Annotated in this window: 44 protein-coding genes and 1 other RNA gene (2 of these 45 cut by a window edge); 32 read left to right on the top strand and 13 right to left on the bottom strand. The window is 32.1% G+C overall.

Annotation, left to right across the window (positions count from 1 at the left end):
- The 3 genes from Q0873_RS17120 to murA all read left to right on the top strand — a co-directional run.
- Positions 1-1,935: the 3' portion of a UvrD-helicase domain-containing protein gene (locus Q0873_RS17120; protein ID WP_299109691.1), read on the top strand. It extends 396 nt beyond the left edge of the window; only the last 1,935 of its 2,331 coding nucleotides appear in the window; its start codon lies beyond the left edge, outside the window; its stop codon occupies positions 1,933-1,935.
- A gap of 70 nt (positions 1,936-2,005) precedes the next feature.
- The gene (locus Q0873_RS17115) at positions 2,006-2,632 is read left to right on the top strand and encodes a DUF4290 domain-containing protein (RefSeq protein ID WP_299109689.1); all 627 of its coding nucleotides are present in this window, start codon (positions 2,006-2,008) and stop codon (positions 2,630-2,632) included.
- Positions 2,633-3,946, top strand: coding sequence for a UDP-N-acetylglucosamine 1-carboxyvinyltransferase (gene murA, locus Q0873_RS17110; protein WP_299109686.1), 1,314 nt, complete (start codon positions 2,633-2,635; stop codon positions 3,944-3,946).
- A gap of 53 nt (positions 3,947-3,999) precedes the next feature.
- Here murA and Q0873_RS17105 read toward each other — a convergent pair whose 3' ends face one another.
- A complete protein-coding gene (locus Q0873_RS17105) occupies positions 4,000-4,194 on the bottom strand; it encodes a hypothetical protein (protein WP_299109683.1) in 195 nt (64 codons plus the stop codon).
- A 163-nt stretch (positions 4,195-4,357) separates the two neighbouring features.
- Between Q0873_RS17105 and Q0873_RS17100 the strand changes: the two genes are divergently transcribed.
- From Q0873_RS17100 to Q0873_RS17055, 10 genes are all read left to right on the top strand, one after another.
- The gene (locus tag Q0873_RS17100) at positions 4,358-4,930 is read left to right on the top strand and encodes a nucleotide exchange factor GrpE (protein ID WP_299109680.1); all 573 of its coding nucleotides are present in this window, start codon (positions 4,358-4,360) and stop codon (positions 4,928-4,930) included.
- Between the two features lie 70 nt (positions 4,931-5,000).
- Positions 5,001-6,131 carry a molecular chaperone DnaJ gene (gene dnaJ / locus Q0873_RS17095; RefSeq protein ID WP_299109677.1) on the top strand — a complete coding sequence of 377 codons (1,131 nt, stop codon included), beginning with the start codon at positions 5,001-5,003 and terminating at the stop codon, positions 6,129-6,131.
- 445 nt (positions 6,132-6,576) lie between these two features.
- An RNA gene (gene rnpB / locus Q0873_RS17090) (RNase P RNA component class A) lies at positions 6,577-6,887 on the top strand.
- Positions 6,888-7,250: 363 nt separating this feature from the next.
- Positions 7,251-10,028, top strand: a complete 2,778-nt coding sequence (locus Q0873_RS17085) for a bifunctional aconitate hydratase 2/2-methylisocitrate dehydratase (RefSeq protein ID WP_299109674.1) — start codon at positions 7,251-7,253, stop codon at positions 10,026-10,028.
- Positions 10,029-10,203: 175 nt separating this feature from the next.
- Complete coding sequence (locus Q0873_RS17080; protein WP_299109670.1) at positions 10,204-12,471, top strand: aconitate hydratase; 2,268 nt, start codon at positions 10,204-10,206, stop codon at positions 12,469-12,471.
- 93 nt (positions 12,472-12,564) lie between these two features.
- The gene (locus tag Q0873_RS17075) at positions 12,565-13,938 is read left to right on the top strand and encodes a TIGR00366 family protein (RefSeq protein WP_299109668.1); all 1,374 of its coding nucleotides are present in this window, start codon (positions 12,565-12,567) and stop codon (positions 13,936-13,938) included.
- Position 13,939: 1 nt separating this feature from the next.
- Positions 13,940-15,088, top strand: coding sequence for an acetylornithine deacetylase (argE, locus tag Q0873_RS17070; protein ID WP_299109665.1), 1,149 nt, complete (start codon positions 13,940-13,942; stop codon positions 15,086-15,088).
- 75 nt (positions 15,089-15,163) lie between these two features.
- The gene (locus tag Q0873_RS17065; RefSeq protein ID WP_299109662.1) at positions 15,164-15,835 is read left to right on the top strand and encodes a Crp/Fnr family transcriptional regulator; all 672 of its coding nucleotides are present in this window, start codon (positions 15,164-15,166) and stop codon (positions 15,833-15,835) included.
- Positions 15,836-15,909: 74 nt separating this feature from the next.
- Positions 15,910-16,836: a hypothetical protein gene (locus Q0873_RS17060; protein WP_299109660.1), complete on the top strand. Its 927-nt coding sequence runs from the start codon at positions 15,910-15,912 to the stop codon at positions 16,834-16,836.
- Positions 16,837-16,907: 71 nt separating this feature from the next.
- The gene (locus tag Q0873_RS17055; protein WP_299109657.1) at positions 16,908-17,378 is read left to right on the top strand and encodes a DUF6495 family protein; all 471 of its coding nucleotides are present in this window, start codon (positions 16,908-16,910) and stop codon (positions 17,376-17,378) included.
- Here Q0873_RS17055 and Q0873_RS17050 read toward each other — a convergent pair.
- Positions 17,356-18,039, bottom strand: a complete 684-nt coding sequence (locus Q0873_RS17050; RefSeq protein WP_299109655.1) for an NAD-dependent deacylase — start codon at positions 18,037-18,039, stop codon at positions 17,356-17,358. The genes Q0873_RS17055 and Q0873_RS17050 overlap by 23 nt on opposite strands.
- Before the next feature lie 148 nt (positions 18,040-18,187).
- Between Q0873_RS17050 and Q0873_RS17045 the strand changes: the two genes are divergently transcribed.
- Entirely contained in the window at positions 18,188-18,865 is a 678-nt protein-coding gene (locus tag Q0873_RS17045) for an RNA methyltransferase (protein ID WP_299109653.1), read from the top strand.
- 16 nt (positions 18,866-18,881) lie between these two features.
- Here the strand turns inward: Q0873_RS17045 and Q0873_RS17040 are convergent, their stop codons facing one another.
- Positions 18,882-19,055, bottom strand: coding sequence for a hypothetical protein (locus Q0873_RS17040; RefSeq protein ID WP_299109651.1), 174 nt, complete (start codon positions 19,053-19,055; stop codon positions 18,882-18,884).
- A 4-nt stretch (positions 19,056-19,059) separates the two neighbouring features.
- On the bottom strand, positions 19,060-25,593 hold the full coding sequence (locus tag Q0873_RS17035; RefSeq protein ID WP_299109649.1) for a LamG-like jellyroll fold domain-containing protein: 6,534 nt from the start codon (positions 25,591-25,593) through the stop codon (positions 19,060-19,062).
- Positions 25,594-25,807: 214 nt separating this feature from the next.
- Here Q0873_RS17035 and Q0873_RS17030 point away from each other — a divergent pair, with 214 nt between their 5' ends.
- The 3 genes from Q0873_RS17030 (at position 25,808) to Q0873_RS17020 (ending at position 30,493) form a co-directional block, all read left to right on the top strand.
- The gene (locus tag Q0873_RS17030) at positions 25,808-27,469 is read left to right on the top strand and encodes a tetratricopeptide repeat protein (RefSeq protein WP_299109647.1); all 1,662 of its coding nucleotides are present in this window, start codon (positions 25,808-25,810) and stop codon (positions 27,467-27,469) included.
- A gap of 166 nt (positions 27,470-27,635) precedes the next feature.
- Positions 27,636-28,793, top strand: a complete 1,158-nt coding sequence (locus tag Q0873_RS17025; protein ID WP_299109645.1) for an ABC transporter ATP-binding protein — start codon at positions 27,636-27,638, stop codon at positions 28,791-28,793.
- Between the two features lie 17 nt (positions 28,794-28,810).
- On the top strand, positions 28,811-30,493 hold the full coding sequence (locus tag Q0873_RS17020) for a hypothetical protein (protein ID WP_299109643.1): 1,683 nt from the start codon (positions 28,811-28,813) through the stop codon (positions 30,491-30,493).
- 1 nt (position 30,494) lies between these two features.
- Here Q0873_RS17020 and Q0873_RS17015 read toward each other — a convergent pair whose 3' ends face one another.
- The 3 genes from Q0873_RS17015 to Q0873_RS17005 all read right to left on the bottom strand — a co-directional run bounded on the left by Q0873_RS17015 (position 30,495) and on the right by Q0873_RS17005 (position 35,257).
- Positions 30,495-32,813: a type IA DNA topoisomerase gene (locus Q0873_RS17015; RefSeq protein ID WP_299109641.1), complete on the bottom strand. Its 2,319-nt coding sequence runs from the start codon at positions 32,811-32,813 to the stop codon at positions 30,495-30,497.
- An 80-nt stretch (positions 32,814-32,893) separates the two neighbouring features.
- Positions 32,894-33,937 carry an FISUMP domain-containing protein gene (locus Q0873_RS17010; protein WP_299109639.1) on the bottom strand — a complete coding sequence of 348 codons (1,044 nt, stop codon included), beginning with the start codon at positions 33,935-33,937 and terminating at the stop codon, positions 32,894-32,896.
- Between the two features lie 27 nt (positions 33,938-33,964).
- Positions 33,965-35,257 carry an alpha/beta hydrolase gene (locus Q0873_RS17005; protein WP_299109637.1) on the bottom strand — a complete coding sequence of 431 codons (1,293 nt, stop codon included), beginning with the start codon at positions 35,255-35,257 and terminating at the stop codon, positions 33,965-33,967.
- A gap of 180 nt (positions 35,258-35,437) precedes the next feature.
- Here Q0873_RS17005 and Q0873_RS17000 point away from each other — a divergent pair, with 180 nt between their 5' ends.
- A complete protein-coding gene (locus Q0873_RS17000) occupies positions 35,438-35,881 on the top strand; it encodes a hypothetical protein (RefSeq protein ID WP_299109635.1) in 444 nt (147 codons plus the stop codon).
- 61 nt (positions 35,882-35,942) lie between these two features.
- Here Q0873_RS17000 and Q0873_RS16995 read toward each other — a convergent pair whose 3' ends face one another.
- The 5 genes from Q0873_RS16995 to Q0873_RS16975 all read right to left on the bottom strand — a co-directional run bounded on the left by Q0873_RS16995 (position 35,943) and on the right by Q0873_RS16975 (position 43,434).
- Complete coding sequence (locus tag Q0873_RS16995; RefSeq protein WP_299109633.1) at positions 35,943-37,058, bottom strand: hypothetical protein; 1,116 nt, start codon at positions 37,056-37,058, stop codon at positions 35,943-35,945.
- Between the two features lie 40 nt (positions 37,059-37,098).
- Entirely contained in the window at positions 37,099-37,893 is a 795-nt protein-coding gene (locus Q0873_RS16990; RefSeq protein WP_299109631.1) for an RNA methyltransferase, read from the bottom strand.
- Positions 37,894-38,039: 146 nt separating this feature from the next.
- On the bottom strand, positions 38,040-39,338 hold the full coding sequence (locus tag Q0873_RS16985; RefSeq protein ID WP_299109629.1) for an amidohydrolase family protein: 1,299 nt from the start codon (positions 39,336-39,338) through the stop codon (positions 38,040-38,042).
- Positions 39,339-39,357: 19 nt separating this feature from the next.
- The gene (locus Q0873_RS16980) at positions 39,358-42,300 is read right to left on the bottom strand and encodes an amidohydrolase family protein (RefSeq protein WP_299109627.1); all 2,943 of its coding nucleotides are present in this window, start codon (positions 42,298-42,300) and stop codon (positions 39,358-39,360) included.
- 81 nt (positions 42,301-42,381) lie between these two features.
- Positions 42,382-43,434, bottom strand: coding sequence for an oxidoreductase (locus Q0873_RS16975; protein ID WP_299109625.1), 1,053 nt, complete (start codon positions 43,432-43,434; stop codon positions 42,382-42,384).
- A 51-nt stretch (positions 43,435-43,485) separates the two neighbouring features.
- Here Q0873_RS16975 and Q0873_RS16970 point away from each other — a divergent pair, with 51 nt between their 5' ends.
- Positions 43,486-44,451: a patatin-like phospholipase family protein gene (locus tag Q0873_RS16970; protein WP_299109623.1), complete on the top strand. Its 966-nt coding sequence runs from the start codon at positions 43,486-43,488 to the stop codon at positions 44,449-44,451.
- Positions 44,452-45,345: a DUF72 domain-containing protein gene (locus tag Q0873_RS16965; RefSeq protein WP_299109621.1), complete on the top strand. Its 894-nt coding sequence runs from the start codon at positions 44,452-44,454 to the stop codon at positions 45,343-45,345.
- A gap of 1 nt (position 45,346) precedes the next feature.
- Here Q0873_RS16965 and Q0873_RS16960 read toward each other — a convergent pair whose 3' ends face one another.
- Positions 45,347-46,798, bottom strand: coding sequence for a S41 family peptidase (locus tag Q0873_RS16960; protein WP_299109619.1), 1,452 nt, complete (start codon positions 46,796-46,798; stop codon positions 45,347-45,349).
- A 170-nt stretch (positions 46,799-46,968) separates the two neighbouring features.
- On the opposite strand from Q0873_RS16960, the gene Q0873_RS16955 reads away from it, so the two are divergent.
- From Q0873_RS16955 to hisF, 12 genes are all read left to right on the top strand, one after another.
- The gene (locus tag Q0873_RS16955) at positions 46,969-47,478 is read left to right on the top strand and encodes a sigma-70 family RNA polymerase sigma factor (protein WP_299109617.1); all 510 of its coding nucleotides are present in this window, start codon (positions 46,969-46,971) and stop codon (positions 47,476-47,478) included.
- Positions 47,465-47,938 carry a hypothetical protein gene (locus tag Q0873_RS16950; RefSeq protein ID WP_299109614.1) on the top strand — a complete coding sequence of 158 codons (474 nt, stop codon included), beginning with the start codon at positions 47,465-47,467 and terminating at the stop codon, positions 47,936-47,938. The genes Q0873_RS16955 and Q0873_RS16950 overlap by 14 nt, the downstream gene beginning before the upstream one ends.
- A 36-nt stretch (positions 47,939-47,974) precedes the next feature.
- Positions 47,975-48,472, top strand: coding sequence for a DUF4252 domain-containing protein (locus tag Q0873_RS16945; RefSeq protein ID WP_299109611.1), 498 nt, complete (start codon positions 47,975-47,977; stop codon positions 48,470-48,472).
- Between the two features lie 69 nt (positions 48,473-48,541).
- A complete protein-coding gene (locus tag Q0873_RS16940) occupies positions 48,542-49,102 on the top strand; it encodes a DUF4252 domain-containing protein (protein WP_299109608.1) in 561 nt (186 codons plus the stop codon).
- Between the two features lie 679 nt (positions 49,103-49,781).
- Positions 49,782-51,305, top strand: coding sequence for a hypothetical protein (locus Q0873_RS16935; RefSeq protein WP_299109606.1), 1,524 nt, complete (start codon positions 49,782-49,784; stop codon positions 51,303-51,305).
- Positions 51,306-51,599: 294 nt separating this feature from the next.
- Positions 51,600-52,457, top strand: coding sequence for an ATP phosphoribosyltransferase (gene hisG / locus Q0873_RS16930; RefSeq protein ID WP_299109604.1), 858 nt, complete (start codon positions 51,600-51,602; stop codon positions 52,455-52,457).
- Between the two features lie 5 nt (positions 52,458-52,462).
- The gene (hisD, locus tag Q0873_RS16925) at positions 52,463-53,752 is read left to right on the top strand and encodes a histidinol dehydrogenase (protein WP_299109602.1); all 1,290 of its coding nucleotides are present in this window, start codon (positions 52,463-52,465) and stop codon (positions 53,750-53,752) included.
- The gene (gene hisC, locus Q0873_RS16920) at positions 53,745-54,770 is read left to right on the top strand and encodes a histidinol-phosphate transaminase (RefSeq protein WP_299109600.1); all 1,026 of its coding nucleotides are present in this window, start codon (positions 53,745-53,747) and stop codon (positions 54,768-54,770) included. Before hisD ends, hisC begins: the two co-directional genes overlap by 8 nt.
- A gap of 3 nt (positions 54,771-54,773) precedes the next feature.
- Positions 54,774-55,907, top strand: coding sequence for a bifunctional histidinol-phosphatase/imidazoleglycerol-phosphate dehydratase HisB (gene hisB, locus Q0873_RS16915; protein WP_299109598.1), 1,134 nt, complete (start codon positions 54,774-54,776; stop codon positions 55,905-55,907).
- 1 nt (position 55,908) lies between these two features.
- Complete coding sequence (gene hisH / locus Q0873_RS16910; protein ID WP_299109596.1) at positions 55,909-56,496, top strand: imidazole glycerol phosphate synthase subunit HisH; 588 nt, start codon at positions 55,909-55,911, stop codon at positions 56,494-56,496.
- Positions 56,493-57,206 carry a 1-(5-phosphoribosyl)-5-[(5-phosphoribosylamino)methylideneamino]imidazole-4-carboxamide isomerase gene (gene hisA / locus Q0873_RS16905; RefSeq protein WP_299109594.1) on the top strand — a complete coding sequence of 238 codons (714 nt, stop codon included), beginning with the start codon at positions 56,493-56,495 and terminating at the stop codon, positions 57,204-57,206. The genes hisH and hisA overlap by 4 nt, the downstream gene beginning before the upstream one ends.
- A protein-coding gene (gene hisF, locus Q0873_RS16900) for an imidazole glycerol phosphate synthase subunit HisF (RefSeq protein WP_299109592.1) crosses the window boundary here: on the top strand, positions 57,200-57,671 show its 5' portion. Its footprint extends 281 nt past the window's final position; only the first 472 of its 753 coding nucleotides appear in the window; the start codon lies at positions 57,200-57,202; its stop codon lies off the right edge, out of view. The genes hisA and hisF overlap by 7 nt, the downstream gene beginning before the upstream one ends.

Genomic DNA, 57,671 nt, shown 5'->3' with positions numbered 1-57,671 from the left:
GATAGATACAAGCCAAAACAAATTTTGAGCCGTATCTCATCTTTTAAAAACAGTTTAATAACCGTTAGAGCATATTTTAACAATTCAGAATTACAACAAGCCGATTTAGAAGCCAGCAGACCGAAAACTGGAGACATTTATAAAGAATATGTAGATAGATGTTTTAAGTCGGGTGCGATGGATTTTGATGATTTATTACTACGAACTAATGAATTGTTAGCTAGATTTCCTGATGTATTAGCGAAATACCAAGACCGTTTTAGATACATCATGGTAGATGAGTACCAAGATACCAACCATTCACAGTATCTAATTGTACGTGCTCTAGCAGATCGTTTTCAAAATATTTGTGTGGTAGGAGATGATTCGCAAAGTATCTATGGATTCCGTGGAGCGAATATTCAAAACATCTTAAACTTCCAAAAAGATTACCCAGATGTAAAAACGTTTAAATTAGAACAAAACTATCGTTCGAGCAGCAATATTGTTCTAGCAGCAAACAGTGTAATTGATAAAAACAAAACCAAATTAGACAAAGAGATTTGGACCGCTAATGATGCTGGAGAGCAGGTAAAAGTGATGCGCACTATTTCTGAAGGAGAAGAAGGTCGTTTTGTAGCACAATCTATTTGGGAGAACAAAATGAATCAACAATTACAAAATGATTCATTTGCCATTTTATATAGAACAAATGCGCAATCTAGGGCAATAGAAGATGCATTACGTAAGAAGAATATTCAGTATAAGATTTATGGAGGTATCTCTTTCTATCAACGAAAAGAAATAAAAGATACACTTTCGTATTTAAGAATATTAATTAACCCGAATGATGAAGAAGCATTAAAACGCATCATTAATTACCCAGCAAGAGGTATTGGTGCTACTACGGTTGATAAATTAGTCATTGCTGCAAATCACTATAAAAAATCCATTTTTGAAGTTTTAATGAATTTGGATAAAGTTGATATAAAAATCAATGCGGGTACTAAAACAAAGTTGCAAAACTTTGTAAATATGATTCAACGTTTTCAGATAGAAGCAAAGGCGAAAAACGCTTTTGAAGTAGCCGATTCTGTTGTAAAGCAAACACAAATCGTAAAAGATCTTCAAAAAGATGGTACTCCTGAAGGGATTACTAAAGTGGAGAACGTTCAGGAATTATTAAATGGTATTAAAGATTTTATTTCTGATAAAATTGAGGAAGGATTAGATGCATCGCTAACAGCATTCTTAGAAGACGTAGCATTAGCGACCGATTTTGATTCGGAAAAACAAGATGAAGAACCAAGAGTTTCTTTAATGACCATTCACTTATCAAAAGGATTAGAGTATCCATATGTATATATTGTTGGATTGGAAGAAAACCTATTTCCTTCGGCAATGAGTATGAATACGAGAAGTGAATTGGAAGAAGAAAGACGCTTATTTTATGTAGCCTTAACTAGAGCGGAGAAAGTTGCCTATTTAACCTATGCGCAAACAAGATATCGTTGGGGGAAATTGACTGATGGAGAACCAAGTAGATTCTTAGAAGAAATTGACGAGCAATTTTTAGAATATATAACACCAAAACTTCCAGAGCCAAGAGCCAATCGTTTTATTGATGCAGATTTATTTGATGATGCACCAAAACAAGTACGTTTTCAAAAGCCAATTCAGAAGAAACGAAAAGAGTTCATGGCTAAGAAAGAGAAATCTAATTTAGTTCCACCAAAAAGTAGAATGAAAAAAGTATCGGATATATCTTCTTCAAAAGCAAATTTATTTGATGGAGAAATTTCGATAGGAAACTTAGTAGAACATAATCGATTTGGAGCGGGTAGAGTAATAGGTTTAGAAGGAAAAGGACCTAATAGAAAAGCGGAAATAGAATTTACCACCGCAGGAAAAAAGAAATTATTATTGCAATACGCGAAATTAAAGGTAATAGGTTAATTAAATTTAAAACAATCTTAAGCTATAATTAGCAATTATTAGCTATTTTGCATACTTAAAATATTGAAAAATGACGTTTGATTTAGAATATAATTCGGAAAGACCGACAATGAGAATACCAGAATATGGTAGACATATACAAAAATTGGTAAATCATTGTGTAGCCTTAGAAAGCAAGGAAGAAAGAAATACAATGGCAAAAGCGATAATAGATGTTATGGGGAATTTACAACCTCACTTACGTGATGTACCTGACTTCAAACATAAATTATGGGATCAGTTGCATATCATGGCTAACTTCGAATTAGATGTAGATAGTCCATATGAAACTCCTTCGAAAGAAGAATTACAAGAAAAGCCAGAGAAGTTACCATATCCAAAATCAGCATCTAAATATAGATTCTACGGAACCAATATTCAAACGATGATTGATGTAGCTCTAACTTGGGAAGAAGGTGATATGAAAGAAGCATTGATATTTACCATTGCAAATCATATGAAGAAATGTTATCTAAATTGGAATAAAGACACTGTAGAAGATGGTGTTATTTTAGAACATTTATATGAGCTTTCTGATGGTAAAATTGACTTCAGAAATATGGAAGAAGACCTTATTGAAAGTAAAAACTTAATTAAAGTTAGAAGTACTTACAGTAAAAAGAAGAACACAAATAAAAATAAAAATAGAAAGAAGTAAATGGCATCATTTAAAATAGAAGGAGGGCATAAGTTAAATGGAACTATTACGCCACAAGGAGCAAAGAATGAAGCATTACAGATAATTTGTGCAGTTTTATTAACTCCAGAAAAAGTTGTGATCAATAACATCCCAGATATTATTGATGTAAACAAACTTATTTTCATATTAGGAGAACTAGGAGTTAAAATAGAAAAATTAGGACCAAATTCATACAGTTTCCAAGCAGACGATATTAATTTAAAATATTTAGAGAGCCCAGAGTTTAAAAGAGATGGTAGTTCTTTAAGAGGATCTATTATGATTGTAGGTCCATTATTAGCACGTTTTGGAAAAGGATATATTCCAAGACCAGGAGGAGATAAAATTGGTCGTAGACGTTTAGATACCCATTTTGAAGGGTTTATAAACCTAGGAGCAAAATTCCGTTATAATAGAGAAGAATATTTTTATGGAGTAGAAACCGAGACTGGTTTAGTAGGTACTGATATGTTATTAGATGAGGCCTCTGTAACTGGAACAGCCAATATTATAATGGCGGCGGTTTTAGCCAAAGGAACAACTACTATTTATAATGCAGCATGTGAACCATACATTCAACAATTATCAAAAATGTTGAACTCTATGGGAGCAAAAATAACAGGTGTTGGCTCTAATTTATTAACTATTGAAGGAGTTCAATCGCTAGGAGGATGTACCCACAGAGTTTTACCAGATATGATTGAGATTGGTAGTTGGGTAGGAATGGCAGCAATGACACGTTCAGAACTAACAATTAAGGATGTTAGTTGGAAAGATTTAGGACAAATTCCAAATGTATTTAGAAAATTAGGAATCAATTTAGAAAAGCGAGGAGATGATATTTATATTCCTGAGCAAGATTCGTATGAAATACAAAACTATATAGATGGATCTGTGTTAACAGTAGCGGATGCTCCTTGGCCAGGATTTACACCAGACTTATTAAGTATTGTGTTAGTAGTAGCTACACAAGCAAAAGGAACGGTGTTAATTCATCAAAAGATGTTTGAAAGTCGTTTGTTCTTTGTAGATAAATTAATTGATATGGGAGCCAAAGTAATTTTATGTGACCCACATAGAGCTACTGTAATTGGTCATGATTTCCAAAGTCAGTTAAAAGCAACCAAAATGACTTCACCAGATATTAGAGCAGGTATTTCACTATTAATAGCGGCTTTATCTGCAAAAGGAACATCTATAATTAATAATATAGAACAAATTGATAGAGGATATGAGAATATCGAAGCCCGATTAAAATCTATCGGAGCCAAGATTGAAAGAATTGAAGACTAGATATTATTCAATAAAACTAAAAAGGCTACCAAATTGGTAGCCTTTTTCCGTTCTTAAGATTCTTCACCGCAGGTGTATACCTGAGGGCAACCTATTAATTGTTGACAATAAAATGGACCAGTAACGCGTCCGGCACAGTCACATCCACATTTAGAAATATCATTGAAAGAGATACCTCCTGTAATTGATTTTAAATCGCGTTTGTTTAAAACTGTTGCTCCTTTAAGATTTAATAAGTTGTTTTTCATAAGTACGAGGGACTTTAAATTAATAATTATTTGAGCTCAAGATATAAAAATATATCTTACAAATAGTGTTAATAAAGTTATAAATGTGTCAACATGACATTAATAATGAATTGGCAATATTATTGATAAAAGAATGCTAAAGAAATTAAAGAAACGATTTACAATGAGTAAAGGTCAATATACAAAGGAAGACGAATTAAAAGATAACTTAGATAAAGCAGGAGTTGATGTAAATCAAGAAGAAACTACTGATACCCTTGAGTCTAATGAAGTTAAGGAAGAAAAAGAAGTACCTACAGCAGAAGAGTTAATTCAAGCTGAAAGAGATAAATATTTACGTTTATTTGCAGAGTTCGAGAATTATAAAAAAAGAACTACCAAAGAACGTATAGAATTATTTAAAACAGCTAGTCAAGAATTAATGACAGCTTTACTGCCAATTATGGATGATTTTGATAGAGGTTTGGCAGAGATTAAAAAATCTGAAGACAAGGAGCTGTTAAAAGGTATGGAGTTAATTCAGTCTAAGTTTAAAAATACATTGACTCAAAAAGGATTAACTGAAATAGAAGTAAAGGCTGGAGATAGTTTTGATGCTGAAATTCACGATGCAATAACTCAAATTCCTGCACCAACAGATGATTTAAAAGGTAAAATTATTGATTGTGTTGAAAAGGGATATAAGTTAGGAGATAAGATAATTCGCCACCCAAAGGTGGTAATGGGACAGGCATAAACAATTAATAATTACGAGTTATCAGTTATCAATGGTGTATTGTTAATTGTTAATAGTCAATTGAAATAAAATGGCAAAACAAGATTATTACGAAATATTAGGAGTTACAAAATCAGCAACACAAGCTGAAATTAAAAAGGCATATCGTAAGATGGCTATTAAGTATCATCCAGATAAGAATCCTGATAATGCTGAAGCAGAAGAAAAGTTTAAACTTGCTGCAGAAGCATATGAAGTTTTGAGTGACGAAAATAAGAAAGCCCGTTACGATCAATTTGGTCATGCTGCTTTTGAAGGAGGTCAAGGAGGCTTCGGTGGAGGAGGAGCTGGTATGAATATGGATGATATATTCAGCCAATTTGGAGATATTTTCGGAGGAGCCTTTGGAGGTGGCTTTGGAGGTTTTGGTGGCGGAGGTCGCCGTCAAGCTAGAGTCAAAGGAAGTAACTTACGAATTCGAGTAAAGTTAACTCTTGAAGAAATAGCAAATGGAGTAGAAAAGAAAGTAAAGGTTCGTAGAAAGGTACAAGCAGAAGGAGTTACATATAAAACATGTACTACATGTAATGGAAGTGGACAACAGATGCGTGTTACTAATACTATATTAGGAAGAATGCAAACAGCTACAACTTGTGGTACTTGTCACGGAGCAGGAGAAATGTTAGATTCTAAACCATCTGGAGCTGATGCACAAGGTATGGTAGTTAAAGAAGAAACAGTATCTATTAATATTCCAGAAGGAGTTACGGAAGGAGTACAGTTAAAAGTTGGAGGAAAAGGAAACGAAGCTCCTGGTAATAACTCTATTCCTGGTGATCTTTTAGTGCTTATAGAAGAAGTGAAGCACGAAACTTTAAAAAGAGAAGGAAGTAATATTCATTATGACTTGTATATTAATTTTTCTGAAGCTGTATTAGGTACTTCTAAAGAAATCGAAACAGTAACAGGAAAGGTAAAAATAAAAGTAGAAGCAGGTACGCAGTCTGGTAAAATCTTAAGATTAAAAGGAAAGGGATTACCTAGCATAGAACATTATGGAAATGGAGATTTCTTAATTCATATTAATGTTTGGACTCCGCAAGAACTTACCAAAGATCAGCGAAAGTTTTTTGAAGAAATGATGGGAGATGATAACTTTAGTCCAAACCCACAAAAATCTGATAAATCGTTCTTCGAAAAGGTAAAAGATATGTTTTCGTAAAAAAAACATTTTTTATTTGGAAGAATAAAAAATAATAGACTAAATTTGTAGTGTCTAGGAGACGTCCTAGACACTTTTTCTTTTTCATAGCAATTTTCCCACTCAGTTTTTGAGTGGGTTTTTTTATGCCTTTTATTTTTTGTGAAAATTTTTGTGTAAACCGAAAACATAATTTATATTTGTAATGTCTAGAAGACGTTCTAGACACTTTTTCTTTTTCATAGCAATTTTCCCACTCAGTTTTGAGTGGGTTTTTTTATGCTTTTTATTTTTGATAAAATTTTGTTAATTTCTGAAGAAAAGTTAAAATAAAAGATTGTCGTATTAAAAAACATTTATATATTTGTAGCGTCTAGAAGACGTTCTAGACACTTTTTCTTTTTCATAGCAATTTTCCCACTCAGTTTTTGAGTGGGTTTTTTTATGAAAACGAATGATAAAAGTTTAAGCAGACCTATCTTATCGACTTAAAGTTATTTAAGTAGGAAAGTCCGGACACCATAGAGCAGTATAGCGGATAACATCCGTCCGGCGTAAGCCGAGGACAAGTGCAACAGAAAGTATGTACAGGTAATGCTGTAGTGAAACCAGGTAAACTCTATGCGGTGCAATGCCACGTATATTAGAAACTGAGTGTAGCTCGCACGATTCTAAGGGGTAGGCAGATGGATTTTACGAGTAATTGTAAAACTAGATAAATGATAAGAGCTTCAATTATTTGAAGAACAGAATCCGGCTTATTGGTCTGCTTTTTTTCTTATTTAGAATCATTATAAGAATATTTTCTTCCAAGTAAAAAATGTTGAATTGTCAATTTCGTAATTTTTTAAGATTTAAAACCTTATTTTTTTGATATATTTTTAAAAAAGTGGTTTTGAAATTAAATTAATTTGCTTTTTTGGCTGTTTTGTTGTTTATTTTTAAAATTCGCCCTAAAATAGTACTTTTGCTAAGCGAAAAATAACAAAATAACGATCATAAATATTTTATACTTAGTACCTTTTCGTTAGCTATAAACAGAGAATGATGGATGCTATAGTTTTAAGAATTAAAATGAGGTTTAACTTGATAAACAATGTTTAATTTTTCTTCTTAAAAATATTTTAAAACAAACCTTTTATGAATACATACTCAGATTACCTAAAGGAGATTGAAGTAAGAAAAGGCCTAGGTTTACACCCAAAGCCAATCGACGGAAGCGAATTATTAAAAGATATCATCTCACAAATAAAAGATGAAAATAATGAGCACCGTGAAGGATCTCTAAACTTTTTTATTTACAATGTTTTACCTGGTACAACTAGTGCTGCTGGTGTAAAAGCTCAATTTTTAAAAGAGATTATTTTAGGAGAATCTGTAGTAAAGGAAATTACTCCTGAATTTGCTTTTGAGCAATTATCTCATATGAAAGGTGGACCTTCTGTTGCTGTGTTGTTGGACTTAGCTTTAGGAAACAATGAAGACATAGCTAAACAAGCGGCTAAAGTATTAAAGACGCAAGTATTCTTATATGAAGCAGATACAGAGCGTTTAGAAGAAGCAATGAAGTTAGGAAGTTCAATAGCTAAGGAGATTATTGAAAGCTATGCACAAGCTGAATTCTTTACAAAATTACCAGAGATAGATGAAGAGATTGAAGTAGTAACATATGTAGCTGGTGTAGGTGATATTTCAACAGATTTATTATCTCCTGGAGCAGATGCGCATTCAAGATCAGATCGTGAGTTACATGGGCAATCTATGTTCGAGCATAATAAAGATATGCAAAATGAATTATTAGCATTGCAAAAAGAGCACCCAAACAAGCGTGTAATGTTAATTGCTGAAAAAGGAACAATGGGAGTTGGTTCTTCTAGAATGTCAGGTGTAAATAACGTGGCTTTATGGACAGGTATTCCTTCAAGTCCTTATGTACCATTCATTAATATTGCACCAGTAATTGCTGGTACAAATGGTATTGCACCAATTTTCTTAACTACGGTGGGTGTAACTGGAGGTATTGGTATTGATTTAAAGAACTGGGTAAAGCAGAAAGATGAAAATGGAAATACCATTGTAGATGAAGATGGTGACCCAATTTTAAAAGAAATGTATTCTGTAAAAACAGGTACAGTTTTAACAATCAACACTAAAGAAAAGAAATTATATAACGGAACTCAAGAGTTAAAAGACATCTCTACTGCATTAACTCCTCCAAAGATGGAGTTTATCAAAGCAGGCGGGTCTTATGCCGTTGTATTTGGTAAGAAATTACAAACTTTTGCATGTAAAGTTTTAGGAATTGATGTTCCTGAAGTATATGCTCCTTCAAAAGAAATTTCAATAGAAGGACAAGGTTTAACAGCTGTAGAAAAGATTTTTAATAGAAATGCAGTAGGAAACACTCCAGGTGTTACCTTACATGCAGGATCTAATACTCGTGTAGAAGTAAATATTGTAGGATCACAAGATACTACTGGATTAATGACTTCTCAAGAATTAGAAATGATGGCTGCAACGGTTATTTCTCCAATTGTAGATGCTGGATACCAATCAGGATGTCACACAGCATCAGTTTGGGATGATAAATCAAAAGCGAACATTCCTCGATTAATGAAGTTTATGAATGACTTTGGTTTAATTACTGGTCGTGATCCTAAAGGAGTGTACCACCCAATGACAGATGTTATTCACAAGGTATTAAATGACATCGCAGTAGATGATTGGGATGTAATTATTGGTGGTGATTCACATACACGTATGGCAAAAGGTGTTGCATTTGGTGCAGATTCAGGAACAGTGGCTTTAGCTTTAGCAACTGGAGAAGCAACAATGCCAATTCCTCAGTCTGTTAAAGTTACCTTTAAAGGAAACATGGTTCCTTATATGGATTTCCGTGATGTAGTGCACGCTACGCAACAACAAATGTTAGATCAATTTGAAGGAGAAAATGTATTCCAAGGAAAAATCATTGAAGTACATATTGGAACGTTAACTTCAGATCAAGCATTTACATTTACAGATTGGACTGCAGAAATGAAGGCGAAAGCTTCTATCTGTATTTCAGAAGATGAAACATTAATCGAGTCGTTAGAAATTTCAAGAGATCGTATCCAAATTATGATTGATAAAGGAATGGACAACGAGAAGCAAGTATTACAAGGTTTAATAGATAAAGCGAATGCTCGTATAGCAGAACTTCAATCAGGTTCTAGACCTGCATTAAAGCCAGATGCTGATGCAAAGTATTATGCAGAAGTAGTAATCGATTTAGATAAGATTGTTGAGCCAATGATCGCTGATCCAGATGTAAATAATGAGGATGTATCTAAGCGTTATACACATGACAATATCCAACCATTATCTTTCTACGGAGGAACTAAAAAAGTAGATCTTGGATTCATAGGATCTTGTATGATTCACAAAGGTGATATGAAGATTTTAGCACAAATGCTAAAGAATATTGAAGCGCAACAAGGTAAAGTAGTATTCAATGCACCATTAGTAGTTGCGCCTCCAACATATAATATTGTAGATGAATTAAAGGCAGAAGGAGATTGGGATGTATTAGCTAAGTACTCTGGTTTTGTATTTGATGATGATGCGCCAAAAGGTGCTGCACGTACGAAATATGAAAACGTACTGTATTTAGAGCGTCCAGGATGTAACTTATGTATGGGTAACCAAGAAAAAGCAGAACCTGGAGATACGGTAATGGCTACTTCAACACGTTTATTCCAAGGTCGTGTAGTAAGAGATTCAGATGAGAAAAAAGGAGAATCTTTATTATCATCAACTCCAGTAGTTGTATTATCTTCAATTTTAGGAAGAACTCCAACATTAGAAGAGTATCAAGCAGCTGTGGAAGGTATAGTATTAACTAAGTTTAAACCTTCACAAAAGCAATTGGTAATGTAATTATTACAATACTTTATAGAAATATATAAGAGTCCGAGTTTATAGCTCGGACTTTTCTTTTTATATGATTTTAATCAATTAATCAGATACTTGTATTTGTATTAATTATACTAGATTCAAGTTGATTACACCTTTTTTTGCTAACTTTAGACATGTAACAAAAACGAACAAAAACATGGCTTTTGATATTGAAATGATAAAAAAGGTGTACGTTAAGTTTGAAGAGCGTGTAAACGCCGCAAAAAAACTTACAGGTAAACCGTTAACACTTGCTGAAAAGATTTTATATGCACATTTATGGGATGGAAAAGCAACGACAGCTTATAATAGGGGAGTTGACTATGTAGATTTTGCTCCTGATCGAATTGCATGTCAAGATGCTACAGCTCAAATGGCTTTGTTGCAATTTATGCAAGCAGGAAAGAAAAAAGTAGCAGTACCTACCACGGTACATTGTGATCACTTAATTCAGGCGAAAGTAGGAGCTTCTGTAGATTTGCAAACAGCATTAAATAATTCAAATGAGGTGTTTAATTTTTTAGAATCGGTTTCTAATAAATACGGAATTGGATTTTGGAAACCCGGAGCAGGAATTATTCATCAAGTAGTATTAGAAAATTATGCTTTTCCAGGAGGAATGATGATTGGTACCGATTCGCATACAGTAAATGCAGGTGGACTAGGAATGGTAGCTATTGGAGTAGGGGGAGCTGACGCTGTTGATGTAATGGCTGGGATGCCTTGGGAACTAAAGTTCCCTAAGCTAATAGGAGTAAAGTTAACTGGTAAATTATCAGGTTGGACAGCACCAAAAGATGTAATTTTAAAAGTAGCTGAAATTTTAACTGTTAAAGGAGGAACTGGAGCAATTGTAGAATATTTTGGACCAGGCGCTACAGCAATGTCTTGTACTGGTAAAGGTACTATTTGTAACATGGGAGCAGAAATAGGAGCAACGACTTCTACTTTTGGTTATGACGATTCTATGGAACGTTATTTACGTGCTACAGATAGAGATGATGTGGCTGATGAGGCAAATAAAATTAAAGAATATCTAACGGGAGATCCAGAGGTATATGCAAATCCAGAACAATATTTTGATCAAGTAATTGAAATAAACTTATCTGAATTAGGACCTTTATTAAACGGCCCTTTCACACCAGATTTGTCAACTTCTGTAGGTGAAGAAATGACAGAAAAAGCAACTGCAAATGATTGGCCATTACAAGTAGAATGGGGATTGATCGGTTCTTGTACCAATTCATCTTATGAAGACTTGTCAAGAGCATCTTCGGTTGCGCAACAAGCTTTGGATAAAGGATTAAAAACAAAAGCAGAGTTTGGAATTAATCCAGGTTCAGAACAAGTACGTTATACCGCCGAAAGAGATGGAATTTTACAGGTTTTTGAAAAATTAAATGCAAAGATTTTTACCAATGCTTGTGGACCATGTATTGGGCAATGGGGACGTTATAAAGATCCGAAAAATGCACCAAAAAATTCAATAGTGCATTCATTCAATAGAAATTTTGCCAAGCGTGCCGATGGAAACCCAAATACACATGCCTTTGTAGCTTCACCAGAATTAACTGCTGCGATTGCAATTGCTGGACGTTTAGATTTTAATCCGTTAACAGATAAACTAATCAATGAAAATGGAGAAGAGGTAATGCTAGACGAACCTACTGGATGGGAATTACCACCAAAAGGCTTTGAAGTAGATGATAATGGATATTTAGAGCCTATTGCAGATGGAAGTGGAGTAGAAGTTGTGGTAGACCCTAAATCTGAACGATTAGAACTGTTAACACCATTTACGCCAATTGGAGATGAAATAAAAGGAGCTAAATTATTAATCAAAGCTTTTGGAAAATGTACAACAGATCATATTTCTATGGCAGGACCTTGGTTACGTTATCGTGGACATTTAGATAATATTTCTAACAACTGTTTAATAGGAGCAGTAAATGCGTATAACAAGCAAACCAACTTTGTAAAAAGTCAAATTACAGGAGAGTATGACGCAGTACCTAAAACTCAAAGAGCCTATAAAGAGGCAGGAGTTAAAACTATTGTAGTGGGTGACCATAACTATGGTGAAGGATCTTCTCGTGAACATGCAGCTATGGAACCACGTCATTTAGGTGTTGTAGCGGTATTGGTAAAATCATTTGCTAGAATTCATGAAACGAATCTTAAAAAACAAGGAATGTTAGGGTTGACTTTTGCAAATGAATCAGACTATGATTTGATTCAAGAAGATGACACATTCAACTTTTTAGATTTACATGAGTTTGCTCCAGGAAAACCATTAACTATTGAAGTAGTGCATGCAGATGGATCTAAAGATACTATTATCGCAAACCATACCTATAATATAGGACAAATTGAATGGTATAAAGAAGGTTCAGCATTGAATTTAATTAAGAAACAAAACGTTTAATTTTCTAGATATCAAATATTTTCTAAGGAAAGTGCAGTTTTTAGCTGCACTTTTTTATTTTTGGGATGAATGCTAATTCTTAAATAATACTTTTTGAAAAAATTAAAAATCCCTCATGCCTTAACCTTATTGTTTGTAATAATATTATTGGTTTCGGCACTTACACATATTATTCCGGCAGGAAAGTTTGAAAGAGTTTTAATGGAAGGTAGAAATAGAGTTATTCCTAATTCATACGGAGTTATTCAAAGTACACCTGTTAGTTTTTTTGATATTTTCAAAGCAATTCCTTTAGGTTTTAAAACGGCCGTAAACATTATTTTTATTGTATTAGCAGGAGGAATTATGTTTGGTATTATGGAAAAGACACAAGCCATAGAAAATGCGGCAGGAACTTTAGTAAAGAAATTAGGGAATGAAAGGAGATATCTTATCGTATTCTTAATCACTTTTTTTTATGGTTTCTTAGGAATTTTTGTGGGATACGAACACAATATTGCGATGGTGCCGCTAGCGGCTGTATTAAGTATTGCTATTGGAGGAGATTTAATCTTAGCAGCAGGTATTTCTGTAGCAGCAATTACAGTGGGCTTTGGATTATCGCCTATTAACCCGTATACAGTAGGAATTGGTCATAAAATTGCAGAATTGCCTTTGTTTTCAGGAGCTGCATTACGAACTATTTTGTGTTTACTGGCATTAGGTATTTTAGCGTTGTATAATATTCAATACTTAAAGAAAATCTCAAATAACCCAGATAAATCTTTGGGAAAAGGACTGGATGAAAACGGAATTAAACTATCAAAATCAATTTCAGAATATACGATAACTAGAGATAATTATTTGGTATTATTCATTTTCCTAATCGGTTTAGGGGTAATACTTTGGGGAGTATTTCAACATAACTGGTATTTTATAGAACTTTCAGCAGTGTTTTTAATGATAGCAATTGCAAGTGGTTTAGTTTCTAGAATGAATCCAACAGTTTTTAGTGAAACTGTGTTAGAATCGGTAGCTAAAGCAGCTCCAGGTGCTTTCATGGTTGGTTTTGCAACGACTATAAAAGTACTTATGGATATGAGTAATATTAGTGATACCATATCTTTTGAAATGTCGAATCTTCTCCAAGGCTTACCTCAATATTTTGCCGCTGTAGGAATGTCTATTTCTCAAGGAGTAATCAATTTGTTTATTCCTTCTGGTAGCGGACAGGCATTAGCTACCTTACCAGTAATGATTCCTTTAGGGGAAGTATTAGGCTTAACTAGACAAACTACCATATTGGCCTTTCAAATAGGTGATGGAGTTACCAACTTAGTAAATCCAACTTTAGGTGGATTGATAGCCATGTTGAGTATGTGTAGAGTTCCTTTAAATAGATGGTTTAAATTTATTTTGCCATTGGTGATGATAATATTAGTACTTTCATGGACTATTTTAACTATTGCTACTTTAATAAATTATTAAAATGACAGCCAAAGAGATCTTAGCAAAACTTGTAAGTTTTGATGTATTGAGTAAACAAAATAACTTATCCTTAGTAAATTGGATTAGTGATTATATAAGAAAATATGATGTAGAAACAGTGTATGTGTATAATGAAGAAAAAACGCAAGCGTCATTACACTGTAGAATTGGTCCGGCTCTAGATGGAGGAATCATTTTATCTGGTCATACAGATGTAGTACCTGTAAAAGGACAACCTTGGAATACAGATCCTTTTGAATTGATTGAAAAAGACGGTAACTTATACGGAAGAGGTGCCTGTGATATGAAAGGATATTTGGCCTGTTTTTTATCTGTATTACCACAAATGGTTGCAGCCAATTTATCCGTGCCTATATATTTTGCAATTTCTTATGATGAAGAAATTGGCTGTTTAAGAGCACCTGAGTTGGCAGAGGATATCAAATCTTATTATTCAGAAAAACCAAAATACGCCATTATTGGAGAACCATCAATGATGCAACCTATTGTTGGTCAAAAAGGAATTTTATATGTCGAAACACATGTAAACGGAAGTCAGGGGCATAGTAGTAGAATAGAGAAAGAGGTAAGTGCCATTCACGAAAGTACAAGGTTAATTCTTTGGTTAGAAAATAAAATGAAAGAATTGGCTAGGCGGAATACAAATGAATCTTTTTTACCACCTCATTCAACTATGCATGTTGGGCAAATAAAAGGAGGAATAGCAACCAATGTTGTTGCAGGAAGTACTACTTTTCAATGGGACGTTCGATCGATTCCTGAAGATAATATTATGGATATTGTAAATGAATATCAAGAATATTGTGATGAACTTCAAAAAGAAAAGAGAAAACAGTTTCCTAGTTTTAAAATAGAAAACACCTTATTACATCCGCCAGTTCCAGGGCTTCAAACAGATGAAAAAGCATCTATCGTAGATCTTATAGGAGAAGTAACAGGAAATACAACGCCTAGTTATGTAGCCTATGCTACTGAAGCAGGTCAGTTTGCAGAGGCAGGCTTCGAAAGTATTATTTGCGGACCTGGTTCCATAGAACAAGCACATAGGGCCAACGAATTTGTATCTATAGAACAGTTGGAGTTTGGTGTCCAAATGATAGAAAATATAGTTAAAAAAATAAGTATTTAAAACTCTGGTAAACACCAGAGTTTTTTTGTAATGAATTTTAACCTTTTTCGACATACCATAATAAACGATTTAACTATGAGAGGTATTTGGTACTTAGAAGAAGTTAATTTATTTAAAATACTTTGTCCACATAAATACTCCCAGTTTAAGACTGGACATGAGTTCAATACCTATAAGAAAAGAGATTATATCTATTTTGAAGATGATGCTGCTACTAAATTATATTTGATAGACGAAGGAAAAGTAAAAATTGGATACTATACAGAAGAAGGTGAGGAGGTTATAAAAGCAATTTTGACCAAAGGAGAATTGTTTGGAGAAAAAGCAATTTTAGGAATAGAAAGAAGGAATGAGTTTGCTCAATCTATAGATAATCAAACACTTATTTGCCCAGTGTCAAAAGACACGATGTATGATTTAATGAGGGAGAATGCATCTGTAAGTTTTAAGATTTACAAGTTTATTGGGCTTCGAATAAAAAAGTTAGAAAGAAGATTACAACTCCTTTTGTTTAAAGATACCAAAACACGATTGTTAGAGTTCTTTAAGGATCTTTGTGAGGAATATGGATATGAGTGCCCTGAAAATGGAGATCATGTCATAAAACACCCATATAATCAAAAAGACATTGCTACCTTAATTGGAACTTCGCGTCAAACGTTAAATACAATGATGAATGAGTTAAAACAAGAGAATATCATTGATTTTAACAGAAAAGAAATAAGACTTCGAAAAATTATAGCATAAGTGTCATCTAGCTGACATTTTAAGAAAAAACTCAGTGCTAACTTTGTTTTTGTATAACTAAAAATACAAAAACAATGAAAAAAACAATTTTAGGTTTAGCTGTATTAAGTGCGCTAATCTTTACAGCTTGTAACGATGATAATTTACCGACAACGAGAATCGTTTCTCAATCATTTGAAAACCTTCCTAATTTAGGTGATAATTACGTGTATGAAGGATGGTTAATTGTTGGAGCGGAAAAAATTTCAACAGGAAGATTTTCACATACTGAAGGAGAAAGTCATGCAAGTGGAGCAATTGATAGAGCTAAAGTTGATGCGGCAACAATGTATGTACTAACTATTGAGTCAACAAATGAAACAGGAGATGATTTAGCAAATCCTAGTGGTTGGATTTTTTCAAAAGGTGTATTTAATGGAAATTCAGCAAGTCCTTCGACTGATGATGCTCTTTATGCAGCAGGAACTAATTTAGAAACAGCTACAGCACAAGCATTTTTAAAAGCTCCATCAGTAGGAACTGTAGGAAGTGATGCCAATGGAATTTGGTTTATAAATGCGCTACCTCCAACAACAGGAGGGTTTAGAAATTTACCAACTTTAGCCGATGGTTGGATTTATGAAGGTTGGGTAGTTGTTGACGACAAAAATGGAAACAAAGCGCCAGTTTCAACAGGTAGATTCTCTGATCCTAATGCCGCTGATGTAAGCTTCTTTGGAGCTGCGAACAACAATGAATTTAAAGGTCCTAATGGAGTTCCACCATTCCCAGGAGAAGATTATATAGCTGATCCTAATAGTAGATATCCAAACATTGATTTTCCAATTGATTTAACAAGTGCTACTGTGGTAATTTCTATTGAGCCAACAACAAATGATGCGCAAGCTCCATTTGGATTAAAACCATTTGTTCAAGCATTAAACAATCAAACAGTTAGTGTTGCTTTTGCTGTAAATAATGAGTATGCCAGTAAAGCAATTTCAGGTACTGTGACGAGATAATTTCATATGGGTTTTCTAAATTCTTTAGAAATTCAGATATTTGAACCGCCTAAAAAGAGGCGGTTTTTTTTATGAAATATAGACTACTTACAAAAGAACAATTTGAAAGCTTGCATGAGGAATTTGCACGTTTTTTAGCTTCACAAAGCATTGATAAAAAGGAATGGGAGGAACTTAAAAAAGAAAAACCTCAAGTAGCAGAAGATGAAATGAAAGTGTTTAGTGATGTTGTTTGGGATGATGTATTAACAAGAACAAATTACTTAGAACACTTTTCTCCGAAAGTTGTAAACCTATTCAAATGCGAAGAGGAAGAAATCAAACGTATTGTAATAGAACTTAAAAGAGATATCAATGTGTTAGAACAAGAAGGGTATGAGTGGTTGTTAAAGAACCCTCAAGATAGATCTGTAGAATACCTTCAGGGTTCAAAAAAATATACTGAAGAAAGAAATGTTGAAGTATTCGATTTAATAGAAAAAGGTAGCAACATTTCTAAAGGTGAATTATTCGAATATTTTAATCGATTAATAAATCAATAAGCTTTTTAGTACCATTACTAGCAGTGTCTTCAATAATAGTTAAGTTATTGAAGGCATTTTTGTTTACACTAGGTTTGGGATCAATAAAATAAATCGGTGTATTTGGTTGAATGTAATTAACCAACCCTGCCGCTGGATATACCTGCATTGAAGTTCCTATAATTACTAAAACATCAGCTTTTTCTACAATTTCAATAGCAGTTTCTATCATCGGAACGTCTTCACCAAACCAAACAATGTGTGGACGAATTTGTGCTCCATCTTTCGTTAAGTCTCCTAAAAAAATATCTTTTTTCCATTCAAAAATGTCATTGATGTCTTCTGAACTTCGAGCTTTTAATAATTCTCCATGTAGGTGTATCACATTGCAACTTCCTGCACGTTCATGTAAATCATCAACATTCTGAGTAACAATATGCACTTCAAAGTTTTCTTCTAATGAAACTAAGTTTTTGTGTCCTAAGTTTGGAGTTACGGTTAATAATTGTTGACGACGTTGATTGTAAAAATCTAAAACTAAAGTTGGATTTGCAGCAAAACCCTCTGGAGAAGCTACTTCATAGATATCATGACCTTCCCAAAGACCATCTGCATCTCTAAAAGTTTTAATACCACTTTCTGCGCTCATACCAGCTCCTGTAAGTACAACAAGTTTTTTCATAGATAAATTTTAAGAAATTAATAATCTTGAATCTAAAATATATAGTATGTTGTTTAGAACATACTGCATTGTTATAGCAAGTTTAAGAAAATAAAAGCTTGTTATCGTTGGTATAACTAAAAAAAGTAAATTTTACTATGTTTGCGATATGATGGATAAAAACTTGTTATCTTTTTTAGAAGGATACGTAACTGATCGAAGAAAACAGAAGTTTAGAGAGGTGTTAGGGGAGAGAACTCGGCATTTTGCTGTGGTGGTAGAAAATATTTTTCAGCCACATAATGCAAGTGCAGTGATTCGTAGTTGTGATGTTTTTGGAGTACAAGATGTATATTCTATTGAAGATTATAATATAAACAAAGTATCAAGAAGAGTAGCCAAAGGAAGTCAGCAATGGGTAACTTTGAATCGATATAAAGAAGATGGAAATAATGCAGCGGTTTGTTTTCAAGATTTAAAGGAAAAAGGCTATCAGATTATTGCTACTACACCACATACAGATTCTTGTGTTTTATCTGATTTTGATATTACTAAAAAGACAGCTTTTGTTTTCGGATCTGAAAAAGAGGGAGTATCTGATTATGTAAAAGAGCAAGCTGATGGATTTTTAAAAATTCCGATGGTAGGTTTTACCGAAAGCTTAAATATTTCAGTTGCAGCAGCGATTACTTTACAAGATGTGACTAGTCGAATGAAACTTCAAAAAAACGATTGGCAGTTAGAAGAGAATGAAAAGGAAGTATTATATGCCGAATGGATTGAAAAATCAATAAAGAATTTAGATAAATTAAAGAAACATTATCAAAAAGAAAACGAGGCTGAATAGCCTCGTTTTTTTATGATTAAAAGTTGTTTCCTGGAGTTTCAGGACTTTGAGCTTGTGCTTTCTGTGGATTCAAAATCAAATAAGTTCCTAAAGCTGTTAAAGCGGTATATTTTCCATATGTACCTAGCCTTTCTAAGGCTTCTTTTCGGGTGATTTTATTTCCTTTATGTTTTATATTTTGGTTGCTCATTGTGTTATTTTTTAAGGATAATTTTTTTGGTTTTGGTTCCAATATTTGTTTCTAAGCGTATTACATATAATCCTGTTTCTACAGATGGTAAATCAATAGTATTGTTACCAGTTCCTTTAAAATGATGTGTATATACGACAGCACCTAAAGTATTGTACATGCTAAGCTTGAAGTAGTTTCCATATATTCCTTTTACAAATAATTGATTGTTTACATTATAAATCGCAATATCTGCCAATGTTACTTCTGGAATTTCTACTTGAGCTTTCGTATGTAAGTATAATCTTCCAACACTATTGGTTGCTTTTCCAATGGTCAATGAATAGTCTTCTTCATTTAAGTTGATGAACTTTCCTAATTCTCTATCCTCTAAATACATTTCTACACCTACTGGTAATGAAACTCCTTTTCCTGATATCGTTGCAACTGCTCCTTCTTTAGCTTTAATTCCTACTGGAATGATAGAAGTCTCCTTTGATTCATTAGGCAAAGACTGATACGTAAAATTCTTTTCTGATGAACCGTCTAGTAATCGTGTATAAATATCCAATTCAGCTCCATCAAAGTTTCCTACGTCATATCCTGCATCTAATCCTTTGGTAGCATTGTTTCTATAAGTAATGCTTGTATTTACTTGAACTCCTTTAGAAGCTATAGATAACTCAATTGTTGGAACATTGGAATTCTTCCCAAAAGTTCCCCCTGTAGCCGGTTGCACCATTCGTTGTGCTTGTTTAAAAGTCATGTTACTAGCACCACCCGTTGTTTTTACAAAGAATCCTTGTCCTGGAGCTAATGAGCTTTCTTCACTTACCAAAGTTTTAGCAGTATATTTACTTTGTGTATTATCCCATACATATACTCCTACATAGGTTGGATCAAAACTAGCTAAGTTATCATTGATAAAATTAGTTCCCGAATTTTCATTGATTGGTAAAAATGCGGTATATGGATTTCCAACTGCGTTCCATTCCGATACTACAACTGATTTGTTTACATCTGCTGTTTCAACAGTTCCTGTAAAACTTACCGAACCATTGCTTGCTCTAGAGATTGCGTAACTTTGTCCCTTTGCGAAAGTAATACTATTCGAGGCTAAATCATCTACCGTATAATATACCCATTTGTCTCCCGCTGACCTACTGTCATCATAATATCCTACGGCGTATCTATTTGGTGTTACTGTAGTATTTACTCGAATATTATTTGCTGAATTTTCAACAAAGTCTTTTATACTCTGACCAGATACTGGTGCAGCGACAACACTCCATTGATTAGCAATCAATCCTCCACGCTCATAAGTTACTTCTCCGTTCGAGGTACCTTTTACCACCAAACTAGCACTATTGGATGCTGTGGATGTCATGGTAAAACTTCCGTTATTAGTGAAGTTTCCTTCAACCATTACACTTCCGTTTGTATTGATGTCAAAAGAAGAAAGTGATTCAACAGTTAAATCATTTATTTGAACAGCGCTGGTTACTTCTGGTGTATTGGTAACATTTGGAACAAGTACACTTTGAGTAGTAAGCGGTTGTAGGTTGGTAGACCAATTTCCATTGGTGGTCCAACTTGTATTTACACTTCCGTCCCAAGTAACTTGTGCTGGATGTACTACATTTACCGTTCTAATTACTTCAACAGCAGCGTTTCCTGAAACACCCGTAGCGTTATAAGTAATACTATAACTTCCAATAGCATCAACAAAAGCACTTGCGTCAATAGTCACACTAGAACCATCGTTTACACTAGCTCCCAACTCTGTATAACCACTACCTAACGCAATATTTTGTGGGTTGTCTCCTGTTAATGTGATAACTGGTGTACCACAATTATCAGTAATATCTTGAGCACTATCCCAAGAAGTTGGATTGGTTCCGAAAAAAGATAGAGTAGAAGAACCGTTACCATTATGGACATAGTTGAATAAACCACATAAACTTGTCGTATTGGCTTGATTTTGGATAATCAATGAATTAGTTACATTTTGTAATCCAAACAAATCAATAGTTAATAAAGCATTATTGTTTCTAATAGTAGAATTTGTACTTGTTAATTCTGTAACATTTTGTAATGCACTTATATCTGCAAGATTTCCATTAAAGCTAATACCTAAAATACCAATAGATGTTAATGATTCTAAGAAAGAATTATCGAATGTTGTAATCAATTCATTTTCAGAAATACTTAATGAATTGATAGACGTAATAGATAATTTAGGGAAACCTTCTAAACTAGTAACCAAATCACAATCAGATAGATTAAAACTTCCCAAAGTAGTTAATTCATCAAATCCCTGAAGGTTATTTAAATTAACGAGATCTCTTAGTAAAAGTTGACCATTAATACTTGTTACATTTTGAAGGAAACTTAAACTGTTTATTCCTATGTCATCTATACTCAAATTACCACCTACAGTTGACAGGGCTGCTGTATTTATGGTCGTTAATTGTCGACAATAGTCGATTGATGCATTGTTACTGATGCTTGTTAGTTTAGGTATACTTAAGGTAGTTAAAGCGTTACAACCACCAATATTAAGACGACCTGTAATAGTAAGTAGTTCTGGAGCGGTTATGGATTGTAAACCATTCATATCTGCAATTAGAAAATTTTGGGTACTTTCTAAAAGAGGTAAATTAAGACTCGTCATTCCTCCTCCATTATTATTTATTCTAAACTCTCCACTTACTTGAGTTAATTTTGGAATTGAAATAGAACTTAATGAGCTATTGAATGTAATGGAAAGTTGAGAACTCATAGTTTGTAATTCATCCAAAGCAACCGTTGATAATGTTGAGTTATTTGTGATAGCTATACTTGAAATAGAAGTAAGTTGATTAAGAATTGAAATATCTGTTAGTTGGTCTAGATTGTTTACCTCAAAACTTCCTCCCAAACTTGTTATACTTGATAGACTCCCTAATGATGTTATGTTTGACATATCTTTAAATGTCATATTACCTCCAATAGTAGTTAAGTTTGAAAGCCCAGATAAATCATTGGAAATATTTCCTTCTAAATTTAGGTTACCAGAGATGGTATGAATTTTAGAAAAACCTGATAAATCGGTAATAGTCCCATTAATAGTAACATCTCCTTCAATGATTCCACAATCACCTAAAGTTGCTGTAAAAGTATCCACTTCAGTTTGTGTAGTTAGTGTAACATCACCAATGATAACACAATCACAACTACTTGAAACATTATTTGAAGAAGCATCAATCCAGTTACTCGTAGCACCTGTTAAAGCAAAATTACTTAAAGTACCATCAAAACTGTTTGAAGAACTATCATTTAAAGTAGTTAATCCACTATTATCTGCGTCTGAGATTCCAGCATTAAAATTATAACTAGCTATTAAATCGTTTTGTGACATGTCTGCAGTACAACCATTTAATTGTCCCACTTCATAAGCACTCAATGTTTTTGTCCAGATACGTAATTCATCTAGCTGCCCATCAAAATAACCACCTGTATCTCCACTTGGAGTATCAGCAGCGGCATATCCTAATTGAATGTTAGCAGTGGTGGTAGTAGCTGTAGGAGTTCCAACCCAACCAGTTGATCTTGCTAAAGTACCATCAATATAACATCGAGCATTGCCCGAATTTAATGTAATTGCGACATGATGCCATTCGCCATCATCCACTTTAGTAGCAGGACTCAATAAACGAGTAATATAATTGGAAGCACTTGCATAGTAGTAAAATTCTATTCTACCTCCATCAAGATTAATTCGCCATCCGTTGTTTCCATCGGGTGTAAATTTATTGATAACACCACCAAGACCATCTGTGGTTTTAATCCAAAAATCAACTGAAAAATTAAGGTTGTTTTGAGTGTTATTGTGCGAAATAGTTACTAAATCATTGGAACCGTCAAAATCTAAACCGGTTCCTGGAGGAATACCACTTCCTTGGATGGTATAACTATAGGTAGCTTCATCACAGTCATCACTACTAATAATCACTGTAGCTGTTTTTGTTCCGCCAGAAGTAGGTGTAAAAGTTATGATTAATGAAGCTGATTCTGTAGCAGGGATTGCATTATTACTCGGGTTTCTAGTAATTGAAAAATCTCCAGTATCACCAGTAAGTACAATACCACTTACATTTAACGCAGCCGATCCATCGGAATTTCGAACAAAGAATTTCATTTCTTTTGAGCTACCAACATTGACACTTCCGGCGTTCGTGTTATCTCCAGTTATAGGAGTGGTATCTCCATTTAGGATATCATTACCTTCACCTTGAACCTTAATTTCTGGGATAGCTACTGAACAAGAGCTTGAAATATTATTAGTAGTAGTATCTACCCAATTGGAGCTGGTACCTGTTAAAGAAAAGTTTGTTAGCGTACCATCTAAATTGTTAGAAGTTTCATCATTTGCAGTTGTTTTAGATGAATTATTAGCATCTACACTTCCTTCATTTAGTTGATAGTAGGCAACTAATCCCGATTCATTTCCTGCCAATTCACAACCACGCTGAGCATTTATTTCATCTAAACATAATACTCGAGACCAATAACGTACTTCGTCTATTTCTCCATTAAAATAAACGTTATTAAATTTAGAATATCCTATAGAAAGTGATTCTGTATTTGTTGGAGTTTCTGGAATATTACTAAACGTAATTTCATTGTCTAATACACCATCTATATAGAAAGTTATCTTTCCATTTCCAAAGGCTATCGCAACATGATGCCAGTTTCCATCATTAAGTCCAGAAGTGTTCGATAAACTAGTTGTTTCACTATTTGGTACCGCGTACTCAAATCGTAACACCCCTGAGCTATTTAAATGCAAAGAAAACCCATTAATTCCTGTAGCATCATACTTAGCTATAATTGATTGTCCGGCTGTGGTAGACGATGTTTTAAAGTACGTTTCTATTGTAAATGTATTTGTATTAAAAGAACTATTATGACTAATGCTAACATGATCATCTGTTCCATCAAAATGAAGCCCTGTTGCAGGAGTGTATCCTGTACCTTCTATAGCAAAAGTGAAAGTTCCATCGTCACAATCATCATTTGAAATTTCAACAGTTGCTGCTCTATTTGCATTTGCTGAAGGAGTAAATAATATACTTAAGTTTCCTGAAGCCCCAGCCGCTATTGTTGTAGGTGATTCAATAATAGAGAAGTCTGAAGAACCATTAATAGTAATATTAGATATATTTAAACTAGCAGTTCCCGAATTATTAATTGTATAATCTGCAGGTTCTGCTTGTCCGAATACTACATTTCCAAAAGAAGTATTGTTTGGTGACACAGTATCTGTACTTCCATTTGTAATTGTATTGCTATTGGAAGTAATTCTTATAATTGGTTCTGTGTAAGTACTACAAGTTCCAGTAAGTCCATTTGCACTCGCATCTATCCAGTTTGAACTTGTTCCTGTTAATCCAAAATTATTCAAAGTACCTTGAGGAGGAATCCCCGAACTAACGGTATGTTTTGGATCAAGAATAGAAAACATTGGAAAGTTATTTCCGTTTACCTGACCATTATTAAAAGTGTAATAAGTAATTAAATTATCTTCACTCCCTGTAAGTTGACATTTAAACTGATTAGAAATTCTACAACTTGATAAATCAATGTCCCAAACACGAAAATCATCAATTGCTCCAGCATAATATTGTCCACCACCCGTTGCACTACCGATAGTTAAATTATTACTACTATCAACAATTGCTTCTGAAAGAGTAAGCGTATTATTATTAGTTCCATCAATAAAAATCTGATAATTATTTCCATTATAAACAATAGCAATATGCTGCCATTGATTGTTTACAATAGGAGATGTCATAAGAGTTTTAACACCACTTGAAGTAAAAAAGGTAAAATTCAATTGTGAAGAAGTATCTATACGCAGATTATACCCAGAACTCCCACTCATATTATCAAAAATGAAATGTTCTTCGGTACCCGAAATTTCTGGTTTTATCCAAAATTCTAAGGTGAAATTACCACCATTTATACTATAATTACCATTGTTAAATGTAATATTATCATTTACACCATCAAAGTGTAATCCACTTCCTTGTTCGTAAGCGGTTCCTTGAATAGCAAATGTAAAAGTACCGTTGGTAGCATCGTCACTTGAAATGGTTACAATAGCATTTTTAGTACCAACGGTTTGGGGGGTAAATTTAATAGTTAACATTTCGTTTCCACCGGGAGCAACCATAGTAGGTGGAGTACCTTCAATTTCAAAGTCGCTAGCGTTAGCTCCAGTAATGGTAATACTTGAGATATTGAGTATTTCTACAAAATTTGCGTTTTCAATTGTAAAAGTAGAAATGCTTGTTTCTCCTGCAGCCGTACTCATAAAAAGAGTACCATCTGGCTCAGATACATTTGTTTGTCCGTTAGTAAATGGACTCCCCATTGGATCTAGTCCTTTTACTCTAATTTCACCGGCAAAATCTTTTGTTGGTTCCTTGTGTTTACTTGCGTATATATTTTCTGAAAGGAAAATACATGCAATTGCATATAGGAATGTTAGTAGTGAGAGGAAAGTTTTTTTCATAAAAAGAAGTTTGGTAGACTTTATTAAACTTATAAATTGTTTTATCATACAATGGTACAAAACAGATTTTGCAGAGAGCTGTTTTTGATGGTTACAAAAAGTTTCATCCCTTTATTTTAAAGAAGTTAAGGGTGTTTTACTTATTATAAGATTATAGGAATGTTTATCTTTATCTAGTTATATTTGTCTTGCTTTTTTAATACCCCCACAGTTTATGAGGCTTTTACTATTGGTTATTTTTTATATAGTTGTAGGTACAGTTTTTGGACAAGTATCTAAAGATTCTTTGGTTATTGAATTAAAGGAAAAGATAGAGAATGCTCAGAACGATTCTTTAAAGATTGATTATTTAATTAAGCTTACAAAAAAAGTAGAAAAGTACAATATAGAACAGGGAAGAGAATTAATGAAACAGTCCCTAGAAATTATTAATAAGATAGATGTTCCTAATAACTACTTTTTAAAACAAAAAGCATTAATATTAGATGCTTTAGGTAAGTATGAATCCTTGCAAACAAATTATGAAAAATCGCTTGAATTAAGGTTGCAGGCTTTAAAAATTAGAGAACTTTTAAAAGACTCTTTAGGCTTAACTAAAAGTTATCACAACATGGGAATGTTGTTTCGATATCAAAAGGAATATGATAAGTCTAAATTCTATTTCTTTAAGTCTATCGCAATACAAAAGAGAAACATTGATAGTACTCAATTTGCTAGAACTAATAATATGTTAGGTGTGAGCTATTATTATAATAAGCAGAATGACTCGGCAATGTACTATTATAAACTCTCTAGAAATTATTATTCTACAGCTTTTGGAAAAACAAGATCAAATGAAAATATAGCTGCAATTTACTACACGACAGGTGATTATGAAAAAGCAATAGAAATATATAAGGACAACTTAGCACTATACAAATCTGAAAGAAACAATAAATTCATTATTACCGTTCAAATGCATTTGGCTAAAATTTATTCTGATTTAGGTCGACATAAAGAAGCAGTTCATTACATAGATGAAACATTTGCCTATGCTAAAAAATATGGAAACACTTCGAAACTACCTCTGTTGTACCAGTTAAGAAGTCATATTTTTGAGAAAATGGGAAATTATAGGTATGCCCTTGGTTATTACAAAACCCATAAGTATTACTACGATTCTATTTTCAATGTTAAAAATGCAAAGAAGATTACCGAATTAGAGTTGAATTATAAGTTTCAAAAAGAGAAACAAGCAGACAGTTTACAATTCGCAAATGAAAAAAAGGCATTGGAATTAATGACTGAAGTAAAGGAAGCAAGAAATAGGCTTTACATTGTTATATTATTATCAATTTCTATACTAGGAATTACGCTTTTAATTATTGTTAATAATAGAAGAAGGTTGAACAGAGAACGTTTTAAAAAGGAACAATTTGCAAAAGAACTGTTAGATGAACAATTAAAGCATACCACTTATCAAGCAAAACAATTGGTGGCAGATAATAAAATGCGTTTACAGTTTAAGCAAGAGTTTCTTACTAAACTAAAGAAGATAAAGAAGCATGGAGATGATGTGGATGCTTCGGGGTTTCAATCGTTAATTGTAGACTTGACTTCACAAATACAAACCGAAAGTAAGTTTGATTCTATTGGAGATAATATTGAACAACTAGATAAAGAGTTTAATGAAAAATTAATTGCCTTATATCCTGATTTAACAAAGTCTGAAAGAGAGATTTGTGCGTTAATGAGGATGAATTTAAGTATCAAAGAAATTATGATTATCCGAAATGTAACTATGGGATCTGTAAAAGCTTCACGTCATCGTATTCGAAAAAAAATGAGACTAGAAAGGGGACAAGAGCTAGAACAAGCTATTATGGAGTTAGTATAGCTGATAAAGGAAGTTTACTGCTTAAAGAGTTTTTTAATACAACTACTGTTCCTTTTAAATAGATCAATAAAAATTTTAAAATGACCAAATCATTTTTAAAATCTTATATTTATCAAAAAAAGAAGTAAAGAAATTCTTCAAGCATTAAATTGTAATAATTGCTATTATGTCAAACACTCAATTAGAACTAATTGAAAATGCCTTTTTATACTATAAAAGAGGTGATTTTTCATTAGGATATAGAAGCTTGCTAGATGCAGCTTTAAATACCAATTCCGCTTCGGTTTTTAAGAAAGTATTGAATTTTGTTGAAATATACGAGAATACAGAAGAGTCCAACAAAGCCTCTTTATTAAACAATTTTGAAGATTGTAAGGAAGAGATTATAAAAGAAGGAGTTTCTTCTCAGGGTTTATATGGAAAAACAATCTTAAAAGGTAAAGAACTCACCAAGAGCTATAATAAAGGTCGTTTTGTATTAGGACCTATTGATATTGAATTAAAGAAAGGAGATATTTTTGGTTTAGTAGGAGAGAATGGAAATGGTAAAACTACTTTGTTAACCATTTTAGGATCTCTAATTGCTCTAACTTCTGGAAAATTGAATTATTCTTTTTCTTCTGGGAATAATGATGACTATGATTTGAGCTCTAAATTAGTGTATATACCCCAACGTACTCCTGTATGGTATGGACGAGTATTAGACAATTTAAAATTTGCCTTGGTGCATCATGGAGTAAAAGGAGAAATGAATGAACTGTTTGTGCTCATGATGGTGGCAAGATTCGGTTTATGGAAGTATAAAGATTTAAAATGGAGTGAGTTATCTTCAGGATATAAAATGCGTTTTGAGTTAGCAAGAACCATGTTAAGAAGACCAGAGATAATTTTATTGGATGAGCCTCTGGCAAACTTAGATATTTTGGCACAACAAATCATATTAGAAGATTTAAAAATGATGGCAAAATCTCCTGTAAATCCAATAGCTATGATTTTTTCTTCACAACAATTATATGAAGTAGAAAAAATTTCTGATGCGGTAATTTATTTAAGAAATGGAAAGCCTTCTGAATATTTACAGTTAGAAGAGAAAGAAGAACATCATTTAGTTATAGAGCTTGATACCGAAAGTACTAGAGAAGAATTAGAAACGGTTTTTGACAATAATCTTGAAAAGTTAGAGTACAATGGAGGAGTTTATGTACTGTATTTTACTGCAGACTTATCTTTTAATGAGCTGCTAATATTGTTAGCTAACAATGATATAAAAGTTCAATATTTAAGAGATATTTCAAAATCAACCCGACGCTTTTTTGTGTATTAATAATTTAGATTACAGCTATGAATTTTATAAAAAAAATAAACAAATACCTATTAGAGCATTATCCATTGGTATGGAATACACGCTTAGTATGGATGTTAGGAATAGGAATATTTACACATCTTCTTTTCTTTTTATTGGGGCATGCTACCATACAAAATATAGCAGACTTAAAGGAAGAATATCAATTGGCAAACTATTATTCTAGTACTTCTATACTTTACTATAATATATTGTTATCAATTTTTATACTGTTGATTTGGGTTTTGTTTTATTTAAGAAACAATGCTTTTAAAAATCATTATGCGTTAAAAAGAGGAATGTTATTTACGCAATTTTGCTATATCTTTTTAATATTCTTTATAAACATTACGCAATACTATTCTTTTAAACAGGGGTTAATAACGAAGGTTAAACAATTACATAATTGGGAAGAAATAGATGCAGATATTAAATCTTTTAATAAAACAGCATTATTCTTAACTAGAAATTATGATGATTATGAGATTTCAAAAAAGAAATATCCAGCTCCATTTCCATTAGAAGTAGCTTATGAAAATATAAAGGACCAGAGATTAACCGTAGATACTAGTAAGCATTATATAGAGTACAACGGATTCTATTTTCAGTTTTACAAGTTTAATGAAGAGCTTTGGAAAAAAGACGTAGCGCTTTTTGGAGATAATCAGGTTATGTATAAAGATGAATTGAAATATAGAATTGTTAAAGATGTTTCTAATTTCAAGGAATTTATTCATCCTTCATTGTTTAATTATTCAGGTGAAATGTTTGGTTATGGACAAGATTCTTTGGACTACAAGAAACAATTAAAGGGCTATGAGGAGATTTTAAATAAGGGTAATGAAAGGGATATAAAGAATAGTTTAAAAGAGTTTATTTCGTTAGCCAATAAATATGAGATAAAACATAATTTAACAGTTTATAATTGGTTTTTATTAATTGATAATAAACCTAATTATTTGCTAAAAGAATTAATAAATTCCATAGATCCTAAAGATAGATTTGAATATAATTATTCAATTGATGAAAACCTGCACGAGACTTATAAGGCGGCAACAGGAAATGGAGAAATGGATTATATAACAAGTGTTCCGTATTCAAAGACCTTGTATTGTAACTTGGTAGGGTTAGATAATTTTTTTAAAAATGTACATGAGTCATATAATCCAAAATTTGAGATAGAGTTTTTATATTTTCTTATTGCATTTTCGTTTATTTTAGGAGTTATTCTATTTGTTTTTAAAACGACTGATTTGAAATCCTTACTACTAAGTTTTGTAGCGGCAATAGCAATGTTGGTAGTTGTTGTTTTATGTTTGACTTATGCACGTTCAATAGGATATTATTTAGGTTTACAAACTTATATGGAAGTTCTTATGCTTATGGCAATTTCAATAACTATTTTAATCTTTGCTCGAATTGCATATGTTAAATTATGGAGAAAAGTAATTGTCTCTATTTTGTTTACTCTTGGGCTTTTTGCATTACCAAGTATTGTATTATCTACAGTTATGTTGTATGATAAATATATGAGAGCACAAAATATTCTTGTTAAAGGGTATAGAAACCCGTTTATGCAGTGGTTTGATACTTATGGTTTTTGGTTAGTTATGTTTATCTGGCTAATTGCTGTATTTGTGTATTGTAAGTATATCAAACTATTAAAAGTTAGACCTGAGTAAACTAACTATTAGAACTTAATATTTCAAGAACAAATTCTTTAGTCAATGGTTTTCCATTGGCTATTTTTTTGATGTTATCAAACGTAAACACAAAATCACATCCATTTTTATATTCAGAACAACCATAAGCCGATTTTCCCTTTAAAACGGTCCCTTTTTTACATTTTGGACAAGTGATTTTCTCACTGTCTTGAGTCGAACTCTGTTTAGGTGTGGAAGCCCCCTTTTTAGGTTCTAATTTCAACTTAAAATTATCATCGAATCGAACTAAACCTTCAATTTTATCATCTCCTTGTTTAAAGCCTTTCAAATTGGTTGTACACCCTTTATCTATTAAACGGATTAATTGGGTTTCTGAAATCTTTTTTCCTAAAAACTGGAAACTTAACACGAAATCACATCCATTTTTATAATTTGAGCAACCATAAGCTGATTTTCCCTTTAATAATTGTCCTTTTTTACATTTCGGACATTCTTTACCAGCTACTTCTTTCTTTTTAGAAGTTTTTTTAGGTTTTGCTGAAGGAGTCTTGGTTGCAGTTTCAGCAGATAAACGAACTGTTTTTTTATTAGAACGAACTTCGTATACTAAGGTGTCTACCATTCGTTTCATCTCTTTTATAAAAAGAGAGGCACTGTACTCACCGCGTTCAATCTCTTTTAAACGTTTTTCCCAAAGTCCAGTAAGTTCAGCAGATTTTAATAATTCATTGTCTATTAAATCAATCAAATCAATTCCAGTTTGTGTTGGAATGATTAATTTTTTTTGCCGTTCTATATATTTTCTTCTAAATAAGGTTTCAATGATACTAGCTCGGGTTGATGGACGTCCAATTCCATTTTCTTTCATTAAATCCCGCATTTCGTCATCATCAACTTGTTTACCAGCGGTTTCCATAGCACGTAGTAAACTTGCTTCTGTATAATTTCGTGGAGGTTTGGTTTCTTTTTCTAAAAATGAAGGTTTATGTGGACCTTTTTCTCCTTTTTCAAAGGTAGGAAGTACGTCTTTATCTTCATCTTTCTTTGAATCACGACCAAACTCAAATACAGTACGCCAACCTTTGGTTAAAATTTCTTTTCCAGAAGTTCTAAAAGGTACTTTATCAGCTTCACCTTTTACTTCAGTTTTAGCAATATCACTATCAGGATAAAACACTGCAATAAATCTACGAGTAATAATATCATATACCTGTTGCTGGTTGTATTGTAAGCTAATTTCTACTCCTGTAGGAATAATGGCATGGTGATCTGTAACTTTTTTATCGTTAAATACCTTAGTGGATTTACGAATCTTCTTTTCTAAAAGCGGTTGTGTTAAACTAGTAAATTGTTTTAGGCCTTTTAAGATGTTAGGAACTTTAGGGTAAATATCATTAGGTAAGAAAGTAGTATCTACTCTAGGATAGGTAACTACTTTCATTTCATATAACTTTTGAACAATTTTTAAAGTCTCATCAGCAGAAAAACCAAATTTTGTATTGCAATACACCTGTAATCCTGTTAAATCAAAAAGCTTAGGGGCATATTCTTTTCCTTTCTTTTTGACAACAGAAGTTATTTCGAAATCGGCTTCTTTTACTTTATTGGCAAAAGCTTCTCCTTCTTCTTTTTTTAAGAATCTACCTTCTTCACAACTAAAGAGTGTATTTCTATATAAAGTTTGTAGTTCCCAATAGGGTTGTGGCTTAAAATTTTGAATTTCTTTAAATCTATTTACCAACATGGCTAGGGTAGGAGTTTGCACTCTACCAATAGATAATACTTGCTTATATCCACCAAATTTTACTGTGTACAAACGTGTGGCATTTAAACCTAACAACCAATCACCTATAGCACGAGAATATCCTGCGTAGTACAGATTGTTGTAATCGTCGTTGGCTTTTAAGTTGTCAAAACCTTCTTTAATAGCTTCTTCGGTAAGTGAAGAAATCCATAATCGCTGAATTTCACCTGTATATCCAGCTTGGTTAATTACCCAACGTTGAATCAATTCTCCTTCTTGTCCGGCATCCCCACAGTTTATAACAACAACTGCTTTTTCAAATAATCCTTTAACAATATTGAATTGTTTCTGAATACCTAAATCGTCGGTTACTTTCGTATCAAACTTATCTGGAAGCATAGGGAGATTGTTTAAATCCCAACTTTTCCAGTGAGGTTTGTAGTCTTTAGGTTCTAAAAGTGTACATAAATGACCAAAAGTATAAGTAACCGCATACCCATTACCTTCGAAATATCCATCTCGTTTGGTATTGGCTCCTAAGATATTAGCAATTTCTCGGGCTACACTGGGCTTTTCGGCTATACAGACTTTCATTAAATGAATTTAGAAAGTCGAAATTAGTAAAATATTTATGAATCTAGAAAAGGGTTTTAGGATTGTTTTCCACAGAATACTTATTGATCTTTTACACATCTACAAGATAGTGCCATGAGGGTATTGTTATTGTTGTCTTCCCATTTATTCACAAATGTTTTTTGACTGAACATGAATCGAGCTATAGTAATATTGTTTTCGGGTGAAGACCAAAAAGCAGCAGCAAAACCTAAACCTTCAAAGCCTTTAGGGAGTCCTAATTTTCCAGAAGTATAATATCCCGCTGGCGAGACACTAAATCCTAATGTATTGGTATTGTTAGCTTCATTATCCCAAGAATCAATCGTTCTCATATGAATGGCATGTTTTCCGCGCCATCCACCGGTATTGATAAATTTGCGCTCCATTCCATGTGCAATTTCCAAGTTATCCCACTCTTTATCTGAAGGTAAGTGCCAACCTTTTGGACAGGCATTTCTTAAAGAGTTAATCGTATAGAGTCTACCGTAGGTTTCATTTGGATTATTAGGGTTGAGAAAGGATCCTTTAGCATTGTAACGTAAGTTTTCAGCCATCCATTCTTTGTCACCAATATGTATGGTACTATAAAAATTATTATCTCTTTTGTCTGTAAAGTAGCCAGAAGGTGTAACAACTTTTATTAATGTATCATCCTTTAACAGAAAATCGAAATTTAAAGGGGTATTGGGTGGAGGAATAATATCATCATAGCTTTGAATGTAATTTTTTATTTTTTTTATTGAAGTGTTAATCTTGGATTTATCAATAACTTGTGTATTACATTGATCGTTCATTCCATAGAATGTAAGAACCTTATTTTTATATAAAGTATATCCTTCAACTTCATGTTCATCATAAAAATTAAAATTAGCCATTAATCTTAGGTAGCATTTACCATTTTTTTTATAAAAATAAATCCAGTAAGAATCGTGGTCTTCTGTTGAAAACAAACTATTACCTGTTTTATCTGAGTATGATATTAAAGAGTCTAAGGTTTTAACAACGATTGGTTTTAAAATTATTGAATCTATAGAAGTATGTTTCTTACAACCAATTTGTATAAAAATTAAAAAAACTAATAAGAAAGAATATTGATATTTCATCTTAATAAGATTTTATACAGGGAAATATTACTCAGATAAAAACTTTAGTACAAGTTCGTTAAAAAAACTTGGATTTTCTTCTGGGAAATAATGTGTTTCATTTGGTAAAATAGCCAACTGTGCTCCTTTAATAGCTTCATACATCTTTATCGTGTGTACATTTTTAATTACATCACGATCTCCTGCCATAATCAGGGTTTTGGCTTTAATTACCTTTAAATCATCATAATTTAATTTAGGGTAATATGCCATCAATTTATATAAAGAAATAAAAAGATCATTCTTTCCATCATTGCCTTTTTCAAGTTCTTTAATCGTGTTGAACATCCCGTCTAAATCTTTTAACCCTTGTGGATTAATATTTGCTCCCATGGCAATTAGCTTATTCACTTTTTCTGGATATTTCATAGCCATGATTAACCCAATGATTCCGCCATCGCTCCATCCGAAAATGTGTGTTTTTTTGATTCCTATTTTTTCTAAAAATAAACTTATATCGTTTGCTTCTAAAGTATAGGTAAGCTCTTTGTTGTAATCGAATGAAGAATTACCTCGACCTCTACAATCTACTAAAATCACTTTAAAGCGTTTAGAAAAGAAGTCTATTTGATTCATAAAAGCACTTATAGATTGACCGTTACCATGTAGTAGTAATAAAGGTTCTCCTTCTCCATAAATTTCATAGTATAAATCTACATTGTTAACATTTACATATTTTCCATTTTCATTGTTTCCTATAATATTTTTACCAGTAATCTGAAGAGCTGTTTTTCCGTCAGAGGAAGTCTCTTTCGTGTATATAATATTGAATTGTTGAACATTTACTATTTTATTTTTTCGAATTCCTTCAAACCAAGAATCATTTGCTCGATTTTTTTCAAAACTTCCATTTTCAAGTTTTATGAGCTTCCATTTACCTGAAGTTTCTTTAATTTGAAATTGAAAATTATCGAAATAGAAGTCTCCATTTCCTTGACAAAAAGCTCCAAAAGTTAGAGTTTGAGCACTTGAATCAATTTTACCTACAATTTCAAATTTTTTCCATTCATTGGTTACCTTTTTACTTTTGTCATAGGCATCATTTCGAAAAAAGCCTGTAGTATTATCGTTTTTATCTACTCTAACCCATAAAGCAGATTTACCTTTAGAATTTACTTTCCCATTCTTTAAGTATGCAGAAACTTTAAATTCTGCACCTTCAAACTTAGAAACATTAATAGTTTGAGAGTAAGCTGTCCAGTCTTTTAATATGGCTTTTTTATTTTGAGAGATAGTTGATGAAACAACAAATAATAATAAAAAGTGTAAAATATATTTCATGGCTATTTTTATAATTAAATCAGTGACCGAAATTAGGCTTTTAACTCTGGAAAATCAATATAATTTTGCATTTGAAAAAAACTATCTTAACAAAATTTTAATAAATTATAATTTTTTATATTTAGCATCGTTTACATTGTGTAAATTAAAATCAAACTATTAAATAAATCCTTTTCCCTTATGAAAAAATTATTCCTTTTAGCCGCGTTGTTTATTTCGTTAGCATCGTATTCCCAAATTGAGTTTATTGAAACTACCAGAACAGAAGTAGTAAGCCATGTAGAGTTTGTATATATGGAAAAAGTAGGAGAAGACTCTTATAACTTTTACTATAAAAACATTAATAGTGAAGCTATTAACGAGTATGTACATTTTACGTTTACAAATTTGAACAATGATTTTAATTCTTTGCATCAAATATTTTTAAGAGGTTTTCAAGAAAACCCTAGAGAAGCATTTAAGATCAAAGCAAATGGTGCGGTAGTCTTTTTAAAATTCGAAAGACAAAACGATAATGAAGTTAAAGTGCAAATTAAACAATACGTAAGTAGAGATCCTGACGTGGTTACACAATCTAAATTTATAAGTCAAGATGAAATTAATAAGTTGTTTAGTAATCAATAAAACTAAACATCGTTATAATAAAAAAGCAGCTAAGAATTAGCTGCTTTTTTATTGTGTATAATTAAAGTTCACAACTACCGTCTTTTATGTGTTGTTCTGTTGGATTGTAGTTATTAAACTCAACAGTGTAAGTTCCTTTTAAGCTATTAGAATTTAGTGCAGGTTGTAAGGAGCAAAAGTTTCTTAGATATGAATTGTATCGGATAAGTATACTTCGATTAATTGACTTAAGATTTTTAAATCCTTCTAAGGATTCTAAATAATCATTGTTGGTAATCTCTAAATCATGTCCAATAGTTTCAATACTGTTTAAACCTTTTATGCTTTTTAAGCTGTTATTTTTCATTAATTGAAGTGTACCAGGAACAGCTTTTAAACTATTTAGACCTTCTAAATTAGGAAGTGCATCATTATAGGTTATGATTAAATGTTCTCCAATCGTTGTAAGTTTGCTTAAATGAGAAAGATCTCTTAAATACCTATTACTATGAATTCTTAAATGTCTTTTTATTGAAACTAGATTATCAAAACCTTCAAGACTAGTAATGTTTTTATTGTGTTTTATTGATAAGAAACCGTCTATATGAGTTAGTTTTTTAAAGACTGATACATCATATAATGAATTGTTTGAAGAAATAATTAAAGTACCACAAGTTTCAATATTGTGCAGTCCTTGAAGACTTTCTAAATTGTCATTACCTCCAATATTTATTCCTAATTTTAACGATGTAATATGGCTAAAAACTTGTAAAGATTTTATAGAAGGAGAGTCATGAATTATAAGAGACCCTAACTCTTGAGTTTTTTTTAAGGCATTTATATCGTATAGAGCTTTATTGTTTCCTAGCAAAAGGTCACGACCAATGTGGGTAAGATTTCCAAGACCTTCTAAACTCACCAATTGTTGATTCGATTCAATAATTAAACTTTTATGAACCTTTTTAAGGTTGTGCATGTCATTCATAAAAGTTATTGATAAGTTTTTGAGAGTTAAACTACCATTAACTTCAGTATAACCTTTTTTGGTAAAAGCTTCATATTTTTCATCGGTATCGATAACAATATCTCCCTCATAGACCAAATCTCCTATAGTATTGGAACTATCACTACAGGAATAGCTTATAAAAAGTAGACAAATAATAGAGATTAAGTTGATAGCAATTTTTTTAGTGTTCATTTTCATAGTTGGTTTACATTTTATTATTAATTGTTCTTATTTATTTAAATTCTCGTTGTCTTTTTGCCTCAAAGGTTAAGATGGCGGCTGCAACAGAAACATTCATAGAATCGATTTCCCCTTGCATAGGAATGTTTATGTTTTGAGTGGCCCTCTCTCTCCAGATCTCTGTTAATCCAGTAGCTTCAGTACCTACTACTAAAGCAGAAGCTTCAGTATAATCATTTTTATGATATTCATTAGAGTTTTGCAAAGTAGCACTGTAAATATTAACGTTGTTTTGTTCTAAGAAATCTATAATTTCTTCTGAAGTTCCCACAGCAATTTGATTGGTAAATATACAACCTACACTTGATCGTATAATGTTTGGATTAAACATGTCTGATTTAGGGTTAGTAATAAAAACAGCATCTAAATTAGCGGCATCTGCAGTTCGAAGCATAGCACCAATATTTCCGGGTTTTTCAATACCTTCCATTACCATTATTAATGGAGTAGGAGTGTTGAATGAAACATCTTTTATTGAAAAATCCTTTGTCTTAACTACAGCAATCATTCCTTCAGTAGTAGCTCGATATGCTAATTTTTGATATACCTCTTTAGTAATTTCAATTACTTCACAAGCTTGAGTATCTATATTTTCTAAAAACTCTCTAGAAACAACTTCGGGAAGTATCAATAAGGTTTCTAACGTATAATTTCCTTTGATGACTAATGAAATCTCACGTTGTCCTTCCACAAGAAAAAGTCCTTTTTTCTTACGTTCACGTGATTTCTCTTGAAGTTTAATCAACTCTTTTATATAGGAGTTTTGAATACTGCTAATTTGTTTCATAGGGGCAAAAATACCTATTCTTAGGGATATCGTTTCTAATAATATTTATAAATATTTGTGGTGCAATTGTGATATATGCAGAAATTATAATAGGGGGTAATTTTTGTATATAAAAAAAGCTCGGGGGTGAACCGAGCTCTTTTTATTTATTGATTTTTATATTTTTTCGAATATCGCTTCCAAAGTTTTGTTTGGTGGGATTCCAAACTAATTTTTCTACCTTGAATAAAAGCATCTGTTAAAATATTAGTACGCATATCTAAAGCATCTCCTTCCGAAATAAATAAAGTAGCATCTTTACCAACTTCTAATGTTCCAGCAATTGCATCAATGCCCAATATTTTAGCGTTATTTTGTGTAATTAACTGTACAGCTTTCTCTTTGTCTAAACCATAAGCGGCATAAGTACCTGCATAGAAAGGTAAGTTACGAGTACTCATACGCTCCATACCACCTTCCATACCTAATCCTACTAAAATACCTTTATCTGTTAAGATTTGTGCTGATCTATAAGGTAAATCATAATCTTCATCTTCATCTCCTGGTAAACGATGTGCTCTTTCTAATATTACTGGAATATCATATTTTTTTAACAAGTCCGCTGCTTTTTCAGCACCACGACCACGAACAATTACAATGTCTTGAACACCTAATGTTTTTAAAGTATTCACTGCATCGGTGATTCCTTTTTGACCATTTACATGAACAAATAGTTTTTGCTTTCCATTAAATAAACCTTGTAAAGCTTCATAAGGTAAATTCATAGAAGCTTTATCTCCAGCTAAGTAATTCTTAGCATTATTAAAGTATTTTTTAATAGTGGTAATGCCTTTTTGGTAATTCTTATTTGGTTTTAAAGCAGGATCTTCTCCCATCCACCAACGACCTCTTGAAAATACATTAGGCCAGTTCATATGAATTCCATCATCGGTTTTTAAGGTAGCATCTTCCCAGTTCCAAGCGTCTAATTGTACTACAGAAGACGTTCCTGAAATAACACCACCTCTTGGTGCAACTTGTGCCATTAATACTCCATTAGGACGCATGGTTTCGATTACTTTACTTTCTGAGTTATACGCAATAATACTACGAATATGAGGAAGCATACTTCCAATTTCATCAAAATCTCTAGTAGCTCTAACTGCATCAATTTCTGCCAAACCTAAAGAGGTATTTGCAGCAATAAACCCTGGATATACATGCTTTCCTTTAGCATCTATCACTTTACCTATACGGGCTATTCTCATTTCTGCTTTACCGACAAATGAAATTTTTCCGTCGGTAAACATAATCAAAGAGTTCTCAATAACTTCACCATTTCCTAAATGAGCGGTAGCTCCTTCAATAGAATACCCTTGGGTTTGTTTAGGTGCTGGTGTTTGCTGTGCAAGTAAATTTCCTATGAATAAGAAACATACTAAACTATATATAATTCTAATTTTCATGTTTTGTAGCTTTAAATTCTTATTCAGTATCACAGTGGAATAATTGTTTAGATTTCTTTACAGGAGCTTGTGTTTTTCCTCCTTTAATTTTTTCCTGCAACATCATATTTATCAACTTTGAACGTTCTGCTTTAATTGCTTTACGTTTTGCTTTGTCTTTTTCGATATCGAAATAGACTGCTCCGTCGATAATTGTTTTCTCAGGTTTTGAGTAGATAGATAACGGATTGTCATTCCAAACAACAATGTCTGCATCTTTTCCTACTTTAATACTACCAGTTCTGTCATCTAAATGTAATAATTTAGCAGGGTTGATAGTTACAGTAGCCCAAGCATCTTGCTCAGACATACCTCCATATTTAACCAATTTAGCAGCTTCTTGATTTAAACGACGTGACATTTCAGCATCATCTGAATTGATAGCAACGGTTACTCCTTGATTATGCATAATTGCAGCATTGTAAGGAATGGCATCATTTACTTCAAATTTATAAGCCCACCAATCAGCAAAAGTAGAACCACCTACACCGTGTTCTTTCATCTTATCAGCAACTTTATATCCTTCTAAAATATGCGTGAATGTGTTAATATTAAAGTTGAATTTTTCTGCAACTTTCATCAACATATTAATTTCAGATTGTACATATGAGTGACAAGAAATAAAACGTTCTTTATTAATAATTTCAGCTAAGGTTTCTAACTCAATATCTTTACGATAAGGTTGTCCACTTTTCTTTTTAGCATCATATTCTTTAGCTCTTTGGAAGTAGTCTATATATACTTGCTCAACTCCCATACGTGTTTGTGGGAAACGAACTGTTTGTAAGTCACCCCAGTTAGATTGCTTTACATTTTCACCTAGAGCAAACTTGATAAACTTAGGAGTGTTTTTATAAATCATATTATCTGCATTCTCACCCCATTTTAATTTGATAATCGCTGAGCGACCTCCAATTGGGTTCGCAGATCCGTGAAGTATTTGAATAGAAGTAACCCCACCGGCTAAGTTTCTGTAAATATTAATATCGTTAGGATCAACAACATCTTCAATAGTTACTTCTGCAGTAGAATTATGTCCTGCTTCGTTAATTGCAGAAGCCGCTATATGTGAATGCTCATCAATAATACCCGTTGTAACATATTTTCCTGTCCCATCAATTACGGTAGCACCTCTTTTAGGTAAGTTTTTACCTATATTGGCAATTTTACCATCTTTAATATAAATATCTGTATTGTTTAATACTTCACCATTTTCAGAGGTCCAAACAGTAGCTTTTTTAATTAATAAAGTTTGTCCCTGCGGTTTTGTATGATTACCAAAACCAATATTTGGATAAGATACTGCTACAACTTGAGGGGCATCTTCCTTCTTCTTTTTTTGCTCGTCCTTTTTCTTTTCTTTAGAAACAAATGTTGCAGTCCAATTAGATTCATTTCCATTCGTGTCAATAGCTGTTCCTTTGATGTTCTTATTATCAATTTGCCCTGTAAGACGTGTAAAATTATCACCTTCTCTTAAGGCAATAGTTACCCAGTCATTTGCAAACGTAAACTTTGAATTTACCTTTTTATCACCTTTTTTAATCGCTGCAGTTTGCTTAGCCGCTTTTCCAGAGATAGTCATATCATATGATTGACCATTTACTGTTAAGCTGTACTTACCAGTAATATCTTTAATATTCATTGGGTTGATTTCATTCTTCATTCCTTGAACCCAATTTTCATATACGGTAGTTTTTTTATCAAAAAGATCTCCCGAAGTAATTAAGAAGTTGGCATAGCTTCCTTTTTCTAAGTTTCCAATTTTATTGTTTCTTAAAATTTTAGCAGGAACAGTTGTTAAAGCTTCTAAAGCTTTTGTTTTATCTAAACCATGAGCAATTGCCTTTTGTAAGTTAGCTGTAAACTCTTTGGTTGATTTTAAGTCGTGAGTAGTTAATGCAAAAGGTATATTGTTTTTTGCCAAAACAGATGGATTAGAAGGCTCTTGGTTCCAAGAACGCATATCACCCAATGCAATTCTATTCGTTAAAAATGTATTTGAAACATCGTATGCCTTTCTAAAATTGATAGGAATAATATAAGTAGCATTGGTGTTTTTAATATCATTGATTCGTTCATATTCGTTTCCTCCACCAACGATGGTATATTGAATTCCGAATTCATCACCAATCTTGTCAGCACGCATATTTTCTAAATATCCACCTGCGTTGAATATTTGAGGTAAATTTTTATTGTTGTTTAATGCTTCTAAAGCTAAATCGGTGTTTTTTGCATTTCCTTGAGCATACCAATCCGCGTCTAAATACGCTTGACGTAATAATGCCATGGCTCCCATACGAGAAGTAGGATAGCTTTGACTTGATTTAGCACTTTTAGAAAAAGATAAGTAATTACCAGACCTGGTATCTAAAACTCTATAGGCATCTGTACTATTTGGGTTTAAAGTAACCAAAACACCAGTTCCTTGCATGATTCCATCTTGCATATTGGTGTTAACGACTCCAAAACCTAACTTGATAAGCTCTTTTGCTTTCTTATCATCAAATTTAAATAGTTTTGCAGCAGCAACATCAGGTCTAATGTGATCATTCCAGTAATAGCCTTTTCTGGTAGCGTCGTATTGTGGACGCTTACCGAAATTGTTTTGTCTTTTTGGTTTTTCCACTCCAAAAGAAGAATATGCATCTACAAAAGAAGGATAAATTGATTTTCCATCTAAATCAATTGTTTGTGCATTTTTAGGAACCACAACCGATTTAGCAACACTAACAACTTTACCATCCTTAACAAGTAAAGTACCTTTTTTTATAATTTTTGTTGGAGTAACATGAATTTTCGCATTGGTAAATGCAAAAACCTTGTTTTTGGTTGTTTTTACTCCTGTATTGGTAGGGAAATATTCTTGTGCATGTAGGGTAGTACCGCACAAAAATAACAGTAGTAATAAAAATTTTTTCATTGAGAATTAAGTTGAATTAGAATATAAAAGTACGCGGATATTAACGAAACTTTAAGCTTTTAACAAAACATTAAGATTTGATTAAGGAAGTATAAGTTTCCCTATTTTTTCATGTCCAGATAACCAAGCCATGTTCTTATTTACAAACTGAATACTGTAGTAACCATCCTTACTTACCTCTTTCCAAGTATGACCTCCGTCATTGGAAAAAGAAATACCTGTTTTACCTACTGCAAATACTTCTTTACCATTTGTGTTGGGAACATATTGTACACAACTTTTATAATTTGGATTCTCATTATCGGCAACAATTGTCCACGTTTTTCCACCATCTGTTGTGATGGCTTTGTTAGCACAGTTGTCTTCAGGTCTTGAATAGTTTCCTCCAACGGCTATTCCGTTATTTTCATCATAAAAATCGATAGAATAAATTCCTTGAGGACCTTCTCCTTGAATAAAAGGAGTGTCAAAAATTTGCCAAGTCTTCCCGTAGTCAGTAGATTTTAATATTCGAGATCGTTTTCCACCAGAAGCAATCCATACAGTACTATTTACTATAGCAATATTGGTATTACTAGCAGCAAAAAAAGCTTCTCCTTCTTCAAATTTTGGCAATACATCACACGATAATTTTTTCCAATTAACTCCTCCATCCGAAGTTATTATGATTGAAGGGCAGTCTTCTGTAGGATCTCCCACTGCAATTCCATAAAACTCATCTTTAAAGAATTTCATACTATCATAAAATACTTTTTCATGTTCCTCTTTATAAACCAATTGAGGACCATAAAATGAAAGACAATATAAAAGGGCTGGATTTCCAACAGATAGCGCGAAGTACCCACTATTTTCAGTATAGGTTATACTTCTAAAATGTGGTAATATAGAGTCTTGATATTTGATTTTAAGGGTATCCCAAGTTTTGCCTCCGTCAATGGTAATACCGAAATCTCCTATAGATCCGGCATAAACTAAAGTATCTTGATTAATGGCATGAATGGCTCTAATGCTAGAACTATCCCTTTTAAATTCTTGAATGGTAATACTATTAATTTCTCTAGGAATATATGTTGTTTCTTTTTTGCAAGAAAAAAGAGTTATAACGACTAAAAAAATAGGTAAGAAACGTGTCATTTTTTTGATATTTTTACAGTACTAAAAATAGATAAATCAATTATATAATCGATGAAAAAAGCATTAGTAATTTCTGGAGGTGGTAGTAAAGGTGCATTTGCAGGAGGTGTTGCAGAGTATTTGATGAAGGAAAAGAAGAAAGACTACGACATGTACTTAGGTACCTCTACAGGAAGTTTAATGGTTTCTCATTTGGCCTTGCACATGCTTGATGAGTTAAAAGAATTGTATACGAATGTCAATCAGCACTCTATTTTTAGTAACAGTCCGTTTCGTATAAAAACGGTGCATGGAGAAAAAGTGGTGTCGATTCGACATAGAAATACGTTATGGAATTTTATTAATGGCCGTAAAACGTTTGGAGAGAGTAAAAATCTACGCAAACTAATTAAGAAGAATATTACCCAAAAAATGCATGAAAAGATTCGTGAAGATAACAAGGAAGTAATTGTTACTGTTTCTAATTTGACAGCGAATCAAATAGAGTACAAGTCTATTTTAGAATGTGAATATGATGATTTTTGCGATTGGATTTGGGGTTCGTGTAATTATGTGCCTTTTATGAGTTTGTTAGAAAAAAACAATATGCAATATGCCGATGGTGGTTTTGGTTGTTTAATACCGATTCGTGAAGCAATTTTAAGAGGAGCCAAAGAAATTGATGCTATTATTTTGGAAACAGAAGTAACACAAATAAATAGATTGCCTGCAAAGAATCCGTTTTCATTGATGTTGAATGTTTTTGATTTTATGTTAGAGCATGTAGAACGTCATAATGTGACTATCGGAAAGTTATCGGCTAAGCATAATGATGTACAATTGAATTTGTATTATACTCCAACAGTATTGACTACAAATTCATTGGTTTTTAATAAAAGAATGATGACCAAGTGGTGGAAACAAGGTTTCGATCATGCCAAGCATCAAGATGGTAATTTGATGAATGATTTTAGACCTGAGTTAATGCCGAATGATGAGATAGAAGATGGTTTGGAAGAATCTAAAAAAGTATCGTAAATGAAATTTGGAAAAGTAGAAAATCCAGCGTTGATAGATTTTAGTTTACCAGAAACGAATGCAAGTACGGTAACACTATTAGAATCTATAGAAAAGAAAGATAAGCCTTCAGTTTATGTAGGTTGTGCTAAATGGAACAAGCAAGATTTAAAAGATTTTTACCCAAGGGGTACAAAAGATGAATTAGCATATTACTCAAAACAGTTTAATTCAATTGAATTGAATGCTACTTTTTATCGTCAATTTCCTGCGGAGCAGTTTTCAAAATGGAAAGAAAAAACGCCAGGAAATTTTAAATTCTTTCCGAAGTTAACTCAAGAAATAAGTCATTGGAAACGTTTACAAGGAGTTGCAGATTCGGTTAATTATTATTTGGATGCTGCCTGTAATCTAGAAGAAAAATTAGGAACTATATTTTTACAATTACATTCTAATTTTGGATCAAAGAATTTTGAAAGAATGCAAAATTTTGCGGCTAGTTGGCCGAAAGGAATCCCTTTAGCTATTGAAGTTCGTCATCCAGATTGGTTTGAAGATGCTACTGTTTTTAATGAGTTTACAGATTTATTAGAAACCTACAATATCGCTAATGTATTGGTTGATACGGCGGGTAGGAGAGATATGGTACATATGCGTTTAACCAATGACGAAGCCTTTGTGCGTTATGTAGGAGCGAATCATCCTTCAGATTATACTCGATTAGATGAATGGGTACTTCGTTTAAAGGAATGGAGAGCACTTGGATTAAATAATATACACTTCTTTATTCACCAGAATTTAGAGGTAGAATCTCCTTTATTGGCGGCTTATTTCATCAAGAAATTAAATAATGAGTTGAACATCAATCTTAAAATTCCTAACGAAGAAAACAATGCTCAAATGAGTTTGTTGTAATTTAGTTTTTAGGTAAAACTTGTTCAATAAATACACCAGTATCTCTTTCTCTTTGTAAATCTATTGAATTGTATAAATGTTCAAAAGACATAGGGTTACAAGAAGGTGGATTTCCTGTAACACCAGAAGAAATAAAGTTTAATATTCTAGCGATAATTGGATCTGAATTTTCACCTAAAACACCTAAGTTAAGAGGATCCTCATTTGTACATAAAGTTAAGGTAGGGTTGAAACCATTTTCATAAGTTTCATCATTTTTATTTAAGAAATTTAATACTATTGGTTGCAGCGCAAAAGTATGATTCCTATTAATCGTAGTATTTAAATTATAATCTTCAGAATCATACAATGTTATCGAACCAGTATTGTTTCCACTAGTAGTACGCCCAAGAATATGAACATTGATATGAGGTCTTAAACTATTTATTAATAATTCAGTAGCCGATGATCCTGTAAAATTCTGACCATTTAAAATAATATATAAATCGGTAATTGCCAACCTATTTAAATTGGTTGTAGCGTTTAATTTATCACTAAACTTAGTTAATAAAGAATCAGGTTGGTTACTTTCAAACCAAGGTTGCGCTTTTGAATTCCACTTTTCTTTAACCAAAACTTCTGTAGTTGGTTGATTGGTAATCATAGAAGCAATTTTTTCTAAATTTTTTACAATAGCTCCACTACCAACTTGATATCTCAAATCTAAAATCAATTTATTAACCGATTGACTTTGTAAATTAGCAAAGGTTTGGTTTAAACCACTTAAATAATTCGAAGAAAAATCGTTATTATACATCAAATAGCCAATCACATCCAATCCACTATTGATAACATTATCTTTAAAAGTAGCTGTATAGTTGTAATTCGATTTTACTAAGGCAACTGATTTTCCGTTAGGTGTTACACTAGTTCCATTAAAGTTAGCCATATTTAAGGTAAAATTATTAGAACCATTAACAAGTAAAGATTCAAAATTACCTCTGGTTAATTGAGTGTTGTCTACAGCATAAAAGAACTCACCACGAACTAAATTCTTACCACTGGCATCAGAGTTAGGTAGTATGTGCGTAATATAACCAACTACATTATCTGCACTACTTGGATCGGCAATAATCCCAAACTCAACTCCATTTGTATTACCCGTTCTTACTTGAGGAGTTGTTAATGTATTATAATCTGCTTGTAATAAAGATTTGGTATCAGTTCCAATTAATAATGATTGAAATAATGCATTAGGGTCATTAAAACCAGATAAATAATTGTATAACTGTTGATCGTTGTTAAATCTTCTATCGGATAAATCAGGAATTTGATTTTGCGATAAATAATAAGCATTCAAACCTCTCCAAACAAAACTTTGCACTTGAATATTATCTGGAGCAAATTCTGTTCTACTGCATGATATAGCAATAAAAGTAAGTATACATAAAAGAGTAGGTTTAATAAACTTCATATATTTTTGGGATTTTAAATCAATATATAATAACGCAATTTAAGTAATAATATTATTTTTTTTGAGAAGCTTTGTAACAAAATTTATATTGCATCGTCGTAGAGATGTAAACCCATTAGAAAGGAAGTAAAATTCTTTTAGTAAGGTTTACTTAATTAACTAACTAAACCATGAAACAATCAGACTTTTTAAAAGCTGTATTACCGTTTAAAGACAAAGTCTTTCGTTTAGCAAAAAGACTATTGGTTTCGACAGAAGAAGCCGAAGATGCTACGCAAGAGTTGTATTTTAAATTATGGAAGAATAAAGAGAAGCTTTCTAATTATAAGAACGTAGAAGCTTTTGCTATGACGATGACAAAAAATTATTGTTTTGATAGATTAAAATCTAAACAAGCGAGTAATTTAACATTAGTTCATAGTAATTATAAAGAAAAAGAAACGTCTTTAGAAAAGAAAGTAGAACATAACGACAGTGTAAACCAAGTACATGCGCTCATTGAAAAATTACCAGAACAACAAAAAATCATTATTCAGTTAAGAGATATTGAACAATATGATTTTGACGAAATCTGTAAAATGGTTGATATGAAACCAACAGCAGTAAGGGTAGCTTTATCAAGAGCCAGAAAAACAATAAGAGAAGAACTAATAAAAAAACATAACTATGGAGTTAGCTAACATAGAAAAATTAGTAGAAAAATATCTAGACGCAGAAACTACGCTTCAAGAAGAAAAAGTTTTACAAGAATACTTTACTTCTAATAATGTGGCACCTCATTTGTATGAGTATAGTTATATGTTTAGTTATTTTAAACAAAGTAAAGATGAAACCTTTACCAAAACCATTCAGTTAAAACCTGAGAGAACTAATAGAAAGAACTGGAAATGGTTATCGGTGGCAGCGTCAGTAGTCTTATTGTTTAGCGTTTTTATAGGACACGAAGAGTATCAAAAGCAACAGGCAAGAAAACAATTTGCACAAGTTAAAGAAGCATTGCAAATGGTTTCAATCAACCTAAACAAAGGAAACGAAGCATTGTATGCAGTTTCAAACAACATAAATAAAGGTCATGATGCTATTGGACACTTAAGTACCTATGAAGAAACAGTAAACAAAGTATTAAACACCGTAAAATAATAAAAGTAAAACCAAGTAAACGTAAATAAGAAAATCATGAAAAAAGTTATATTATTATTAGCATTTTTAGTTACTACAACTGTGTCGTTTGGACAGTCATTATTTGATAAATTAGAAGATTTAGATGAAGTTTCATCTGTAGTAGTTACTAAAGATATGTTTGAGTTGTTAAAAAAGTTTCCAGATTCAAAATCTGATGATATGGAAGTTTTCAATACAATGAAAGGATTAAATGAATTGAAGTTATTTTCAACAGATGATAGCCAAGTAGCTTCTCAAATGGAAGGAATGGTAAATAGTGCTATTAAAAACTCAAATTTAACGCAGTTAATGAGAGTAAAGGATAAAGATTCTCGTGTGAAGATTTATGTAAAGGCAACTAAGAATAAAGATTTAGTTAGTGAAGTATTGATGTTTGTAAAGAATAAGGATAAAGGAAGTAAAATGGAATCAGTAATTGTTTCTTTAACTGGAGAGATTGATGTAAACAAACTATCGAAAATAGCTCATAAATATTCTGATAAGGAAAAATAAGAGTAAAAAAATAAGAAAATAATATGGCGAGATTGCTTCTCGCCTTATTTTAATTAAAATTAAAAGATTATGAAAAAATATGTAATTTATACAATGTCGTTACTAATGTTGGCATTAGTTTCGTGTAACAAACCATCATTGCAAAAATATATTGTAGATAGTCAAAACAATTCAAAATTTGTGACGTTAGATTTTTCTTCAAGTATTTTACCAATAAAGATGAAAGAGGATGCTTCGGAAGAAGATAAGAAAGCTTACGAAAGTATTCGTAAAGTAAATATTGCTTTTTTACCAACGAATAAGGCAACTGAAGAAGAATTAACTGCTGAAAGGCAAAAGATAAAGGAAATTTTAAAAAGTTCTGGATATAAAACGTTAATGAAATTTAATGATAAAAAAGGAAAAGCAACGTTATACTATACAGGAGAAACTGATGCTATTGACGAGATTGTGGGATTTGTTGATGTTAAAGAAATGGGAGTTGGTGTTGGTAGATTGTTAGGAGATGACATGAACCCAAATGCAATTATGAAAATGATGAGAAGTGTAAATGTTGATGGAGATGATGGACAGTTACAAAACCTTAAAAAGATGATTGAAAGTAATGTTGATTCTATAAAGAGTGAATAATTAACATATTATCAAGAATAATAAAAAACACCTATTTATTAAGATAGGTGTTTTTTTTATTTAAGCTATTAAATGGAGTTACTTTTAAAACTGTGGGGAGTAATCCTCTAATAGCTTTTTGGTGAAAAAAAAAGGGAATCAAAAATAGGGGGAACTATTTTCAGATTTCGAAAACAAATGTAAAGGCTTTATGAGTCGATTATGTTCTTGTAGTAATATTGTAGTATTAATTTAACCATTAAAATGTTAATATTTGGAAGGAATGGATAAGATTTGATACATTTGAAGCTCCAAAAAAATAAATAAGCGTATAGTGTTGAGTTGAATTAAACATGGATACTTAATATCTCATCGTTTTATACTAGTAAATTTTGGGATTGAGCCTTATTATATTAGAAGTTGTTGCCTTATAACACGGCGATAATCATAAAAAAAAGTTACCAAAAATATTAATAATGAGGAATTGTCTAAGGGGAACATCATCGTATTTTGGTAACTTGAAAATAACTGAAATTATATAGTTAGGGGAACAACTAAATAATCTTGGAGCAAATGTATTTATAAAGCATTGATAAAAAACTGATGTAGTAGATTTGATGTGTTTTTGAATCGAATTTCAGAAAAAAAATACGTTTGTAGTATAATTGACGAGTGTAAAAACAGCCATTAATTTAGAATAATGAGAAAATGGAACGCCCCCTTATTGTTGTTTTGTTTTATAACTATAATTAGTTTTGGACAACAAAGTGAAATATCTTCAGACGAGTATAAAAAAAAGATTGTTGAAGATTATTATCTATTTCAAAAAACAGAAGATGAAGAATTACTAGATAGCATACTTCGTTATGTGAAAATTAACAATAGAATCATTCAAGAAGATTCTATTAATAGTAAAATTTATTACTTAAAAGGAGTTCGGAATTTATTTTTACAGCAATATAAAATATCAGATAGTCTTTTTTCGAAGTCATTTAATTTAGCAGAAAAAACAAATGATATACTTCTTCAAGGAACTATTTTTAATTCAAGAGGAGTTGCCGCATCTCTAAATAAAAAAGATTATAAAAAAGCAGAAGGCTTATTTAAGCAAGCAGTTACAAAATACGAACAAATAGGAGAACTTCCACAGCAAATAGATGCCTATTACAATCTTACCTTAAACTCTAGAAAGAGAAAAGAATGGGCAGAATCTAATCAATACGCCTTTAAGTATTTGGAGTTAATTAATAAACATAAGAAGCTTACTGGACTTAAAAGATTGTATTATTTTATAGCTGATAATTACTTAGAATTGAAACAGTTTGAAAAAGCTTATGAATATTTAAAGTTGGCTAAGAGTATTGATTTTCCTAAAGACAGTTATAATTTTACTACTAGCTTGATAAATGAAGCATATGCAAAACTATATGAGAAGGATAATCAAGAAATTAAGGCACTAGATTATTATAAAAATGTAATAGTAGAGTTAAGGGCATCTATTAAATATAAAGAGAAGTATTTAGAAGATTCCTACATGCGTGAACTTGAACTTGAAAAGGACTTAAAGGAAAAGAACAAGGAAATTATAAAGGATCAAAAACAACAATTGTATTGGAGTATTTTAACTATAGCACTATTGGTTTTATTGGTTTCTGCAATGATTTATTTTAGAAGGAAAGACAGAAATAAGAATGAAAAAATTAAGGAGTTAAATTTAGAGTTAAAAGAGCTTATTGTTGATTTAAAGGAAAAGAATAAAGAACTTTATGAAAATAAAAAAGAAAACGAAAACTTATTAAAGTTAAACGAACAGGCATTGTTTTCAAGAGTTTTAAGAATCTCTACTTACAATGATTCTATAGGTAAAGTATGTAAGGATATTGAAGGGTATTTAGATACGAATGTAGATACCTCAGGATATTTGTTAATGATAAATAAGAAATTATCAGATTTAATCTCAGAAGAAGAAGTATGGGAGGATTTTAAAATACAGTTTGAAAAAATTAGACCCGAGTTCTTTAATCAACTAAAAAAAGTAGCTCCAAGTTTATCGGTAAATGATTTAAAACATTGTACATATATCGTTGCTAATTTAAAAAGCAAGGAAGTTGCACAACTGATAAATGTGTCACCTAGGAGTGTAGAAACTGCTCGTTATAGAATTAAGAAAAAAATGGGGTTAGAGAAAAATGACAATTTATATGATTTACTAAGTCAGTTATAAGTTTAGAATTTAAGTAAATGTTATTTAATTGTTTCGAATTTTAATTTTTTTAAAAATTATTTGGATTCTAAAAAATAAATTCTAAATATTTGCAGAGACAAAATAAAAGAAATGAACTTTATTCAATTACATCATCATCATTTTCATACTTGCACTCAAGCGAGCTGAAAATGTATTGAATAAAATCAAAATATATTTTAAAACCCGTTTGAGTAAGTCAAACGGGTTTTTTGTTTCTTAAGGCGCCAAGAAATAAACTACTTAAAAAGATTTACTCAAACCAAACTAACGAAAATGAGTAAATTAAAAATAGCCATACAAAAATCAGGGAGATTAAATCAAGACTCGCTCCAAATATTAAAGGAATGTGGTGTTTCTATTGATAACGGTAAAGATCAATTAAAAGCTTCAGCAAGTAATTTCCCGTTAGAAGTATTTTATTTAAGAAATGGAGATATTCCGCAGTATTTAAATGATGGAGTGGTAGATGTAGCAATCATAGGAGAGAACTTATTGATAGAAAAAGGAGAAGGAATTGAGTTTGTTGAAAAACTAGGGTTCTCTAAGTGCAAAGTATCACTTGCCATTCCAAAAAATGAAAATTATAATGGAATAGGTTACTTTCAAAATAAAAAGATTGCTACTTCATATCCAGAAACGGTAAAAAGTTTTCTTCAACAGAATAATATTGACGCACAATTACACATTATTAACGGTTCAGTTGAGATAGCACCAAATATTGGTTTAGCGGATGGTATTTGTGATATTGTATCGAGTGGTTCTACTTTATTTAAGAATAATTTAAAGGAGGTAGAAGTATTGTTGAAATCAGAGGCAGTTTTGGCGGTTTCACCTCAAATTAAAAGTGAACAAAAAGAAATATTAGATAAGCTTCAGTTTAGAATTCAATCTGTTTTAAAAGGAAGGAACTCTAAGTATGTACTATTAAACGCTCCGAATAATAAGCTTGAAAAAATCATTGATATTTTACCTGGAATGAGAAGTCCAACCGTATTGCCTCTAGCAGAAGAAGGCTGGAGTTCAGTACACTCAGTATTAAACAAAAATGAATTTTGGGAAGTAATTGATGAGTTAAAAAATAATGGAGCTGAAGGAATTTTAGTTTGTCCAATTGAAAAAATGGTTGTGTAAATATTATGAAAACAATTAAAAATCCACCAATAAAAGAATGGACTTCTATTTGTAAAAGAGCCACTTTTGATCAAGGAAATCTTGAGAAAAAAGTAATTGCAATTTTAGAAGATGTCAAGCAAAATAAAGACGAAGCATTGATTCGCTATGCTGCGTTATTTGATAGAGTTGAGCTTTCTTCTGTAGAAGTAACCAATGAAGAAATAGCATTGGCAAAAACTTTAGTTTCAGAAGAATTGCAAGAAGCAATTCAACTAGCAAAAAGTAATATTGAAAGGTTTCATACTTCTCAAAAAGAACAAGAAACAAAAGTAGAAACAACTAAGGGAGTTACTTGTTGGAGGAAAAGTGTGGCTATTGATAAAGTAGGATTATATATTCCTGGAGGAACAGCACCTTTGTTTTCAACCATTTTAATGCTAGGTATTCCGGCAAAAATAGCGGGATGTAAAGAAATAGTTTTGTGTACTCCGCCGAATGTAAAAGGAGAAATTGATCCAGCTATTTTATATACTGCATCTTTAGTTGGAGTAACTAAAATATTTAAAGTTGGAGGGGCTCAAGCAATAGCTGCAATGGCATATGGAACAGAAACAGTTCCAAAAGTGTATAAGATTTTGGGTCCAGGAAATCAGTATGTAACTAAAGCAAAAGAACTAGTACAACAAGATGGTGTTGCCATTGATATGCCGGCAGGACCAAGTGAGGTATTGGTGATTGCCGATGAAACTTCTAATCCAGGATTTATAGCGGCAGATTTACTCTCTCAAGCAGAACATGGAGAAGATAGTCAGGTTGTGCTAGTAGGAACAGATGAGTCCGTTATTGAAAAAGTTAATAAAGAATTGAAGATTCAGTTGAATCTTTTAGACAGAAAAGAAATTGCAGAAAAAGCCCTTGGAAATAGTTTTTCAGTTGTATTAAACTCTAAAGAAGAATGTATTGAGTTTAGTAATGTGTACGCTCCAGAACATTTAATCATAGCATCTTTAGAGCCTTTTAATTATATCGAAGGAATCACGAATGCAGGATCTGTTTTCTTAGGGAATTATAGTTGTGAAAGTGCAGGGGATTATGCCAGTGGAACCAATCACACATTACCAACTAACGGATATGCTAAAAACTACAGCGGAGTTTCTTTAGACAGTTTTGTAAAGAAAATTACATTTCAGGAAGTAACTCAGCAAGGGATATTAAATATAGGAAATGCCATAGAGTTAATGGCAGAAGCTGAAGGCTTACAGGCACACAAAAATGCAGTTACCATAAGATTAAAAGAGATTAACAATGTTTAATTTAGAGAAAATAGTTCGTTCAAATATTCAACAATTAAAAGCTTATTCGTCTGCGAGAGATGAATTTAAAGGCGTTGCTGATGTGTATTTAGATGCCAATGAAAATCCGTTTGGAACTTTAAATCGTTATCCAGACCCACAACAAATTCGTATTAAAGAAAAACTTTCAGAAATTAAAAAAGCCAATTTAGATCAGATTTTTGTAGGCAATGGAAGTGATGAAGTAATTGACTTAGCTTTTCGAATTTTTTGTGAGCCAGGGAAAGACAAAGCTTTAACTTTTTCTCCTACATATGGTATGTACGATGTATCTGCTGGAATAAATAACATTGAGTTAATCAAACAGCCACTTTTAGCCGATTTTCAAATTAATCTAAATCAATTACAACCATATTTAGAAATGGATGATGTAAAACTGATTTTTATATGCTCACCAAACAACCCAACAGGCAACATTATTAACAAAGACGATATCATCTATATCCTCAAAAATTTTAATGGAGTTGTTATCATTGATGAGGCTTATATTGATTTTAGTACAAAAGAATCTTTTATCAGTGAAATTAAGAATTACCCAAATTTAATTGTGAGCCAAACTTTTAGTAAGGCATGGGGGTTAGCAGGTGCAAGAGTGGGTACAGCGTATGCAAATTCAAATATTATTGATCTATATAATAAAGTAAAGCCACCGTATAATGTGAGTTCTTTGAATCAGAAAGCAGTTTTGGTGAGCTTAAATAATCAATCAAAATTCGGAATTGAAAAGAACATCATCTTAATAGAAAGAGCAAAGGTAATTGATCAGTTATCTAAAATCCCAATGGTGAAAAAGATATATCCTACAGAAGCCAATTTTGTATTGATTGAAGTTGAAGATGCTGATAAATTGTACAAAGACTTAGTGGAAAAGAAAATAATTACAAGAAATAGGAATACAGTTATAAACAATTGTTTACGTATCACAATTGGTAGTCCAGAAGAAAATCAAAAACTAATCAACACACTAGGAGAACTATAAAAAATGAGAAAAGTATTATTTATCGATAGAGATGGAACTTTAATTAAAGAACCAGCAGACGAACAAACTGATTCTTTTGAAAAGCTTGAATTTTATCCGAAAGTATTTCAAGGATTGAGTAAGATAGCTAAAGAATTAGATTTTGAATTGGTATTGGTAACCAATCAAGATGGATTGGGAACAGAAGTATATCCAGAAAATACATTTTGGCCAGTGCACAATTTTGTAATGAAAACGTTGAAAGAAGAGGGGATAGAATTTTCCGAAGAAATCATAGATAGAACCTTTGCAAAAGATAATCAACCTACTAGAAAACCGAATACAGGTTTATTGAATAAGTATTTTTCTGAAGAATATGATTTAGCCAATTCATTTGTAATTGGAGATCGATTAACGGATGTTGAACTTGCCAAAAACCTTGGTTCAAAAGGAATTTATATTAATGATGAAACTTATTTTGGAGCTGATGAAATAACTGTTAAAAGAAGTAAGCTAGATGAGTTTATAGCATTAGAAAGTAATGATTGGAATGCAATTTATGAGTTTTTGAAACTTAAGGACAGGTTTGCTACTATAGAAAGGAATACGAATGAAACCAAGATAAAAATAGCCGTTAATTTAGATGGAACAGGAAAGAGTGAAATTGATACAGGGATTGCCTTTTTTGACCATATGTTAGATCAAATTGCAAGACATGGACAAATGGACTTAACAATTGGTGTAAAAGGAGATTTGGAAGTTGATGAGCACCACACGATAGAAGATACTGCAATAGCTTTAGGAGAAGTTTTTGCAAAAGCTTTAGGGAATAAGTTAGGTATAGAGCGTTATGGATTTTGTTTACCTATGGACGATTGTTTAGCACAAGTAGCTATTGATTTTGGTGGACGAAACTGGTTGGTTTGGGATGCTGAATTTAAACGTGAAATGATTGGTAAAATGCCAACGGAAATGTTCTATCACTTTTTTAAATCGTTTACAGATGGAGCTAAATGTAATTTAAATATAAAAGCAGAAGGAACGAATGAACACCACAAAATAGAAGCAATTTTCAAAGCATTTGCAAAGGCTATAAAGGTAGCGGTTAAGAGAGATACAACTAAAATGATATTGCCTTCAACAAAAGGAACTTTATAAAATGATAGCAATTATAAAATACAATGCAGGAAATATACGATCTGTACAAAATGCAGTTGCTCGTTTGGGGTATGAAAGTATAATAACAGATAATCCAGAAGAGATTCGTAAAGCTACTAAAGTAATTTTTCCAGGAGTTGGAGAAGCAAGTTCAGCTATGAGTTATCTAAGGGAAAGAAAGCTAGATGAAGTTATTTTATCTCTAAAGCAACCTACGTTGGGTATTTGTTTAGGACTGCAGTTGATGTGCAAATCTTCAGAAGAAGGAAATACTCTTTGTTTAGGAGTTTTTGATACGGAAACCAAACAGTTTCCTCCAGAAGATAAGGTACCACATATGGGGTGGAATAGTTTTTCAAAAAAAGAAGAGACTACCTTGCTAAAAGGAATAAATTTAACTGATGATGTGTATTACGTACATGGTTATTATGCAGAAACCTGTAACGAAACTATTGCTACCTGTAATTATATAAAAGAGTTTAGTTCAGTAATGCAAAAAAATAATTTTTACGCGATGCAGTTTCATCCAGAAAAGTCGGCAAGTGTGGGAGAACAATTATTAAAGAATTTTTTAGAATTAGAAAAATGAGAATTATACCAGCTATAGATATTATTGAAGGAAAATGTGTTCGTCTTACAAAAGGAGATTATAATACAAAGAAAATATATAATGAAAACCCAGTAGAGGTTGCCAAGGAGTTTGAAGCCAACGGAATTCAATACTTACATTTAGTAGACCTAGATGGAGCCAAATCGAGTAAAATAATTAACTATAAAGTGTTAGAGGAAATAGCTTCTAAAACTAGTTTAAAAATAGATTTTGGAGGAGGTTTGAAATCTGATGAAGATTTGAATATAGCTTTTGAATCAGGAGCAAGTCAAATAACAGGAGGAAGTATTGCTGTAAAAAAACCAGATACTTTTATCAATTGGTTATCAAAATATGGAAGTAGTAAAATTATACTGGGAGCAGATTGTAAAAATAGAAAAATAGCAACCCACGGATGGATGCAAACATCAGAAGTAGATGTAGTCGATTTTATTAAGGATTATGAAGAAATAGGAGTTCAAAATGTTATTTGTACCGATGTTGCTAAAGATGGCATGCTACAAGGAACTTCCAATAATTTATACGAAGAAATTCTTAAGAATTCCAAGGTGAATTTAATAGCGAGTGGAGGAGTTTCTAATATAGAAGATTTATACAAAGTTAAAGAGATAGGATGTGAAGGAGTCATTATAGGAAAGGCGATTTACGAAGGTAGAATAACGTTAAAAGAATTACAGGAATTATGCTAAAGAAAAGAATCATACCTTGTTTAGATATAAAAAATGGAAGAACCGTTAAAGGAGTAAATTTTGTTGATATTAAAGATGCTGGTGATCCCATTGAATTAGCAAAGCAATATGTAAAAGATGGAGCAGATGAATTGATCTTTTTAGATATTACTGCCACACTAGAAGATAGAAAAACCTTAATAAGTTTAGTTGAAAAAATAGCCGAAGAAATAAACATTCCGTTTACTGTTGGTGGTGGAATCAGTTCTGTGGAAGACGCATTAGCTTTGATTAAGGCTGGGGCAGATAAAGTTAGTATTAACTCTTCTGCTGTGAAAAATCCACAATTAATAGTTGATTTAAAAGAACGTTTCGGAAGTCAATTTGTGGTGGTGGCAATAGATACAAAAAGTGTAGATGGAACAGGTAAGGTATTTACCAAAGGCGGTACTTATGAAACCACTTGGGAAACTCTACAATGGGCAA

The organism is uncultured Tenacibaculum sp. (assembly GCF_947498805.1).
GTDB lineage: Bacteria > Bacteroidota > Bacteroidia > Flavobacteriales > Flavobacteriaceae > Polaribacter.
The sequence above is the reverse complement of the archived record's forward strand: the minus strand, read 5'-3'. Positions and strand labels throughout refer to the sequence as shown.

What these genes read in the sequence shown, in the direction of transcription:
- Q0873_RS17115 (WP_299109689.1), top strand. Translation starts at nt 2,006, where the DNA reads ATGACGTTTGATTTAGAATATAATTCGGAAAGACCGACAATGAGAATA.
- murA (WP_299109686.1), top strand. Translation starts at nt 2,633, where the DNA reads ATGGCATCATTTAAAATAGAAGGAGGGCATAAGTTAAATGGAACTATT.
- Q0873_RS17105 (WP_299109683.1), bottom strand. Translation starts at nt 4,194, where the DNA reads ATGAAAAACAACTTATTAAATCTTAAAGGAGCAACAGTTTTAAACAAA.
- Q0873_RS17100 (WP_299109680.1), top strand. Translation starts at nt 4,358, where the DNA reads ATGAGTAAAGGTCAATATACAAAGGAAGACGAATTAAAAGATAACTTA.
- dnaJ (WP_299109677.1), top strand. Translation starts at nt 5,001, where the DNA reads ATGGCAAAACAAGATTATTACGAAATATTAGGAGTTACAAAATCAGCA.
- Q0873_RS17085 (WP_299109674.1), top strand. Translation starts at nt 7,251, where the DNA reads ATGAATACATACTCAGATTACCTAAAGGAGATTGAAGTAAGAAAAGGC.
- Q0873_RS17080 (WP_299109670.1), top strand. Translation starts at nt 10,204, where the DNA reads ATGGCTTTTGATATTGAAATGATAAAAAAGGTGTACGTTAAGTTTGAA.
- argE (WP_299109665.1), top strand. Translation starts at nt 13,940, where the DNA reads ATGACAGCCAAAGAGATCTTAGCAAAACTTGTAAGTTTTGATGTATTG.
- Q0873_RS17065 (WP_299109662.1), top strand. Translation starts at nt 15,164, where the DNA reads ATGAGAGGTATTTGGTACTTAGAAGAAGTTAATTTATTTAAAATACTT.
- Q0873_RS17060 (WP_299109660.1), top strand. Translation starts at nt 15,910, where the DNA reads ATGAAAAAAACAATTTTAGGTTTAGCTGTATTAAGTGCGCTAATCTTT.
- Q0873_RS17055 (WP_299109657.1), top strand. Translation starts at nt 16,908, where the DNA reads ATGAAATATAGACTACTTACAAAAGAACAATTTGAAAGCTTGCATGAG.
- Q0873_RS17050 (WP_299109655.1), bottom strand. Translation starts at nt 18,039, where the DNA reads ATGAAAAAACTTGTTGTACTTACAGGAGCTGGTATGAGCGCAGAAAGT.
- Q0873_RS17045 (WP_299109653.1), top strand. Translation starts at nt 18,188, where the DNA reads ATGATGGATAAAAACTTGTTATCTTTTTTAGAAGGATACGTAACTGAT.
- Q0873_RS17040 (WP_299109651.1), bottom strand. Translation starts at nt 19,055, where the DNA reads ATGAGCAACCAAAATATAAAACATAAAGGAAATAAAATCACCCGAAAA.
- Q0873_RS17035 (WP_299109649.1), bottom strand. Translation starts at nt 25,593, where the DNA reads ATGAAAAAAACTTTCCTCTCACTACTAACATTCCTATATGCAATTGCA.
- Q0873_RS17030 (WP_299109647.1), top strand. Translation starts at nt 25,808, where the DNA reads ATGAGGCTTTTACTATTGGTTATTTTTTATATAGTTGTAGGTACAGTT.
- Q0873_RS17025 (WP_299109645.1), top strand. Translation starts at nt 27,636, where the DNA reads ATGTCAAACACTCAATTAGAACTAATTGAAAATGCCTTTTTATACTAT.
- Q0873_RS17020 (WP_299109643.1), top strand. Translation starts at nt 28,811, where the DNA reads ATGAATTTTATAAAAAAAATAAACAAATACCTATTAGAGCATTATCCA.
- Q0873_RS17015 (WP_299109641.1), bottom strand. Translation starts at nt 32,813, where the DNA reads ATGAAAGTCTGTATAGCCGAAAAGCCCAGTGTAGCCCGAGAAATTGCT.
- Q0873_RS17010 (WP_299109639.1), bottom strand. Translation starts at nt 33,937, where the DNA reads ATGAAATATCAATATTCTTTCTTATTAGTTTTTTTAATTTTTATACAA.
- Q0873_RS17005 (WP_299109637.1), bottom strand. Translation starts at nt 35,257, where the DNA reads ATGAAATATATTTTACACTTTTTATTATTATTTGTTGTTTCATCAACT.
- Q0873_RS17000 (WP_299109635.1), top strand. Translation starts at nt 35,438, where the DNA reads ATGAAAAAATTATTCCTTTTAGCCGCGTTGTTTATTTCGTTAGCATCG.
- Q0873_RS16995 (WP_299109633.1), bottom strand. Translation starts at nt 37,058, where the DNA reads ATGAACACTAAAAAAATTGCTATCAACTTAATCTCTATTATTTGTCTA.
- Q0873_RS16990 (WP_299109631.1), bottom strand. Translation starts at nt 37,893, where the DNA reads ATGAAACAAATTAGCAGTATTCAAAACTCCTATATAAAAGAGTTGATT.
- Q0873_RS16985 (WP_299109629.1), bottom strand. Translation starts at nt 39,338, where the DNA reads ATGAAAATTAGAATTATATATAGTTTAGTATGTTTCTTATTCATAGGA.
- Q0873_RS16980 (WP_299109627.1), bottom strand. Translation starts at nt 42,300, where the DNA reads ATGAAAAAATTTTTATTACTACTGTTATTTTTGTGCGGTACTACCCTA.
- Q0873_RS16975 (WP_299109625.1), bottom strand. Translation starts at nt 43,434, where the DNA reads ATGACACGTTTCTTACCTATTTTTTTAGTCGTTATAACTCTTTTTTCT.
- Q0873_RS16970 (WP_299109623.1), top strand. Translation starts at nt 43,486, where the DNA reads ATGAAAAAAGCATTAGTAATTTCTGGAGGTGGTAGTAAAGGTGCATTT.
- Q0873_RS16965 (WP_299109621.1), top strand. Translation starts at nt 44,452, where the DNA reads ATGAAATTTGGAAAAGTAGAAAATCCAGCGTTGATAGATTTTAGTTTA.
- Q0873_RS16960 (WP_299109619.1), bottom strand. Translation starts at nt 46,798, where the DNA reads ATGAAGTTTATTAAACCTACTCTTTTATGTATACTTACTTTTATTGCT.
- Q0873_RS16955 (WP_299109617.1), top strand. Translation starts at nt 46,969, where the DNA reads ATGAAACAATCAGACTTTTTAAAAGCTGTATTACCGTTTAAAGACAAA.
- Q0873_RS16950 (WP_299109614.1), top strand. Translation starts at nt 47,465, where the DNA reads ATGGAGTTAGCTAACATAGAAAAATTAGTAGAAAAATATCTAGACGCA.
- Q0873_RS16945 (WP_299109611.1), top strand. Translation starts at nt 47,975, where the DNA reads ATGAAAAAAGTTATATTATTATTAGCATTTTTAGTTACTACAACTGTG.
- Q0873_RS16940 (WP_299109608.1), top strand. Translation starts at nt 48,542, where the DNA reads ATGAAAAAATATGTAATTTATACAATGTCGTTACTAATGTTGGCATTA.
- Q0873_RS16935 (WP_299109606.1), top strand. Translation starts at nt 49,782, where the DNA reads ATGAGAAAATGGAACGCCCCCTTATTGTTGTTTTGTTTTATAACTATA.
- hisG (WP_299109604.1), top strand. Translation starts at nt 51,600, where the DNA reads ATGAGTAAATTAAAAATAGCCATACAAAAATCAGGGAGATTAAATCAA.
- hisD (WP_299109602.1), top strand. Translation starts at nt 52,463, where the DNA reads ATGAAAACAATTAAAAATCCACCAATAAAAGAATGGACTTCTATTTGT.
- hisC (WP_299109600.1), top strand. Translation starts at nt 53,745, where the DNA reads ATGTTTAATTTAGAGAAAATAGTTCGTTCAAATATTCAACAATTAAAA.
- hisB (WP_299109598.1), top strand. Translation starts at nt 54,774, where the DNA reads ATGAGAAAAGTATTATTTATCGATAGAGATGGAACTTTAATTAAAGAA.
- hisH (WP_299109596.1), top strand. Translation starts at nt 55,909, where the DNA reads ATGATAGCAATTATAAAATACAATGCAGGAAATATACGATCTGTACAA.
- hisA (WP_299109594.1), top strand. Translation starts at nt 56,493, where the DNA reads ATGAGAATTATACCAGCTATAGATATTATTGAAGGAAAATGTGTTCGT.